The sequence below is a fragment of the Sphingomonas sp. Leaf34 genome (assembly GCF_001421805.1).
Taxonomy (GTDB): domain Bacteria; phylum Pseudomonadota; class Alphaproteobacteria; order Sphingomonadales; family Sphingomonadaceae; genus Sphingomonas.
Window position 1 is genome coordinate 1 of the sequence record NZ_LMLC01000003.1, and the last position, 55,937, is coordinate 55,937.

Consider the following 55,937-nt stretch of genomic DNA (forward strand, 5'->3'; position numbering starts at 1 on the left):
AGGAGCCCGGAAACCGCAAGCCGCCGCCCACATGTCCCTTCATCTAAACCTACAATGTCAAAGAGCCGACAAAAATACCGACACTCGCATAACCTCCCTTTCGAGAAGCTTGGAGCATCTGGTTTTTTGCGACCGAAGCAACCAGACCATGGGGCCGTTCGCTGCGGTGACATCCCTTTAGGACCACGCCACAAACCCGTCAAACGCTTTTTTACAGTCCCGTGGCAGTTTTTGNCGACCGAAGCAACCAGACCATGGGGCCGTTCGCTGCGGTGACATCCCTTTAGGACCACGCCACAAACCCGTCAAACGCTTTTTTACAGTCCCGTGGCAGTTTTTGGATTTCTGGCGCCACAGCACGCCCCAGACATCGCCCTCGTGCACCTACGGGCACCATGTCAGCGCGGATGGAGCTTCGCCAACGCGATACCGGCAAGGTTCTGTGCCCGCCCGATGTAACGTATGCGAACCGTGTCGAAGTCGCTTAGCCGGTCGACAAGTCGTTGACGGTGCGCAGCCAGGCTTGCGCTGCGACATGGCGCGAGCCCGTTCGCTTGCGTGACGACCAACGTCGAATCGCCGAGCAATATGATATTACGCTCGCCGTGGCGCTGGGCGATTTCAACAGCGTAGAGCGCGGCAAGCCATTCCGCGTCGCTGTTCGTTCCCTCACCGAGGTCGTGCCGATAATGCGCGTGTCCTCTAAGGACGACCGCACACTCCATCAGTCCAGGGTTTGGCCTGCAGCCGCCGTCAAAAAAAAGCTTGGTGCGCCGCAACGGCCTCATGGGTTTGTGTTCGCCGCATTTGGATTCTGCGACGAACGCGGATCACACTTATGCCAAGCCAATGCCGTGCTGAGGCCGAGCATGACAAGACCCGCGGCCGATGAGCCACGTCGCACCAACCGCAGCCCCCCGAGCGCCAGAAGGGATGCGGGGATGCCGACCTGAAGCCCTACGATCGCAGTGCCCGTTGTTGCGACGATCGCGCCGGCGCTTCTCGGTTGCGGGGACGCCACATCCGGCTGTTCGGACATGGCCCAGTCGGCGACCGCCGCGCCACGCTCGCCAAGCGGCTTGTCCCCGCCGACCGTCGTATCGCAGTCGGTCTCGCGTTCGAGTTCGGCGTTCAATTCTGCACCGAGCAGAAAGACATACGCTGAAAGCCATAGCCAGGTCAGCAGCACGATGACCGCGCTCAACGATCCGTAGGTCGCACCGTAATTGCCGAACCGCGACACATAAACGCCAAAGCCGACCGTAGCGGCCAGCCAAATCGCGGTCGCCGCCAGTGATCCGGGCGTCAGCCACCTCCATTTCGCCGCCGTGCGGTCCGGGCCAAACCGATAAAGGCACGCCGCCGCAGTGATCCCCAGCGCAGCCAGCACGCTATAGCTGACGATCCGGATCGCCACGAGCAGGACGGCCGGTGCACCTGGGATCAGCCCGTCGAGCAGTGCGAAAGCAGCCATTGACACAACGGCAGCCAAGGCAAGTCCCACCGCGCCAAGGGTAATCGTAAACGCAAGCACGTTGATCGTGACGAATCCGCGCGTTTCGCGCTGCTCATAGGCGATATTCAGCGCGGTGACGATCGAGGATGCGCCCTTCGTACCGCCGTACAAGGCGATCCCCAACGCCACGATGAGACCGAAACCCTTCTTGCCTTCGGACGTGCCGACCACCGTCGTCAGCTGATCGCCGATCACGCGCGCTGCATCGTCGGGCAACACATCGAACAAGCCGCGAATGTTGGCCACGATCGTGGCGGTGTCGGCAACGAGACCGTAGATCAGGACGATCGATGCGAGCAAGGGTACGATCGCTGCGAATCCGTAAAACGCCGTACCCGCTGCGATCAGGCCGATATTGTCGTCACTCGCCTCGGCCCAGGTGCGCTTCAGGACGCTCAGCCACTCGCGTGCCGACATCGTCCATGGGCTGGTTGCCCTGTGCTCAATAGCGTCCATGCCTGCCAGCGTCTTGCCCCTCGGGATCGGTTGATGAGGAGATGCCCTCACGCTCGCTTAACGCGGCGCGCGCCAAAACGTGCCGAAGGTGGCCAGCCTATAGCTGTCGCAAAGCCTCTGCAGGACGTGCACCGAGAATGGGCCATGCACCCGCCAAGCCGATCGCCATCGTCAGCGTAGCTCCACCGAACAACGTCGCAACGACGGTCGCGTAATCCGGCAGCCATTGGAACATGAACAGCTGCGTCACGACATACCATGCCCCGCCGAGACCGAGCAATAAGGCGAGCAGCGACAGAATGATGCTCAAAATCGCATATTCGAGCGCTTGAACCGCCAGTACCTGCCACCGGGTCGCGCCAAGCGTGCGCAGGATCACCCCATCATAGGTCCGCGCCTCCCGCGCTGCAGCGATCGCGCCGATCAGGACGGCTATCCCCGCGAGGATCGCGACCGAGGCCGCCGCGGTGATCGCGGTCGCCATCTGCGCCACGATCGTCCGGACCTGACCCAGCACACCGCGCACCTCGATCACCGATACGGACGGAAAGCGAGGGAGCAGAGCACGCATTACGTGCGACTCTTGGCCCGGCGCCAGATCGATCGTCGCTGCCAAATTATGCGGCGCATCCGCAATAGCGTTGGGCGAGAACACCATGACGAAATTGAACCCCAGCGTGTCCCAACTGATCCGACGAAATGACGCTATCGTCGCCGTCCGCTCGACCCCCAGCAGGCTGTAGCTGAGCGGATCGCCGATCTTGAGATCGAGCGCCTTCGCCAACCGCTCGTCGATCGACACCAGCGGCGGCCCGCGATAATCGCGCGGCCACCATGCCCCCGTCGTCAGCGTGCTCCCCTCGGGCAGAGTCGCTGCATAGGTGAGCCCGCGCTCACCCCTTAATGCCCAGGCACCCTCGGGCAAGGTCTTCAAGTCGGCGACGCGCACGCGCCGGTAGCCGGTGATTGTACCGCGCATCGCGGGCACGGTCCGAACCACGGAATGACGCGCGACACCGGCGATCACGCGGCGGAACTCCGTTTCACGGTCGGGGGGCACGTCGAGCGCAAACAGCGCCGGCGCGCGCTGCGGCACCGTCCGCGCGATATTCGCCTCGATGCTCGTGCGGATGGCAGCAAGCAGCACGAAAAGGGTCAGGCCGAGTCCAAGCGCGACGACAAGCGTTCCGGTTCGTGATCCAGGCCGATGCAATCCAGCGATCACCAGCCGCAGCACCGGCCGTTGCGATCGCGGTAGCAAAGCCGCCCCACGCCGTACGGCCCATCCAAAACCGGCCAATATCATCAACACGCCCGCGACCGCGGCGAGAAAGCCCGCGCTTAAACCTGGCTGTTCCGCGGTCGACAACGCCAGGCCGATGATCACGAACGCTGCGGCCGCAACCCAGGGAAGCGTCATACGTCGCGGCACATTCCGGTCACCCGACACACCGCGCAATAGCCCCGCCGCCGGAATATGTCCCGCTTCGATCAGCGGCGGTGCGGTAAAGGCGAGCGCGATCAACATCCCGTAAGCCGCGGCGAGCGCAAGCGGCGCGGCTTGGATGGCAAACTGTGGCGCGACTGGCAGAGCGTTGCCAGCAAGCCAAATAATCGCCGGCACGGTCCCCACGCCTGCGATCAGGCCCCCGACGATGCCGAGCCCTGCAACGACTGCGACCTGAAGGATATATATCCGAGCGACGATCGACGAGGTTGCGCCGAGGACTTTCAGCGCGGCGATGCTGCCGCGGCGCGCGGCGAGATAAGACGATACGCCATTGCCCACGCCAATCCCGGCGATGACGAGCGCGGACAGGCCCACCAGAAGCAGAAACTGTCCCATGCGGTCAACGAACCGGTCGGCGCCGGGCGCGGCGCGATCGCGTGTCTTGGCTTCCCAGCCACCGGTCGGGAACGCAGCCTTGAATCGCGCGACCATCGCGGCCGGTGAAGCGTCTGTCGGGATTCGGACGCGATATTTGCTTTCGTAAAGGCTGCCGGGCTGGACAAGCGCCGTACGCGAAATTCCCGCGAGCGAGACGATCGCGACGGGACCAAGCGTGAACCCTTCGCCCAATCGGTCAGGTTCGACCGCGATGATCCCGCCGACCGTGAACATCGCCGTTCCCAGCCTAAGCTGGGCGCCGGGCGCGACCCCCAGGCGATCGGCCAGGGCCGGCACGACCAGAACCGTCTTGGCGTCGAGCGCTTTGGCCGTCACGCCGCGCCGCAGCGTGAGCGCGCCGTAGAGCGGATAGGCCGAATCGACGCCCTTCAACTCGATCGGCACGCCATCGGTGCCGCGCACCGCCATTGCCTGCATCCGAATGGATTCAGACACCGCGCCTAGGCGTCCGAGGGCAGCGCGCTCATCCGGCGTCGCGACGCGCTGGGACACGGCCAATTCGATGTCGCCGCCCAGGATAGTGCTGCCCCGCGCGGCAAGCTCGCGGTCGATCGATTGCGTCAAGCTGCCGATCGCGGCGAGGGCGCCGACCCCGAGTAACAGGCAGGCGAGCAACAGGCGCAGCCCGCGAAACCGCAGATCGAGTTCGCGCCGCGCAAGCCGCCACGCGAGCCGCCATTCGCTCATCGCAGGCGATCCGCTACGATCCGACCATCGCCCAGCTCGACGATCCTGTCGCACCGCGCTGCCAACAGTGGATCGTGCGTAATGATGATCAACGTCGCGCCGGTCGCAGCGCGACGATCGAAGAGCAGGTCCATGATCGACGCTCCCGTCGTGGCGTCGAGGTTGCCGGTCGGTTCGTCGGCGAAGACCAGATCGGGGCGCGGCCCGAGCGCGCGCGCGATCGCCACGCGTTGTTGCTCACCACCCGACAGTTGCGTCGGATAATGCGTGAGACGGTGTGCGAGGCCAACCGCCCCGAGTTCGGCCTCGGCGCGTTCGAAGGCATCGGACATCCCCGCGAGTTCCATCGGCACCGCAACATTCTCAAGCGCGGTCATCGTCGGCAACAGATGGAAGGCCTGCAGGACGATGCCGATCCGTCCGCGTCTGGCTCGCGCCAAGCCATCTTCGTCGAGCGTACCAAAATCGAGGCCGGCAACGTGTACCTGCCCGCCGCCCGCGCGTTCGAGCCCGGACAGCACCGCCATCAGCGACGACTTGCCCGAACCAGACGGACCGAGCAGCGCGACGCTCGTGCCGCGAATGACGTCGAGATCGATGCGCTTGAGTATTTCGGTCGCAGCGCTGGCGGTACCCAGCGTCAGCGTGACATCGCGGACAGAGATCACCATATCGGCGGAAGCGGGTTCGGACATGGAGACCAGTATTTTGGAGAAACAGACGCGGCGCTGGCCTCTTTATGGGGGCGCTCTCGCGCTTCTCCAAGCGGCGGCTCTGGCCGGGTGCGATCGGGTCGCGGAAGCCCCTGCCCCGGCGCCCACGACGAATATGCTCGCGCCGGTCGCGGCGACGCCCGCCCCAAGCGGGCCGAGCCGGCTGATCCTGGCGTTCGGCGATAGTCTGTATGCAGGCTATGGGCTCGATCGCGGGCAGAGTTTGCCGGATGCGGTGCAGGCGCAGCTACGGCGCGACGAGATCAATGCGACGATCGTCAACGCAGGCGTCTCGGGCGATACGAGCGCGGCGGGGCGGCAGCGGTTTGCGTTCGCGCTGAACAACCTGCCGCGCAAGCCCGACCTCGTGCTGATCGGGCTCGGCGGCAATGATGTCCTGCGACAGATTGCACCGGCCGAGACGCGCGCGAACATGACGGCGATGCTCGACGAGGCGAAGCGGCGCGGGATCCCGGTGCTGCTGACGGGCATGATGGCGCCGCCCAATCTGGGACCGGACTTCGCCAGTCAGTTCAACACGATCTGGCCGGATCTGGCCAAGCGGTATGACGCCACGCTCTATCCGTTCATCCTGGACGGGGTGATCGGCAATGCGCAGCTGATGCAAGCGGACCATGTCCACCCCAATCGCGGCGGCGTCACCAAGATCGCGGCAAAGGTCACGCCGGTGGTCGAGACGGCGCTGGGCAAGGCGGCCCCCTAACCCCGGCGCTTGAGCAGCGCCGTCCGCAGGCATTGGCAGACGATCTCGTCGCGCTGGTTGATCAGGCGGTGCGTAAAAGTGACGATGCCCGCCTCGGGACGCGACTTGCTCGGTTTGAGGTCGGTGACCTCGGTCTCCGCGCGCATCGTGTCGCCGATGAAGACGGGTTTGGGATGGACCAGCTTGTCGTAGCCGAGGTTCGCCACAAGCGTGCCCAGCGTCGTCTCGCCGACCGACAGCCCGACCATCAGCGCGAAGGTAAACGTGCCGTTGACGAGGATCCGGCCGAACTCGCTCGCCCTGGCCGCCTCGACATCGAGATGGAGCGGCTGCGGGTTGTGCGTCATCGTCGAGAACAGGAGGTTGTCGGTCTCGGTCACCGTACGGCGGATCTCATGGTCGATCCGGTCGCCGATGGTCCAGTCGTCATAATAGCGGCCGGCCATCAGCTATCCTTCTCGATGCGCACAAGCATGGTGCCCTCGGTCACCTGGCCGCCCTCGACGGCAGTCAGGTCGGCGACGGTGCCGTCGAACGGGGCGGTCAGGGAGTGTTCCATCTTCATCGCCTCGAGCGTGACGAGCTTCTGCCCCTTTGTAACGCTGTCGCCCGCCGCGACGTCGACCGCGATGATCCGGCCCGGCATGGGGGACAGGATCGCACCGTCCGCCGCTGCGCCCGCCGCTACGCCGGACGCGCGCCAAGGCCTCAACTGCCACGTCTGCCCCGCTTCGGAGATGAGGACATCCTCGAACGCGGGCGTGGTTCCGCCCTGTCCGTCGAGCTCGACCTCGACCGGTTCGCCGTCCAGCAGGAACGTCGCGCTGCGGCGGGGGGCGGCGTTGAGGCGGAAGCCGGCGATCGGATCGGTCGAGATGAGCGCGCCCGCGGCCTCCGCCAACGCCTCTTCGGTCGGATGCGTCGGCGGCATGAGCCTGTCGCCTTCGCGCGCGATCAGACCGGTGTCGAGCGTGCCTGCGACGAAGTCGGGGTGGTCGAGCGCTTCGACAAGGAATCCGGCGTTCGAGCGTACCGGCCAGACGACCGCGCCGTCGAGCGCCTCCGCCAGCGCTTCGCGCGCGGTCTCGCGATCTTGCCCCCAAGCGATCACCTTGGCGATCATCGGGTCGTAGAAGGGTGAGATTTCAGCCCCCTGCTCTACCCCGGTATCGACGCGCGCGCCGGTGCCGAGATCGAAGCGGTCGAGCATGCCGATCGAGGGCAGGAAACCCTTGGCGGGATCTTCTGCATAGAGCCGTGCTTCCATCGCCCAGCCGTCGATCGCGAGGTCTTCCTGCCGCAACGGCAGCGGCTCGCCGCTGGCAACGCGGAGCTGCCATTCGACGAGGTCCTGGCCGGTGATTTCCTCGGTGACCGGATGCTCGACCTGGAGCCGCGTGTTCATTTCCATGAACCAGATGCGGTCGGCGCGGAGGCCTTCGCTGGCGTCGGCGATGAATTCGATCGTGCCGGCACCGACATAGTCGACCGCCTTGGCCGCCTTGACCGCAGCAGCGCAGATGGCCTCTCTCGTCTCGGCGTCCATACCCGGCGCAGGCGCTTCCTCGATCACCTTCTGGTGGCGGCGCTGGAGCGAACAGTCGCGCTCGAACAAATGGACGACGTCGCCGTGACTGTCGCCGAAGACCTGCACCTCGATATGGCGGGGTGAGAGGATGTATTTCTCGATCAGGACGTCGGTGTTGCCGAACGACGAGGCCGCTTCGCGCTGGCACGAGACAAGCGCGTCGGCGAACTCTGCCGCGGTGTCGACGCGGCGCATGCCCTTGCCGCCGCCGCCCGCGACCGCCTTGATGAGGACGGGGTAGCCGATCGCGTCTGCCTCGGCCTTGAGACGTTCGGGGGACTGGTCCCCGCCGAGATAGCCGGGGGTGACGGGGACGCCGGCGGCGATCATCCGCTGTTTGGCCGCATCCTTCAGCCCCATCGCGCGGATGCTGGCGGGGTTGGGTCCGACCCAGATCAGTCCGGCGTCGAGCACGGCTTGCGCGAAGTCGGCATTCTCGGACAGGAAGCCGTAGCCGGGGTGGATCGCCTCGGCGCTAGTCGCCAGCGCGGCGGCGATGATGCGGTCGCCGACAAGGTAGCTTTCGCGCGCCGGGGACGCGCCGATATGGACGGCTTCATCGGCGTGTCGGACGTGAAGCGCATTCGCGTCGGCGTCCGAATAGACCGCGACGGTGCGGATGCCGAGGCTGCGCGCGGTGCGGATGATGCGGCAGGCGATCTCGCCGCGGTTGGCGATCAGGAGCGACTCGATCATCGATTGAGCCGAGTGAAGTTCACAAAGTTCACACGCTCGCGCGATGCGCACTTCGCGCAAGGGTATGCCTTGCGAGCGTCACTATCTGTGGTCAGGATCGATGCTATCGTCATGGCAATCCCCGCATAAGCCGATCCGGTCGATGTAGGACAGGCCATATCAGTTCGCGCAGCCGGTGGTGCGCTTCGACCAGGTGATGTTGGCGATCTTCCAGCGGCCCGCGTCGCGGACCATGTCGAAGTGATCCGTCCCGCAATGCGCGACCTTGCCGTCGATCGTGAAGACATAGGGCGACCAGACCATCGCGATGTCGCCGTCGATATCGACCGCGGGATCGGTCAGGCGGTCGGCGTAGCGCTCAGGCCCGGGTTTGATCGATGCGGCGAATTCGGGCCAGCTCGTGCGGCGCACGGTGCGCGTGCCGTCGGGCTTTTCCTCGGCGACGGTGGCGCCGCCGTCGGGACGGACCTGCGCGAGGATCGCCTGGCCGTCGCGTGCGGCCAGCGCGGCGAAGAGCGCATCGATCGGGACCATGACGCCGGCGTCTTCGGTCATGGGTCCGGGCGGCAGGCCGGTGCCCTTGACGATCGGCTGGACCGGGGTGACCTGCCCGGCGGCAAGAAGAAGTGACAGCAGGATCATCGGGTTACATCCGGAACACGCCGAACGCGGGGCGTTCGGGGATGGGGGCGTTGAGCGTCGCGGCGAAGGCGAGGCCCAGGACGTCGCGGGTCTGTGCAGGATCGATGATGCCGTCGTCCCACAGCCGCGCGGTCGCGTACCAGGGATTGCCCTCGTCCTCGTATTTCTGACGGACGGGGGCCTTGAACGCTTCGGCCTGTTCGGGCGTCCAGCCATCCGCGTCGCGGTGGACGGTCGCGAGCACTGACGCCGCCTGTTCGCCGCCCATCACGCTGATCCGGCTGTTGGGCCAGGTGAACAGGAAGCGGGGTGAGTAAGCGCGACCGCACATCCCGTAATTGCCCGCGCCGAAGCTGCCGCCGATCAGCACGGTGATCTTCGGCACGGTCGCGGTGGCGACCGCGGTGACGAGCTTTGCACCATGTTTCGCAATGCCTTCCGCCTCGTACTTGCCACCGACCATGAAGCCCGAAATGTTCTGGAGGAAGAGCAGCGGGATCTTGCGCTGGCAGGCGAGTTCGATGAAGTGTGCGCCCTTCTGTGCGCTCTCGCTGAACAGCACGCCGTTGTTGGCGAGGATCGCGACGGGGATGCCCCAGATATGCGCGAACCCGCAGACGAGGCTGGTGCCGTAGAGCGCCTTGAATTCGTTAAACGCGCTGCCGTCGACCAGCCGCGCGATGACCTCGTGGACGTCGTAGGGCGCGCGGACGTCGCTCGGGACGATTCCGTACAGCTCTTCGGGCGCGAATTTGGGCGGTCTGGGCTGCTGGAGGTTGACCGCGGTCTGCGCCTGGGGTTGCAGCGTCGAGACGATGTCGCGGACGATCGTCAGCGCGTGGTCGTCATTCTCGGCGACGTGATCGACCACGCCCGACCGGCGGCCATGCGTGTCGGCGCCACCGAGTTCCTCCGCGGAGATGATCTCGCCGGTGGCGGCCTTCACGAGCGGAGGCCCGGCGAGGAAGATCGTCCCCTGCCCGCGGACGATGATCGTCTCGTCGGACATCGCGGGAACGTAGGCGCCGCCGGCGGTGCAGCTGCCCATGACGCAGGCGATCTGCGGGATGCCGAGCGCGGACATCTGCGCCTGGTTGAAGAAGATGCGGCCGAAGTGATCGCGGTCGGGAAAGACCTCCGCCTGGTGCGGCAGGTTCGCGCCGCCGCTGTCGACGAGGTAGATGCAGGGAAGCCGGTTTTCCTGCGCGATTTCCTGCGCGCGCAGGTGTTTCTTGACGGTCAGTGGGAAGTAGGTGCCGCCCTTCACCGTCGCGTCGTTGCACAGGATCATGCACTGGCGACCGGACACGCGGCCGATGCCGGCGATGACGCCGGCGCCGGGGACCTCATCGTCGTAGAGGCCGTTGGCGACGAGCTGGCCAATTTCGAGGAACGGCGAACCGGGATCGAGGAGGCGTTCGACGCGGTCGCGGGGGAGGAGTTTGCCGCGGGACGTGTGGCGCTCGCGCGACTTGGGCGAACCGCCAAGCGCGGTGCGCGCGACGTCGTCGCGGAGGGTTTCGGCGAGCGCGCGGTTGTGCGCGGCGTTCGCGCGGAAGGTCTCGCTGTCGGGGGAGAGCGCCGAGGTGAGGACGGGGGCGGTCATCTGATTCCCCTCCCGCTTGCGGGAGGGGTTAGGGGAGGGAATGCGGCAATGGAGGACGCTTGTGGCGTGCCCTCCCCCGACCCCTCCCGCAAGCGGGAGGGGAGCAGTAGGCGCGTCACTGCGCCACCTTGGGGGCGGCACCGATCAGTTCGCGGCCGATCAGCATGCGGCGGATCTCGTTCGTGCCCGCACCGATGTCGAGCAGCTTGGCATCGCGCATGAAGCGTTCGACCGGCCAGTCCTTGGTGTACCCTGCCCCGCCGAGCGCCTGGATCGATTCGAGCGACACCTTCACCGCGCTCTCGCTCGCCAGCAGGATGGCCCCTGCCGCATCGAACCGCGTGGTCTTGCCCGCGTCGCACGACTTGGCGACCGCGTAGACATACGCGCGTGCCGAGCTGAGCGCGACGTACATGTCGGCGACCTTCGCCTGGATCAGCTGGAACTGCCCGATCGGCGTGCCGAACTGCTTGCGCTCGCGCACGTACGGGATCACCACGTCGAGGCACGCCTGCATGATCCCGAGCTGGATCCCGGCGAGCACCGCGCGCTCGTAATCGAGGCCCGACATCAGCACGCCGACGCCACCATTTTCGGGGCCCATGACGTTCTCGGCGGGCACGACGCAATCGGTGAACACGAGTTCGGCGGTCGGCGACCCGCGCATCCCCATCTTGTCGATCTTCTGGCCGATCGAAAAGCCGGGCATGTCCTTCTCGATCAGGAACGCTGTGATCCCGCGCGAGCCTTCGCCGGTCTTCGCATAGACGACGAGCGTATCCGCGTACGTCGCGTTGGTGATCCAGAATTTGGTGCCGTTGAGGACGTAGCCCGCGTCGGTCTTGACCGCTTTCAGCTTCATCGAGACGACGTCGGAGCCGGCGCCCGCCTCGGACATGGCGAGGCTGCCGACATGCTCGCCCGAGACGAGCTTGGGCAGATACTTGGCCTTCTGCTCAGGGCTCCCCCAGCGGCGGATCTGGTTGACGCACAGGTTCGAATGCGCGCCGTAGCTGAGCCCGATCGACGCCGATGCGCGCGACACTTCCTCGACCGCGACGACATGTTCGAGATAGCCGAGGCCGAGGCCGCCATATTCCTCCTCGACGGTGATGCCGTGGAGCCCGAGTTCGCCCATCGCCGGCCAGAGCTCGCGCGGGAACCAGTCGTCCGCATCGATCTTCGCGGCCAGCGGCGCGATCTTGTCCGCGGCGAACCGCTGCGTGCTCTCGCGGATCATGTCCGCCGATTCGCCCAGCGCGAAATCGAAATCGTTCAGCATGCCATCTCCGTGTCGCCTCGCTTGCCGAGGCTTGTTGCGCGGCGACTAGCACAGCGTTTCCTTGCGCGAAACCGGCGGAAAAGCGGTCCTCCCCCTTCCCGCTGCGCGATGTTCGTGCGAACGATATCCGTTCATGGGGCGTGGACGTAAGGCACGAAGATGCAATTGAGCGGTTTGATCGCGCGGCTAAGTCGACATCTCGACCTGACCGATGCGGAGCGGGAAGCGATCCTGCAGGCGGAAAAGGGCGAACGGCGCCTGAAGGCCGGCGACGTACTGATGGCGGAAGGGGGCGAAAGCCATGCGCTGTACGTCGTCCGGCAGGGCTGGCTGCATTCGTCGACCAAACTGATCACGGGGGGCCGGCAGATCCTGCGGTTCCATTATGCAGGCGACCTGATCGGCACGTCGAGCATGGCGTGGTCGCAGGCGGCGGCGACGCTGACCGCGATCTCGGACTGCATCGTCATCGAGATGCCCAAGACCGCGCTCGGGCTGCTGTTCCGCGCGCAACCGCGGATCGCCGGGCTGCTCTATGCGATCGCCGCCGCGGAGAATGTCGCGATGAGCGACCGGCTGACGACGATCGGCCGGATGGGGGCGAGCGAACGGCTGTCCACGCTGCTGCTCGATATCATGGCGCGGCTGCGCGTGACCGCGGGCGGGATCGTCGACTCGTTCGACCTGCCGTTGACGCAGACCGATATCGGCGACGCGCTCGGGCTGACCAAGGTGCACGTCAACCGGACGATCCGCGCGCTGGAGAAGGCCGGGGTGATCGAACGGACCGGGCGCCGCGTCAAGATCGTCGACGAAGCGGCGCTGGTCGCGGCGACCGGCTTCACCGATCGCTATGGTGAGATCGAGACGGCGTGGTTGCCGCCTGCTGCATGACGGCGTGCCGACCCTCACCCGGACGGGGAGGATGGTTGCGGCGTCAGGTGCGGTCGACGACGAACAGCGTGACGCGGTCGTATTTGATGTCGCCCGGGTTGAAGATCGCATCGGGGACGAACGGCCGGTCGGTGACCTCGATATCCTTCAGCCCCGCGAGCTTGAACGTCCCTAGCTTGATCTCTTTCGGCGGCTGGCCATCACGCTCGAGCGTGATCGCATCGACGAACACGTCATCATGCTTGGTATAGAGGATGTGCGGGGCCAGCGTGCAGACCATCCGGTTGTAGGTCGCGGTAATGCATTTGCGCAGCGCGATCGCCTGCAGCAGCAGCGCGTTGGCATTGGCGGGAGCGGACTGGTCTGGGGTCGAGGTCATGTTGTGCATCGCAGCATAAATTGAAGGATCGGTGCCGTTAGGCCGAACGCGCTACAGGCGACAAGGGCTAACTTGCGGCGATACCCGGTTTAGCCCGCCGGCTCCACCTCGTCGGTGTGGACGTCGAACCCGACCAGACGCGCCGGACCGAAGCTGGTGGTCAGCGCGGTATCGGTCGCGTCGCGGCCGCGTGCCATCAGGATGCGGCCGATCCGCGGCCGGTTGTGACGCGCGTCGAGCGTGTGCCACGTGCCGCTCAGATACACGTCGAACCATGCGGAGAAATCCATCGGCGCGTCGACCGGCGGGATGCCGATGTCGCCGAGATAGCCGGTACAGTAGCGCGCCGGGATGTTCATGCAGCGGCACAGGGTGACGGCGAGATGCGCGAAATCGCGACAGACGCCCTGGCGTTCCTGATAGACGTCCCACGCGGTCTTGGTCGACCGCGCGAAATGATAGCCGAACTCGACATGATTGTGCGTGAAGTCGACGATCGCCTGGACGCGCTGCCAGCCCGCGGGAATGTGCCCGAACAGCGACCAGGCGGTCTCCGACAAGCGGTCGGTCTCGCAATACCGGCTGCCGAGCAGATAGATGATGATGTCGTCGGGGAGATCCTGCACCGCGTGTTGGACCGCGTCGGGCGAGACCGGATCGGGCAGGCCGCTATCCTCGATCGTGAAGTCGCACGACAGCGTCAGGCCGCCCTTCGGCACCGTGAAGCGCGTGCAGACGTTCCCGAACGCGTCGAGATAATCATAGGTCGGCACGTCGGGACCCGCGGCGATCCGGTGCGGCGTCACGAAATCCTTGTTGCGCGACGGGTGCACGCTGAGCATCGCCAGCATCGGTGTCTCGACGTCGGTTTCGAAACGAATGTCATAGCCAGCGCGGATCAGCATCGATGTCCCCCTATTCAAGCTGTTAGCGATGTATGTTGCATGACCGTCTCATCCTCGTCGACGGTGATGTCGACCGACACTGTCATGTCGAGAAAGCTGCCGGGAAAGCCGCTCCAGGTGCCGGACACAGGGACCGCCTGGTAGATATCGCGGGCGACCGCGACGCGGATCAGCCCGCGGTTGCCGACGATGCCGTTGGTCGGATCGAACTCGACCCACCCCGAACCGGGGATATACACGCGGACCCAGGCATGCGTGCTGCCGCCGCCGGTGCGGCTCTCCCGCCGTGTCGGATTGTAGACATAGCCCGAGACGAACCGCGCCGCGAAACCGAGCGCGCGAACCGCCTCGATCATCAGCATTGCATAGTCGCGGCACGTGCCCTTGCGCCGCGCAAGCGTCTCGATCGGCGATTGCGTGCCCTTTTCGGGCCGCTGGACATAGGTGAACTCGCGTTTGATCGCCGCGGTCATTTCGGAGAGCATCGCGAGCGTATCGGTCTGCCCGCCAGGCGCGACGAAGCGCCGCGCCCAGGTGTCGATCTGGCGCAGCGGATCATGATGCTGGCGCTCGATCGAACGGAGTAGGTCGGGCATTTCCTCCGACGAATAGGTGAACGGATAAAAGCGCGCATAGCGTTCGATATCGACGTTCTGGAGTTCGGCGGGGCTGTGATCGAGCCGGACGCGGCTGTCGATCACGAGGTCCTTGGCGCGCTTGTCGAAGCTGGCGATCGCGACCGCATTGCCGAACACGTCGTGCAGCCAGCGCACGTCACAGGGCTCGGGGGTGATCGCGAGCTGCGTGTCGATCAGCCGCTGGTCGTAGCTTTCGCGCGGCCGAACCATGATCCGGTGCTCGCCGAACGCAACCGGTTGGCGATACGCGTATTTGGTTACATGAGAAAGCGTTAGAGATGGCATCGAGGATCCACGTCGCATGAACAGCACTGCCAGCCAATCGCTGCTTGGGACCGAAGATGCCGCACCGGTCATGGTGGTCAACCCCAAAGGCGCGTCATCGTTCCTGCTGATCGGCGATCATGCCGGAAATGCCGTACCGCAGGCGCTGGGGTCGCTGGGGCTGAGCGACACGGACCTGTCGCGGCATATCGGCTGGGACATCGGCATCGGCGAACTCGGCGCGCTGCTCGCGGAAAGGCTCGACGCGGTGTTCGTCCGTCAGACCTATTCGCGGCTGGTGATCGACTGCAACCGCAGCCCGAGCCAGCCCGATCTGATTGCCGAGGTCAGCGACGCGACGGTCGTGCCGGGCAACGCCGCGCTCGACGACGCGGCCCGCGCCGCGCGGTTTGCCGAAATCCACACGCCCTACCAGGCGGCGATCGCAGACGAGATCGCGCGGCGCGATGCGGCGGGAATGGCGACGGTACTGGTCGCGCTGCACAGCTTCACGCCGGCGATGCAGGGCGCGCTGCGGGATCAGGACCGCCCCTGGCATATCGGCATCCTGCATGACGGCGGCGACACCGCGTTCGCGCATGCGCTGCTCGACGTGCTGCGCCAGGAGGCGGATCTGGTTGTCGGCGACAACCAGCCCTACCGGATGGACCTGATCGACTATACGATCCCGCGTCACGCCTATCCCGAACGGCGGCCATATGCCGAGATCGAGGTGCGGCAAGATCTGCTTGGCTCGACCGACGGGTGTTCGGCATGGGCCGACCGACTGGCACGCCTGCTGCCTGACGCGCTGGCCAAGGTCTAGCGCGGATCGACGTCCGATCTGCATCGAAGCGGTTGACCTATCTTCGGGCGGGATCGACGGGGTGATGACCGCGCTATTGCTCTTCCGCCCTCAGCCAAAGGGCTGAAAAATGCGCTGGCAGGACGGCTCCTGCTCGTCGCGGAGCCATACTGGTCGAAGGTGTGGCATGGGGTACCGACTATGCGCCCTGGATACGCGGCGGATGCGGCGGGGATGATGGATCGTCTTGCCGGCGGTGTGCGTTTGCTGCGTGGCCCGATCCTGTCCATCCCGATCCTATCCGTCTGTTACCCTACCCCTCTTGTCGAAATACGAGCGTGATGCAGTCTCCCCCTTCTCCGACGGCATCGGCCGAGACACTGATCCCGGCGCAGGAGCGATACCGGGCGTTGTTCGAAGCGATCGATGCGGGGTTCTGCATCGTCGAGATGATCTTCGATCCCGACGGCACCGCGAGCGATTACCGGTTCATCGAGGTCAACCCGCAGTTCGAGGCGCAGACCGGTCTGACCGACGTGGTCGGTCGCACCGCACGCGAGATCGTCCCCGATCTCGAGCGATTCTGGTTCGATACCTACGGGAAAGTCGCGCTGACCGGCGAATCCGTGCGGTTCGATCACGGATCCGAACAGATGGAACGGTGGTTCGAGGTCCACGCGTTCCGGATCGGCACCCCCGATGCGCGCATGGTCGCGATCCTGTTCAACGATGTGTCCGATCGTCGCCGCGCCGCGATCGTCACGCAGGAGAGCGAGGAACGGCTCAACCAGGCGCTGACCGCTGGAAACGGAATAGGAACGTGGGACTGGGATGTTCCCACCGATCGGGTCAAGGCGGACGATCGATTCACGCACCTGTACGGTGTTCCCGCCGAAACGGGTCGCAAGGGTGCGCCGCTCGAGCAATTCTTTGGTCGGATACACCCCGACGATCTGCCCGCCGTCCGCACGCAGATTGCTGATGCGATGGAAACGGGCGGGGATTTCTCGGCGGAATATCGCATCCTCCAGCCTAATGGCGCGGTCCGCTGGGTCGCTGCGCAGGGCCGGTGCCGCCTTGCCGTTGATGGCACGCCGCTGCGCTTCCCCGGTGTCAGCTTCGACATCACCGCCCGCAAACAGGCCGATCTGCGGCAAAACGCATTGCTCGAACTGGGCGATGCGATCCGCGACCTGACGGACCCCGACGAGATCGCATATGTCGCATCGCGAATCCTCGGTACGGTGTTAAACGTCAGCCGGGTTGGATACGGCGTCATCGACACGGTGCGGGAGACGATCACCGTCGAACGCGACTGGAACGCGCCAGGCGTGACGACGATCGCCGGAACGCTCAAGTTTCGCGATCACGGCTCCTATATCGAGGATCTGAAGCTCGGCCGCACCGTCGCGATCACCGATGTCGCGCTCGACGCGCGGACGTCGGCGACCGCGCCCGTGCTGAAAGCAATCAGCGCCGCGTCGTTCGTCAACATGCCGCTCGTCGAGCAGGATGATTTCGTCGCGTTGCTCTACGCGAACAATGCTGTGCCGCGCGCCTGGAGCGACGACGACCTGCTGCTGATGCGGGAGGTTGCCGACCGCGTCCGGTCCGCGACCGAACGACTACGCGCCGAAGCGGATCGGCGAGCCAGCGAGGAGCAGTTCCGCGTCTTCGCCGAAGCCGTCCCGAACCAGATCTGGGCGGCGCGCCCCGATGGCTATCTCTATTGGTTCAACCAGCAAGTTTATGCCTTTAACGGGCTGCAACCCGGCGCGCTCGACGGCATGACGACCTGGGCCAACCAGATTCATCCCGAAGACTATCCAGCGGCGGCAGACGCTTGGCACCATGCTCTGGGAACGGGCGAACGGTACGGCGTCGAGTTTCGCGCGCGTGGCAAGGACGGCGTCTATCGTTGGTTCCTGGTCCGCGCCGACGCGGTGCGCGCCGCCGACGGCACGATCCTGCGCTGGGTCGGGACCAACACCGATATCGACGACAGCCGCCGCCAGACCGCCGAAATGGCGCGCTGGAACGAGACGCTGGAAGAGCAGGTCGCGGCGCGCACGCGCGAACTGATGGCGACCGAAGAGGCGCTTCGCCAGAGCCAGAAGATGGAAGCCGTCGGCCAACTGACGGGCGGCATCGCGCATGATTTCAACAATCTGCTGACCGGTATCACCGGCAGCCTCGAACTGCTTGGCATCCGCATCGCGCAAGGACGGTTGAACGACGTCGAACGCTATTCGCTCGCCGCGCAAGGCGCTGCCAAGCGTGCCGCTGCGCTGACGCACCGGCTGCTGGCCTTCTCGCGTCGCCAGACACTCGATCCCAGGCCGACCGACGTGAACCGGCTCGTCTCTGGTCTCGAGGACCTCGTTCGGCGCACGGTCGGACCGGGAATCGAGACCGAAGTGGTCGAGTCGGTCGGGTTGTGGACGACACTGGTCGATGCCAACCAGCTCGAGAACGCGCTGCTCAACCTGTGCATCAATGCGCGCGACGCGATGCCCGAGGGCGGCCGGTTGACGATCGAGACCGCAAACCGCTGGATCGACACGCGGATCGCGCAGGAACGCGATCTCGAACCTGGGCAATATGTCTCGCTATGCGTCTCCGATACCGGCACGGGAATGACGCCCGAGATCATTGCCAAGGCGGTCGATCCCTTTTTCACGACCAAGCCGCTCGGACTCGGTACCGGGCTCGGCCTGTCGATGATCTATGGCTTTGCGCGCCAGTCCGGCGGTCACATCCGGATCTATTCCGAGGTCGGTGAAGGCACCAACGTCTGCCTGTATCTCCCACGACATTTCGGCGAGGCGGAGAGCGCCGACGTCGATGCCGAACTCGCGGATGCGCCGCGGGCACGCGCCGGCGAGACCGTCTTGGTGGTCGACGACGAACCGACCGTGCGGATGCTGGTGATGGAGGTGCTCGAGGAACTGGGCTATGCCGCGATCGAGGCAGCCGATGGCGCAGCAGGGCTCAAGATCCTTCAGTCGAACGCGCGGATCGACCTGCTGGTGACCGATGTCGGACTGCCCGGTGGGATGAACGGGCGCCAGATGGCGGATGCCGCGCGGATCGGACGGCCCGCGCTGAAAATCCTGTTCATCACCGGCTATGCCGAAAATGCGGTGATCGGCAACGGCCTGCTCGATCCGGGCATGCATGTGATGACCAAGCCGTTCGCGATGGAGGCACTTGCCGGCCGGATCAAGACGCTGATCACGGCAGGGTGAGCGCCGACGCGGCGAGCACGACTCCCGCGCCCAGCGCGTCCGCCGCGCATGTTGCAACGCGGCAACAGCATGATGGCCATTACCGATCATGGCGATATTGTCACTTGATATGATGTATCATTAAACATACCCGGGTTGTCATACAGGGAAGACCAAAGGGAATTTGATGAAGACGATGCTGTTTGGAGCCACCGCCCTGGCTGCACTCCTCGCCACTCAGGCGCACGCGCAGACTGCACCCGCGGATGCTGCCACCCCTGCCCCACCCCCAACGCCGGTCGGCGCGACGAACCCGCGCGATATCATCGTTACCGCACCGCTCCAGACCAGCGAGCGCGACGTGCTACAGGGCACGACCGTGCTGACCGGGCAGGAACTCACGCGTCAGCTGCGCCCGTCGCTCGGCGAGACTCTGGCGCGGCAGCCCGGCGTATCCGCCAGTTCGTTCGGCCCGAGTGCGTCGCGCCCGATCCTGCGCGGCTTCCAGGGCGATCGCATCCGCGTGCTCACCGACGGGATCGGCTCGATCGACGTCTCGAACACCTCGGTCGACCACGCGGTCATCATCGATCCGCTGCTCGCCGAGCGCATCGAAATCCTCCGCGGGCCAAGCGCGCTTCTTTACGGCACGTCGGCTGTCGGCGGTGTCGTCAACGTCATCGACACGCGGATCCCGCGCTCGGTGCCCGAGACCGGCTATCGCGTGAACGGGATCGCGAATTACGGCTCGGCCGCCGACGAGCGCTCGGGCGGCATGGCCGGCGACGTCGCGGTCGGCCAGCACCTCGTGCTGCACGCGGATGGCTCGTATCTGAAGTCGGGCGATCTGCGCACCGGCGGTTACATCCTCTCGCGCGATGCGCGCGCACAGGCGCTGGCGACTGCAGCGGTGCCCGTCGATCCTAACGAGGCCGATCCGATCGACTACGCCGCCTCCGCCCGGCTGAAGGGCAAGCTGCCCAACACGCAGGCGGAAACCTGGACCGCCGGCGCCGGCGCCGCGATAATCACCGACACGGGTAGCCTCGGCGTGTCGTACAGCCACTATGACAGCCTGTACGGCGTGCCGATCCGCTATGCGACGCTGCCCGGCCAGGAGCAGGAAGCGCCGCGTCTCGATATCGTCCAGAACCGCGTCGACCTGCGCGGCGAGATCGATACCGGCGGCGACCTGATCAGCAAGATCCGCGTCCGCGTCGGGCAGGCAAGCTATCGCCATTTCGAGCTCGAGGAAGACGGGTCGGTCGGCACCGCATTCTACAACAAGGGCCTCGAAGGGCGCCTCGAAATCGTCCAGGCGAACCGCGGTGGCTGGCAGGGTGCTTCGGGCGTGCAGTTCTACAACCGGATCTTCAACGTGGTCGGCGACGAGGCGTTTCTGCCGAAGAACGAGACCAACCAGACCGGGCTGTTCACGCTGCAACAGTATGAATCCGGCAAGTTCCGCGCCGAGGGCGGTCTGCGCTACGAGATCACCGATCTCGCCGCGCGCACGCCCGAAGACGATCTGCGCTTCTTCCGCGGCAGCCAGAGCTATCATTCGGTATCGGGGTCGCTCGGTGCATCCTATGCCCTCACCGACAGCATCCGGGTCGGGCTGAACGGATCGCGGACCGAGCGCGCGCCCTCGGGCGAGGAGCTGTTCGCGAATGGCGCACACGCCGGCACGCAGGCCTACGAACTGGGCAACCCCAACTTCAGGCTGGAGAAGTCGTGGGGGCTCGAAGGCACGCTGCATGCGCATGGCGATGGCTTCAGCTTCGACGCGTCCGCCTATTACAATTGGTTCTCCAACTATATCTCGGAGAACCAGGTCGCAGCGTCGGTTTGCCAGGCGGCCGCCACTCCATCCGGGCGCGTGGTCGATCTGCCCTGCTTCCAGTATCAACAGGCCGACGCGCGCTATTACGGGTTCGAGGCGGATGCGTCAGTCAAGCTTGCGCAGATCGGTGGCTATGCGGTCAACGCCGACGTGCTCGGCGACTACGTCCACGCCAACATCGTCGACCAGGGCCCGGTCCCGCGCATCCCGCCGATGCGCGTGCTCGGCGGGATCGAGGCGCAGGGCGACCGGATCAACGGTCGCGTCGAGGTCGAGCATGTGTTCGACCAGAACCGCATCGCCGCGTTCGAGACGAAGACCAATGACTACACGATGGTCAACGCCTCGATCGGCCTGAGCCCGTTCGGCAAGGACTCGAAGACGACGCTGCTGCTGAGCGCGAACAATCTGTTCGACGTGAACGCACGGCGTGCGACGAGTTTCCTCAAGGACTTCGCCCCGCTTGCGGGTCGCGATTTCCGCGCGACGCTGCGCTTCGGCCTGTAATGCACGGGGGCCGGCGCCGTGCGCTGGCCCCTAGTCGTCGATCCGTTCGAGCCCTTCCGCATAGACACGCTGCTTGGCCGCATAGGCCGCGGCCGACAGCTTAAGCCCGGCGATCGCCTCGGGCGACAGCGCGCGCACCGCCTTCGCCGGCGCGCCGACGATCAGGCTGCCCGCGGGAAACACTTTCCCCTCGGTCACCAGCGCGTTCGCGCCGATCAGGCAATTCTCGCCGATCACCGCGTGGTTGAGGATCGTCGCGCCCATCCCCACCAGCACGTTGTCGCCGATCGTGCAGCCGTGCAGGATCGCGTGATGGCCGATCGTGCAGCCCTCGCCCACGGTCAACGGGGCGCCAGGATCGGAATGCAGCATCGCACCCTCCTGAATATTGGTCCGCGCGCCGACGACGATCGGCGTGTTGTCCGCGCGGATGACGGCGCCGAACCAGACGCTCGCCCCCTCCCCCAGTCGCGCGTCGCCGATCACGTCGGCGGACAGCGCAACCCACACGTCGTCCGCCAGCGTCGGGCGGTGTCCCTCGATCGCATAGAGCGGCATCAGGCGGCGTCCCTTTCCTTGGCTCGCGCGCGGAACGCGTGGAGCAGCGGCTCGGTATAGCCGCTCGGCTGCGCGAGGCCATCGAACACCAGCGCGCGGGCGGCCTGGAACGCCAGGCTTTCGTCCTCATGCCCCGCCATCGGCCGGTAGAGCGGATCGCCCGCATTCTGCGCATCGACCTTCGCCGCCATCCGCCGCAGCGCCGCGTCCGCCTCGTCGGGCGTTGCGATGCCGTGGAGCAGCCAGTTCGCCATATGCTGCGAACTGATCCGCAGCGTCGCGCGATCCTCCATCAGGCCGATGTCGTGGATGTCGGGCACCTTCGAACAGCCGACGCCCTGGTCGACCCAGCGCACGACATAGCCGAGAATGCCCTGCGCATTGTTCTCCAGTTCCTCGCGGATCTCCTCGGGCTGCCAGTTGTGCCCGGTCGCTACCGGGATCGTCAGCAGCGCATCGAGCGGCGCGATCGGTTCCGCGTTGCGTTCGGCTTGCCGCGCGAACACGTCGACGCGGTGGTAATGCGTCGCATGCAGCGTCGCTGCGGTCGGCGACGGAACCCAGGCCGTGTTCGCGCCGGTCATCGGATGCGAGATCTTCTGCGCGAGCATGTCCGCCATCCGATCGGGCGCGGCCCACATGCCCTTGCCGATCTGCGCCTTGCCGCTAAGCCCGCAGGCGAGGCCGATCTGGACGTTGCGGTCCTCATACGCCTTGATCCACGACGAGGCCTTCATGTCGCCCTTGCGGATCATCGGCCCGGCCCGCATCGACGTGTGCATCTCGTCGCCGGTGCGATCGAGGAAGCCGGTGTTGATGAAGACGACCCGGTCCTTCACCGCCGCGATGCACGCGGCGAGATTGGCGGAGGTGCGGCGCTCCTCGTCCATCACGCCGACCTTGATCGTGTGGCGCGCGAGGCCGAGCAGATCCTCGATCGCGTCGAACAGCCGATTGGTGAAACCGGCTTCGTCGGGGCCGTGCATCTTCGGCTTGACGATGTAGATCGAGCCCGCGCGGCTGTTGCGGATCGGGCCCGTGCCGTTCAGATCGTGCAAGCTAATCAGCGACGTGACGATGCCGTCGAGGATGCCCTCGGGCGCCTCGCCGCCGTCCGCCAGCAGCACCGCGGGCGTCGTCATCAGATGGCCGACATTGCGCACGAACATCAGGCTGCGGCCGGGCAGCGTGAACGCGCTGCCATCGGGGGCGGTGTACGGCCGGTCCGGTTCGAGCGACCGCGTGACCGTGCGGCCGCCCTTGTCGAAGCTGGCGGTCAGATCGCCCTTCATCAACCCGAGCCAATTGGCATAGGCGGCGACCTTGTCCTCGGCATCGACCGCGGCAATCGAATCCTCGAGGTCGGCGATCGTGCTGAGCGCGGATTCGAGCACGACGTCGGCCAAATGCGCCGGATCGTCGCGACCGATCGGATGCTGAGCGTCGATCACCAGTTCGATGTGCAGGCCGTTGTGACGCAACAGGAGGTTGTCCGCCGCATGCCCGACGAGCTGGCTGGGATCGGCAAGCTCGGGCGTGCCGCCGGTCCAGTCGGTCCACGACCCACGTGCCAAAGGCACGGCATCGTCGAGAAACGCCTTCGCCCAGGCAATCACCTGCGCGCCACGGCTGGCGTCATAGCCTTTACCGGACGCCGCACCGGCAATCGCGTCGGTGCCGTAAAGCGCATCGTACAGGCTTCCCCACCGCGCGTTCGCGGCGTTCAACAGGAAGCGCGCGTTGAGGATCGGCACCACCAACTGCGCGCCGGCGAGCGTGGCGACTTCCGCATCGACGTTGGTCGGGGCGACCGCGAACGGCGCCGGCTCTTCGACCAGATAGCCGATCTCGCGCAGGAACGCCTGATAGTCGGGCTGGTCGACCGGTCTGCCGGCGCGGGTTTCGTGCCACGCATCGATCTTCGCCTGGAGGTCGTCGCGCACCGCGAGCAGCGTGGCATTTTCGGGTGCGAACCGGGCGTAGATGTCGGAAACGCCCTGCCAGAACGCGGCGGCATCGAGCGCCGTGCCCGGCAGCACCTGCGTGTCGATGAACGCTACAAGCGGCGCGGCGATCTTCAGACCTGCCTTTTCGATCATCTCGGCCATGCTGCTCTCCTCTGCTCTGGCAGCACGATAGACGCCCGCCACCTTCGCCACTAGACACTATAAAACGAAAGCTGTTGATCGCCTGGAGAACGAATGGACCCCGATATCGTGCTCTTCGCCGAAGTCGTCCGCACCACCAGCCTCAGCGCCGCGGGGCGGTCGCTCGGCATCTCCCCGGCGATGGTATCGAAGCGGATCGCGCGGCTCGAGGCGCGGCTCGGCGTACGGTTGCTCAACCGTACCACGCGCCGGCTCGAGCTGACCGCTCGGGGGGCTGCGTATCACCGCGACATGGTGGCGATCCTCGCCGCGATCCGCGATGCCGAGGCGCGCGTGTCGGATCGCGCCGAGACGCCGACCGGGCCGCTGCGGGTCAGTGCGCCGACTTCCTTCGGCCGCCTCCATATCGCACCGCACCTCAAGCCGTTCCTCGACGCGCACCCGGGGGTCCAACTCGACCTCGATCTGTCCGACGGATATGCCGACGTCATCGGCGACCGGCTCGACCTCGCGATCCGGATCGCGCCTGCGGTGCCGCCCAGTCTGACCGGCTACCGCCTCGCCGACAGCCGTCGCGTCCTCTGCGCGGCACCAGACTACAGCGCGCCGTGCGAAGTAGCCGATCTCAAGACGCACCGCTTGCTCGCGGCGAAGGGTCAGATGCCGTGGCGCCTTGCCGGCCCCGACGGCGCCGTCACGATCGACCGCCCGAGCTATGTCGCGACCAACTCCAGCGAAGTCGTCCGCGAACTCACGCTGGCGGGGGTGGGCATCGCGCTGCGGTCTCTGTGGGACGTCAGCGCCGACCTGGCGAGCGGCCGGCTCGTCCGCGTCCTGCCCGCGCTGGCCGGGTCTGCGGATGTCGGGATCTATGCGGTGCACGCGCGCGGGCCGGTGTCGTCGGGTGCGACCGCGCTGCTCGATTATCTGCGCGGCCTCTGGTCGCCGATCCCGCCGTGGGAGTCTTGAACCAGGTCGATCGTCACGGCATCGATCCGCCGCAGCATCGCGACGAATTGCTCGACCTCCGCGCCCGAGAACCCAGCGAAGATGCGACGCTCCAGATCGAGCGCCTTCGGTGCGACCGACGCGTACAGCGTGCGGCCGTCGTCCGTGAGCCGCAACAGATGCGACCGCCGATCGTCGGGGTTCGCATGCCGCTGCATCAGCCCGCGCTCGACCAGCGCGATCGCCGCGCGGCTGACCGTGACCTTGTCCATGCGGGTCTGCTGGCCCACCTGCTGCTGCGTGATCCCGCCGGCTTCGGCCACCACGGCGACCAGCCGCCACTCCGGAATCGTCAGCCCGAACAGCGCCTCATACGTATCGGCCACCGCCTCGCTCACGAGGTTCGAGGTGATCGACAGGCGATATGGGATGAAATCGTCCAGGACGAGCGCGCGGTCAGCCATAGCGAGATCGTAACGATTGACACCAGTTGATCAAGACGGCAGATTGGTAACAACGGATACCAATCGAAGGATCGAGTCATGGACCATATGGACGTAAACCCGATGGGTCTCGACGGGTTCGAGTTCGCCGAATTCACCTCGCCCGATCCCGACCGGATGGCCGCGCAGATCGAGCAGTTCGGTTTCGTCGCCGCCTCGACCCACCCGACCAAGGCGGTGACCCGGTACAAGCAGGGCCGCATCAACCTGTTGCTCAACCGCGAAGACGGTGGCCATGCGGCGGCATTCCGCGCCGACCACGGACCGTCGGCAAGCGGCATGGCGTTCCGCGTTCATGACGCCAAGGCAGCGTTCGACGCGGCGATCGCGCGCGGCGCCAAGGCGGCGGATGCCAGCACGGGTGCACTCGGCGAGGGCAGCTACGTGCTCGAGGGAATCGGCGGCTCGCTGCTGTATCTGGTCGACCGGCACGGTGCTGCGGGCAGCCTGTACGACGACTGGAACCAGGTTCCGGGCGCGGCTGAAGCGGAAGCCGAGAACAATGTCGGGCTCGACCTGCTCGACCACCTCACGCACAACGTGAAGCGTGGCCAGATGCGGACCTGGGCCGAGTTCTACGGCCAGATCTTCGGCTTCGAGGAGCAGAAGTATTTCGACATCAAGGGCAAGGCGACCGGCCTGTTCAGCCAGGCGATGATCGCGCCCGACCGCGCGATCCGCATTCCCCTGAACGAAAGCCAGGACGACAAGAGCCAGATCGAGGAATTCCTCAAGGATTACAACGGCGAGGGCATCCAGCATCTGGCGCTGACTACCGACGATATCTTCGAGACGGTCGAGAAATTGCGCGCGCGCGGCGTCAAGCTGCAGGACACGATCGAGACCTATTACGAGCTGGTCGACAAGCGCGTGCCCAACCACGGCCACGACCTCGAACGCCTGCGCCGCAACCGCATCCTGATCGACGGCAATGTCGGCGAGGAGGGGTTGCTGCTCCAGATCTTCACCGAGAACATGTTCGGGCCGATCTTCTTCGAGATCATCCAGCGCAAGGGCAATGAAGGCTTCGGCAACGGCAATTTCCAGGCGCTGTACGAGAGCATCGAACTCGACCAGATCCGCCGTGGTGTAGTGACCGTCGACGCCTGATCGCTGAAACCCTCTCCCCTCAGGGGAGAGGGAAAGGCGCGCCAGCGCCGAGGGTGAGGGCACGCGCAACGCCAGCGCGTGCCCTCACCCTTCCGCCGCGCAAGCGCGCGTCTCCCTCCCTCTCCCCAGAGGGAGAGGGCTTAGAAGTTTGAACGGCCGGCGGTCCGGGCGTTGATCGGAACAGGTGACGGAGAGGAAGCCATGACAATCCACCAGCCGACCAACACCGCAGGCGAGACCGCCGGCCAGAGCAGAAACGACAGCGCCGGGTACCTCCCCGGCTTCGGCAACCACGTCTCGACCGAAGCCGTCCCCGGCGCGCTGCCGATCGGCCGCAATTCGCCGCAGCGCCCGGCGTTCGGCCTTTATACCGAGCAACTCTCCGGCACCGCCTTCACCGCGCCGCGTCACGAGAACCGCCGCAGCTGGCTCTACCGGATGCGCCCGACCGCCGAGCATCCGCCATTCGAGCGCTACAGCGGCGCCAAGCGGTTCGCGCCCGGCACCACCGACGCGCCGCTCGCGCCCAACCGCCTGCGCTGGGACCCGATCGAGGCCCCTGCTCCCGGCACCGACCTGATCGACGGCATGACGACGATGCTCGCCAACCGCGACCCCGCCGATCTCGAGGGCGTCGCGCTCCACGTCTACGCCGCGAATGCCGACATGAGTGACCGCGTGTTCATGGATGCGGACGGCGAGCTGCTGTTCGTGCCGCAAAAGGGCCGACTGCGACTGCTGACCGAACTCGGCCGGATCGATATCGCCCCCGGCCAGATCGCGCTGGTACCCCGCGGCGTCCGCTTCCGCGCCGAGCTTCCCGATGGCGAGGCCCGCGGCTATGTCGCGGAGAACCACGGCGCGCTGTTCCGCCTGCCTGATCTCGGGCCGATCGGCGCCAACGGCCTCGCCAACCCGCGCGATTTCGAGACGCCGGTCGCCTGGTTCGAGGATCGCGACGAACCCGTCGAGGTCGTCCAGAAGTTCATGGGATCGCTGTGGACGACCACGCTCGATCATTCGCCGCTCGACGTCGTCGCGTGGCACGGCAACCTCGCCCCGTGGCGCTACGACCTGTCGCGGTTCAACACGATCAACACGGTCAGCTTCGATCATCCCGATCCGTCGATCTTCACGCTGTTGACTTCGCCAAGCGACGTGCCGGGCCGCGCGAACGCCGATTTCGTGATCTTCCCGCCACGCTGGATGGTGGCGGAGGGGACGTTCCGCCCGCCCTGGTTCCACCGCAACATCATGTCCGAGGCGATGGGGCTGATCACCGGCGCCTATGATGGCAAGGCCGAAGGGTTCGCGCCGGGCGGCATCTCGCTGCACAATTTGATGTCCGGCCATGGTCCCGACCTGGCAAGCTGGCAGGGCGCGAGCGCGGCCGACCTGAAGCCGCACAAGATCGACGGCACGATGGCGTTCATGCTCGAGAGCTGCTGGCCCTACGCACCGACCGCCTATGCGCTCGACCATGCGCAGCTCGATTACGATGCGGTCTGGTCGGATTTCCCGAAGGCAGTCCTGCCGCGGTGACCCCGACGCTCCACGGCTATTGGCGCTCGACCGCCGCCTACCGCGTCCGCATCGCGCTTGCCCTGAAGCGCGTGGACTATGCGCAGGTCACGTACGACCTACGCACCGATGCGCAGCGCGAGGCCGGCTACCACGCGCTCAATCCGCAGGGGCTGGTGCCGGCCTTGGAAACCAACGACGCCGTCCTGACGCAGAGCCCCGCGATCCTTGAATGGATCGACGAGACCTATCCCGATCCACCTTTGCTCCCCGCCGACGCGAATGGTCGCGCGGTCGTTCGCGCGATGGCCGCGACGATCGCGTGCGATATCCACCCGGTGAACAACCTGAGGATCCTCAACGCGCTGCGGAGCGAGTTCGGCGCCGACGATGCCGCCGTGAACCGCTGGATCGCGCGCTGGATCGGTGAGGGGTTCGCCGCGCTGGAGGTGATGATTGCGCATCATGGCCACGGCTTCGCATTCGGCGCGACGCCGACGATCGCCGACTGCCACCTGGTGCCGCAGGTCTATTCCGCCGAGCGGTTTGCGGTCGATCTGACGCCCTACCCGCACCTCAAGGCCGCCGCCGACACGGCCCGCGCGCTGCGCGCTTTCGCCGCGGCGCACCCCGACCGGCAACCGGACGCGGATCGCGCATGAGCGACGGCGAACGGCTCACAGCCACGCCGGCCGGGATCAAGCTCGCCCCGCTCGACACGGTCGCCGAGGGCAAGGCGCGCAACTTCGTGGTGCAGATGCGCGCCGGGCGGTTCCACGGGTTCGTCGTGCGCAAGGACGACGCGGTGGTCGGCTATGTCGATCGCTGCCCGCACATGGGCCTGCCGCTCGCGCAGGTGCTTGACGACTACCTCACCCCGCGCGGCGACCTGATCGCGTGCAGCTGGCATTCGGCGCTGTTCGCGATCGACACCGGTGCGTGCGTCGGCGGGCCCTGCGGCGGAACGCGACTGACCCCCTGGCCGGTCGCGGTGGTTGACGAGATGATCGTCACCGCAGGCTGACGCGGCGGACGCGGTGCGCTAAGGGACCACACCTCCTCCCCTGCACGATGAACCGATGACCCAAAATCTCCCCATCCGCGTCATGGCGCTGTATCGCTTCACGCCGTTCGCCGACATCGCCGCGATCCAGCCGCCGCTGGCGCTCGCCTGCTGTTCGAACGGGGTGAAGGGCACGCTGCTGCTCGCGCCTGAGGGGATCAACGGGACGATCGCCGGGTCCGAGGCGGGGATCGATGCCGTTCTCGCGCATATTCGTGCGTTGCCGGGGTGTGCCGACCTCGACGTGAAAGAGTCGCGCGCCGAGACGATGCCGTTCCACCGCATGAAGGTGCGGCTGAAGCGCGAGATCGTCACGATGGGCGAGCCGACGATCGATCCGCTGGACGGCGTGGGCCATTATGTCGAGCCCGCGGACTGGAACGCGCTGATCGCCGAGCCAGGGACGATCCTGATCGACACGCGCAACGATTACGAGGTGTCGGTGGGCACGTTCGCCGGCGCGGTCGATCCGCACACGCGCAGTTTCCGCGACTTCCCGGCATGGTTTCGTACGCATCGCGCCGAGCTGGTCGGCGACGGCCCGCCGCCCAAGATCGCGATGTTCTGCACCGGCGGTATCCGCTGCGAGAAATCGACCGCGTTCCTCAAGGCCGAGGGGCTCGACGAGGTCTATCACCTCAAGGGCGGCATCCTGAAATATCTCGAGACCGTGCCCGAGGCCGAGAGCCTGTGGGAAGGCGAATGCTTCGTCTTCGACCAGCGCGTCGCGGTCGGCCACGGGCTCGTGCCCGGCAGCCACGTGCTGTGCCACGCCTGCCGCATGCCGGTCAGCGTCGCGGACCGCGCCTCGCCGCTCTATGTCGAGGGGATCAGCTGCCCGGCATGCCACGACGCGCGCGATGAGAATCAGCGCGCCGGCTATGCCGAACGCGAACGGCAGATGCGACTAGCCGAAGCCCGCGGCGAAACTCATGTCGGCGCCGTGTTGCCCAAGACGCATGGGACCGATTGACCAGCGCAACCTGGCTCAGTTTTGCCCCACCCCGGCGAAGGCCGGGGTCCGATTGGGAAGGTTGCAGTAACAGGAGACTACGCTTCGTTAGCGCCGCTCCCCAATTGGGCCCCGGCCTTCGCCGGGGTGGTGTTTAACAACTACGCTCGGCTCGTCGAAAACCGCGCGGCCAACGCCGTGTTGCCTTGCGACATCGCCAGCGACTGCACGGTGTTGCCCGCAGCATCCGCAACCGAAGCATCCGCACCATTCTCCAGCAACAGGTCGATGATCGCCGTCCGGTCCACCAGCGCGGCCATCATCAGCGCGGTCTGGCCGACGCCATTGCGCCGGTTCACATCCGCCCCCGCATCGAGCAGGATCTGCGCGATCTCCGCATAACCCTTGAAACACACCCCCATCAGCGCCGTGTTGCCACGCGCGTCCGCAGCACCGTCGACCTTCGCACCCGCCGCGAGCAAAGCCGCAGTGGCGACGGCCTGCCCGTTATAGCTGGCGATCACGAGCGGCGTGTAGCCCTTCGCATCGGTCACCTCGATATCGACCCCCGCCTGCAACAGCGCCGGGATCATCTCGTCGCGCCCCATCCGCGCGGCGTCGAACAGCAGTTCGACCAACCGCTCCATCGGCGGCAAGGGGCGGAGTTCGCGCGCGTCGTTCATGTTAGGCCTCGATGATATGCGGCACGAACCGCGCGAGATTGCGCGTCACGACCGTGTCATCCTCCCGAACGCCGATCCCCGCGGCTTCGTTGCCGACCATCCACGCGCCGATCACCGGATGCCGCCCGTCGAACACCGGCGGCGGCGCATAGGCCTGCCGGATCGCCCCCTCGGCGCCATAGCCCTGATCCAGCACCGCGTGCGCAGCGTCCCCGATCACCTCGACATTGGCCCCCTCGCGCGAGAACAGCGGCTTCCGCACAAGTTTCGGCCCCAGGATCTGCGCGGCGGGATCGTCGTCGAAGAACGCCGGCAGCAGGTTCGGATGGTTCGGATGCCGCTCCCACAGCAACGGCAGGATGCCCTTGTTCGACAAGATCGACTTCCACGCCGGCTCGATCCAGCGCACGTCCGCCCGCGACAGGTTCGGCGCATAGGGCTCGCGGAGCATGAACTCCCACGGATACAGCTTGAACGCCGCCTGCACCTCATAGCCGTCGGTATCGACGAAGCGCCCATCCGCAGCGAGCCCGATATCCTTCATCTCGACGAACTTGGGCTCGATCCCGACCTGGCTCGCCAGATCCTCGAAGAAGCGGACGGTCTGGCGGTCCTCGACGGCGGACGCATCGGCGGCGAAATGTACGAAGCCGCCGCTCGGGAACAGCGCGCGGAAGCGTTCGCGCAGCTTGTCGAACAGGCTGTTGAACTGGTCCGTCCCCGCCGGCAGCGCGCCGCTAGCAAGCAAATCCTCGAGCCACATCCACTGGAACGTCGCGCATTCGAACACGGACGTCGGCGTATCCGCGTTATACTCGTAGAGCTTGGCCGGCCCCGTCCCGTCATAGGCGAAGTCGAACCGGCCATAGAGCGACGGCTGACGCGTCCGCCACGTCTCCGCAACGTAGTTCCACTGCTCGCGCGGGATGGCGAGGCGTTCCATCAACTGCTGATCGCGCACCACTTCGTCGACCAGATCGAGGCACATCGCGTGCAGCTGTTCCGCTGCCGGCTCGAGATCGTCCTCGATCTCCGCCAGCGTGAACGCGTAGGCCGCGCCCTCGTCCCAATAGGGTTCGCCATCGGTATCGTGATAGACGAACCCGATCGCGTCCGCCCGCTCACGCCAGTCGCTACGCGGGTCGACCGCGATCCGGCGCATCAGCTGTCCGACGTTTTGGTGTCGTCGCGCTGGCCGATCTGCAGCGTCTGGCCGAGTTCCGGCGTCTTGGGCGCGGTCAGCCGCGCAAGCACGTCGTCCGCCGACGACTGGCCGGGGCCGATGCCCGCCAGCCGCAGCTTCTCGTCGAGATCGGCGCCGGTGCGGCGATCCTCGAGCTCGCCCGCCGCCTTGATCCGCTCGCCACGGATCGCCTGGCGTTCGCGGATCCGTGCGAGGCTGTCGGCGGCCGAACCGAGCTTGTTGCCCGCCCCCATGCTGCCCGACGCGACCGAGGCCTGCGCCTTCTGCACCGACTCGTTGACCTTGACGACCTCGACCTCACGGCGGAGCTGTTCGATCTTGCGGTCGGTCTGCGCGACGGCGGTGTGGATCTGCTCCTCGGCGGCGCGCATGTCCTCGACCTGCGGGCTTTTCAGCGCGATGTCCTGTTCGAGATCGGCGATCCGCTGCGCGACCTGGCGCGCAAGATCCATATTGCCCTTCTCGACCGCGATCCGCGCCGAAGCCTCGTACTTCGTCGCCTGCGCACGGAAGCTCTCGACCTCGGTTTCGAGGATACGTCGCCGCGCGACCAGCCCCGCGAGATCGTCGCGGGCCTTGCCTTGCGCCTTGTCCGCATCGCGGATTTCCTGGTCGAGGATACGCAGCGCGTTCGCATCGACGACCGCCGCCCCGGCTTCGTGCGCGCCCGCGCGACCGAGGGTGAAAAGCTTGCTCCAGATGGCCATGCCAGTCTCTCCGTTTGTATCAGTTCAGGCGATGATGTCAGGCAGCCGGGATCTGCGCATGGCGCAGGTCGGTGGCCGCATCGATCGCATTTTCGGCGAGCGTGCGCAGCTCGATCACGACGGTATCGAGCGGGCTCGACGTCGCGAGTTCGCCGAACAGCTCGTAATAATCGCGGCCGTCGACGGTGCCGATCCCGAAGTTCGACAGCGGCACCAGCTTCTGCGATTTGAGCAGGAAGGTGTTGAACGCCAACGGGTCCTCCTGCTCGTCGCACGGCCAGAGCAAGGTCGAGCACGCGATCTGCGCCTCGCTGACGTTGACGAACAGCTCGAGGTCGCCGTGCTGGTGCATCGTCACCAGCAGGACCGGGTCCGCGCCTTCCAGGATCCGCGCGGAGAACTCTCCCGCCTTTGCGGGCTCTGACGTGTCGAGCGCGGCCTTCAAGCTGCGGACGGTCCAGATATCGGTCAATGCAAGAACTCCCGTGCTTGTCGCGTCACGCACACATAGGACGTGTCGCGAACCCTTGCCATCCCCGCTCCCCACTCCGCCATCCCACCGTTTCCCGTCATCCTGACGAAAGTCAGGATCCAGGGTTACGAAGCGCGGCGGGTGTCGCTCTGGGTCCTGACTTTCGTCAGGATGACGGGGGGTTGCGCTTTGCTCGCCCGGCCGCTTTGCCCTATGCAGGCCGTCAACAAAGATACGAGGATTGCATGTTCGATCGCCTGTTCGGCCGCAAGCCAGCGCTTGACGACAACGCCCTGCCCGTCGTCCGCAACGTCACGCTGGGGCGTACGGTCACGGTCGATCCGCTCGCGTGGCGCCGGTTCGGGTCCGAACTGCTGTTCCCGTTCAACCGCGACACGCTGGTGATCGTCGCGCAGGGGCTGGTGAACCTTAACGAAGGCGGGTTCGTCCACCGTTTCTACACCGACGACGACATCATGTTCCAGGCGGTGTCGAACGACCGCGCGGGCCAGGACGTGACCGACGTCACGCTGTTCGCGCCGTGGGACAGCGCATACCCCTCCTCGCCCGCCGAGCGCCCGGCATGGCAGAGCCGCCTCAAGGCGCGCACCTTCACCGCCGAGGGATTGCCCGAATATGGACGCTTCTGGTTCGGCCCCGAGGCGAGCGAGCAGGAACCGGTGACGTTCTGGGAGGATCTCCACGACGACCGCGACGGCATCGTCGACCGCCGCATCTTCCAGACCTGCATGCTGTTCGGGCGCGAGCTGCCGGGTGACGACGGCCGCGAACTGCTGCTCGCGATCGACCAGGAGAACGAGGCGGGCGAGGTATCGTTCGAGATCATGCTCGGCGTGGCACTGGAACTCGGCGAGTTCAGGGCCTAGCATCACCGCCGAACGGCTCCGGGGGACTTGCCATGATCGACCAATACAGCTTCGGCGCCAGCGCGCTCGCCTTCCTGATCGCGTTCGTCGCGGCGGGCGTGTTCACGATCGCGTTCAAGATCGTCTATCAGGTAGCGACGCCCTATCACGAGAAGTCGCTGATCCGCGAGGGCAACACCGCCGCAGCGATCACGCTGGGCGCGGCGTTGCTCGGCTATGTCCTGCCGCTCGCCTCGGCGCTGACGCATACGGTTTCGCTGGTCGAATTCGCGGTCTGGGCGCTGCTCGCCGGCGTCATCCAGATCGTCACGGCTTTGGTCGTCCAGCGTCTCGTGATGCGCGACTTCAACGCGCGGATCCAGCGCGGCGAAATCGCCGCGGCGACCTATATGGCAAGCATCTCGCTGTGCGTCGGCATCCTCAACGCTGCCTGCATGACGAACTGAGGAAGCACCCATGAAGCGTTCCAGATCGATCGTCCTCACCAGCCTGATCGCAGGATCGGGCATCTCGCTGACCGCGTGCGACGGCGATGTCGGCGGCAAGCCGGTCGAGGCGCAGAGCTATGCCTCCGTCGCCGAGTGCCGCGCGGCGGGTGCGCTGTCCGCGGTCCAGTGCGACACCGCGTTCGAGCAGGCCAAGACCGATGCGGCGAAGACCGCACCGCGCTTCGAGGACAAGCAGACCTGCGAGGAGCAGTTCGGCGCCGCGCAGTGCGAACCGCGCAACAACGGCAATGGCGGCAGCTTCTTCACGCCGCTGTTGACCGGCTTCCTGGTCGGACAGGCGCTCAACGGCGGCTTCGGCAATCGCGGCGCGCCGATGTATCGTGACCGCGAGGGCAATTATTACGGGGGCGCCGGCGGCCGGATCAACCGTGACTATGTTACCGGCCGCACGCGCGTCGGCTCGGACGCGTTCACCCCGACGACGGCGCGGGCGCCTGCGCGCGTCCAGACGCGCAGTTCGGTGATCTCGCGCGGCGGGTTCGGCGGCGGCTTCGGCGGCCGCGGCTTCGGCGGCTGATCCTCACTGATGCTCCCCCGCAAGGGGGAGGTGGCGCCATAGGCGACGGAGGGGGAGGACACGGAACACAGGTTGGTGCCAACCGCCCCCTCCGTCAGGCTAACGCCTGCCACCTCCCCCGAGCGGGGGAGGATCAGAAGCCCGGTCACGCGCTCCGCTCGACCCGCAGCATCGCCAGCGCCGCGACACCCATCACCCCGGCGGCGATCAGCATCGCCCAAACGGCGTCGCCGGGGAAGAACGTCCGCACCACCTGCCCCATCACCGACGACACGATCAGCTGCGGCAACACGATGAAGATGTTGAACAGCCCCATATAGACGCCGAGCTTGGCCTGGGGCAGCGCGTTCGACAGGATCGCATAGGGCATCGTCAGGATCGACGACCAGGCGATGCCGATCAGCACCATCGACCCGATCAGGACATATTGGTCGCGCACCACCAGGAACGACGCGAACCCCGCCGCCCCACAGAGCAGCCCGAGGACATGCGCGTCGCGCCGGCCGATCCGCGCCGCCAGCGCCGGCATGACGAACGCCCACAGGGTCGCCACGCCGTTATACACCGCGAACAGCACCCCGACCCAGTTCGCCCCCTCGTTATACGCCGCGCTGGTCGTGTCGGTCGTGCCGAACACATGCTGCGTGACGATCGGCGTCGTGTAGATCCACATGATGAACAGCGCCGACCAGGTGAAAAACTGGACGAGCGCAAGCCGCTTCATCGTTTGCGGCATGGTGCCAAGATCGCCGACGATCTGGCTGAGAACGTTGGACTCCCTTCCCGATCGCACCAGGGCGGCGCTCGCCAGCAACGCGGCGCCGAATGCGATCAGCCCGCCACCCAGCAGATAGACCGGCTTGTCGAGCCCGAACCGCGCTACCGCGGCGACCACGATCGCACCCAGCGCGATCCACACCGGCGCGAGCCGCGCGCTCGACCGGACGACCGTGTCGCGCGGCGCGACCGGGCCCTCGTTCTCGAACGCGGCCATCTCGGCGGGCGAATATTCGCGGGTCGTCAAAACGGTCCACAGTACCGCAAAGAACAGGGCTAGCGCGCCGATATAGAATCCATACTGCACCGACGGCGGGATCCCGCCCGCGGGCGCGGTGTTCGCGACCTGGAAGACGTCGGTCAGGATGATCGGGGCAAGGCTGCCGATCACCGCGCCCGCGCCGATGAACCCGGTCTGGAACGCGAAGCCCGCGGTGCGCTGGCGGCTGCCGAGCATGTCGCCGACGAACGCGCGGAACGGCTCCATCGCAACGTTGAGCGATCCGTCGAGCATCCAGAGCAACACGGCCGCGACCCACAGCACGGGCGCGTTCGGCATCGCCAGCAGCGCAAAGGTCGCGAGCATCGCCCCTGCCAGGAAATAGGGCCGCCGTCGTCCGAGCCGCCCCCAGGTCCGGTCGCTATAATGCCCGATCACCGGCTGGACGAGCAGCCCCGTCAGCGGCGCCGCGATCCACAGGAACGCGAGATCGTCGACCGAGGTGCCCAGCGACTGGAAGATGCGGCTGACATTGGCGTTCTGCAGCGCAAAGCCGATCTGGATCCCGAAGAACCCGAACGATATGTTCCACAGCCCCCAGAAGCCCTGAGGTGGCTTCTCCCTACCCTGCACGGCCATTCAGCGTCCTTCACCCGATGATCGCCGGATCACCAATTGCGTCGGCAGCACCGTGCTCTCGACCGGTCGATCGCCGATCCGCGCGAGCAGCATCTCGACCAGCCGCCGCCCCGCCAGCCCACTATCCTGCGCGATCGTCGTCAGCGGCGGATTGGCAAGGCTGGCAGCGGGGATGTCGTCGAACCCGACGATCGCCACGTCATAGGGCACGTTGATCCCCGCCCCTGCCAGCACGCGCATCGCCGCCAGCGCGATCAGGTCGCTCGCCGCGACGATCGCATCGAACGGCACGCGGCGGTGAAGCAACTCGCGCGTCGCCTGCGTCGCATCCTCCTCGGTCGAGATGGTCTCGACCTGAAGCTTCGGATCCGCCGCGAGACCGTGCTCGCCGAGCGCTGCGACGTAGCCGCGATACCGGTCGTGAAACTCGGGATAATGATCGGTGGCGCTGCCCAAGAACGCGATCCGCCGCCGCCCGCGGTCGAGCAGGTGCCGCGCCGCCGCGGCGCCCCCGGCGATGTTGTCGCACCCTATCGTGAGCCCCGGCTGGCCTGGCTGGACCGAGCCCCAGCGCACGAAGTGGGTCCCTTGCGCGACGAGTGCTTCGAGCCGGGCGCGATAATCGGCATAATCGCCATAGCCGAGCAGGATCAGCCCGTCGGCGCGGTGGCTGTCCTCGTAATCGGTATGCCAGTCGCTCGAAAATTGCTGGAACGACACGAGCAGATCGTAGCCATGCGATGCACACGCCGCCATCATCGCGCCGAGCATGCCCAGGAAGAACGGGTTGACCACGGTCTCGTCGGGGGTCGGATCGCGGAACAGCAGCAGCGCGATCGTCTTGGTCGTACCATTGCGCAGGTTCGAGGCGCTGCGATCGACGGTGTAGTTGAGCTGGCGCGCAATCGCCTCGATCCGCTGCCGCGTCGCCAGATTGACCGTCGAGCTGCCGCGCAGCGCGCGCGATACGGTCGGTTGCGAGACGCCGGCGAGCTGCGCGATATCGAACGAGGTCGGTTTGCCCGTGAGCTTGCCGATGGTCTTGGCAGCGGCAGTCACGACGTTCGGCTCCTCCAGCATCCTCACGGTTCCACGCCCGCCTTGCCGGCGAGGTGACCGCGACCGAGCATCAGCCCAGAACATGCTGCGCGTCAACGAGAGCCGCGACGCCAGCGTGACAATTTCACCACACAATCAACCCGCTACCGCTAACACGCGACTGAATACGTATGCGCATCGAGGTGGAAGCCGACGATCCCGACTAGAGGATCGGGATCGTGGTCATCTGCTCAGCGACGCGGTGCCATCAACGGTCCGCCGATCTCGGTGGCAGACAGGAACGCCGGACGCGCGCGCAGACGATCGAGATAGGCGGCAACGTCGGGGTGCTCCTTGAGCAAGCCCGTGCTCTCGGCAATCGCTAGCATGTAGCACATCTGGATATCGGCCAGCATGAGCTGCTCCCCCATCAGATAGGGGCCATCGCCGACACCCGCGGCGATATAATCGAGCGTCTTGGTTACCTCGGGGCCGGTGAACTTCGTCAGGCCCTCAGGCAGGCCGCCCATCCGCTTGCCGAACATCGTCATCATGATCGGCAGCGCGGCCGAGCTTTCGACATATTGCAGCCACTCGTCATGGATGGCCGCCGCATCGCTGTCGATCGGTGGCGAGAAGCGGCGGTCGCCGTAGCGCTCATCGATATAGGCGAGGATCGGCGCGCTCTCCGCCAGCGTCAGGTCGCCATCGACGAGCACGGGGGCCTTGCCGAGCGGATGGATCGCTTTCAGCTCGGGCGGCGCACGGAAGTTCGCGTCGCGCTCATATTTGACGAGGTCATATTCGATCCCGAGCTCTTCGAGCAGCCAGATCACGCGGATCGACCGCGAGTAGTTCAGATGGTGCAGCGTTAACATAAGCGTCCTTCGACACGGGAATGTGCTGCCCCTCGGAACGGCCGGGCGGCATCGAAGGTTTCGTTGACCGCACTCCCGGAATCCTCCGGCAACGGAGACCCATGATGACCAACCTGACCTGCGATGTCGCGATCATCGGTGCGGGGACCGCCGGCCTCGCCGCCGAGCGTAGCGCTCGCCGCAACGGCGCCAAGACGCTCCTGATTGACGAGGGCTTTGGCGGCACGACCTGCGCCAGCGTGGGATGTATGCCCTCCAAGCTGTTGATCGCGGCTGGCAATGCTATGCACGCAGTCGAGCAGGCCAAGGTTTTCGGGGTCGAGGCTTCGGCCCAGGTCGACGGCGTTGCGGTGATGGCGCGGGTCCGCAAGCAGCGCGATGCTTTCGTCGCCGGGGTCGAAACGTCGATCGACAAATTGCCCGACGAAGTGAAGATCGAGGCACGCGCAAAATTTGCAGGCGCGACGATTCTGGCGCTCAGCGACGGGCGTCAGGTCCATGCGAAATCCGTTGTGATCGCGACCGGATCGAGCCCCGCAATCCCCGACATGTTCGACGCCGTGCGCGACCGCGTGCTGACCAACGAGAGCATCTTCGAGCTGAAGGACCTGCCAGGCTCGATCGGCGTGGTCGGCGCAGGCGCGCTCGGGCTCGAACTCGCACAGGCGATGGCGCGGCTCGGCGTCGAGACGATGGTGTTCGACACCGGCGAGACGATCGGCGGGCTGAAGGATCCCCATGTCGCGGAGGCGTATCACGCGATCCTGTCGCGTGAGATGCCGATCCTGCTGGGCGTCGATCTCAAGGCCGACCCCGATGGCGACGGCGTCGCGCTGTCCTGGACGGGCTCGGCGTCGGGCAGCAAGCGCTTCGATTATCTGCTCGTCGCGACGGGCCGGCCACCGCGGATCAAGGATATCGGGCTCGAGACGACCGGTCTTGCGCTCGACGACCACGGGATGCCCGACTATGACTGCGACACGATGCAGTGTGGCAGTGCGCCGATCTTCATCGCCGGCGACGCGGACCATGATCGCGCGGTGCTGCACGAGGCGTCGGCGGAGGGCATGATCGCGGGGCGCAACGCGGCGAGCTATCCCGAGGTCACGCCGGGCAAGCGCACCGTCCCGTTCGCGATCACCTTCACGCACCCCAATGTCGCGGTGATCGGCAAGATCGCCAAGGACGACGAAGCCGACAGCGTGATCGGCGCCGCCTCCTATGACGATCAGGGGCGCGCGAAGGTCGAGGCGTGCAATGCCGGGCTGGTGCGTTTCTACGCCGACCGCCGCGACGGCCGCCTGACGGGCGCGACGATGGCGGGGCCGGCCGTAGAGCACAGCGCGCACCTGATCGCCTGGGCGATCCAGAGCGGCTGGACCGCGACCGAGGTGCTCGATCTGCCCTTCTATCATCCGACGTTCGAGGAGGGGATGAAGGATGCGCTGCGGTCGATCTGCGCCGAGGTGCATTCGCCGACGCCGCCGGATCGCGATGACGGGTTCACGCCTGGGACGTAAACGCCCACCTGATCCTCCCCCGCAGGGGGGAGGGTTGACCAGTGATCTAGTCCTCCAAATCCAGATACGCGACGACGTCGTTTTCCGTCGCCAGATACAACCCCGCCTGCACATCTTCCTCCTGCCGCGCAGCAATCCCCAGCGCCTCGTTCAACGGCCCATAGAACAAGGTCGTCGCCGCCCCGCCCTCCCCGCTATCGTCCAGATGATAGAGCCGGACCGACACGCCGGAAGAAATCGTCCGCATTACAACACCCTATCGCAAACCAGATGACCAAATATTCACGGAACCAAATCCGCCTTAGCGCAACTTTGGCCGTCCTCACGTGTTATGCTAGCAGATACAGGGGTTTATATGCATCAGGATGAAGGTTTTCCGGTGTCGCGCCGTGGCGTGATTGCCGGCGGTGTCGCGTCGGCTACGCTGGCCGCAGCACCCGCAGCGCAGGCGCAGACGCAGGGTAGCGCGCAGCCGGCCCCGCCGACGATGCCGGTCACGCTCAAGGTGAACGGCCGCACGACCAAGATCACTGTCGACACGCGGACCACGCTGCTCGATGCGCTGCGCGAAAATTTGAAGCTCACCGGCACCAAGAAGGGCTGCGATCACGGTCAGTGCGGCGCGTGCACAGTGATCGTCGAGGGTCGCCGGATCAACAGCTGCCTGACGCTCGCTGTGATGCACGAAGGCGAGGAGGTCACCACGATTGAAGGCCTCGGCACGCCCGAGAAACTCCACGCGATGCAGGCCGCGTTCGTCAAGCATGACGGGTATCAGTGCGGCTATTGCACGCCCGGCCAGATCTGCTCGGCGGTCGCCACGCTCGGCGAGATCAAGGCAGGCATCCCCAGCCACGTTACCGGCGACATCGCCGCGCAGCCGACCGTCAGCACCGACGAACTGCGCGAGCGGATGAGCGGCAACATCTGCCGCTGCGGCGCCTATGCCAACATCATCGACGCGATCCACGACGTCGCGGGCACGGAGCGCACGGCATGAAGGCCTTTACCTATGAGCGCGCCACCTCGGCCAAGGAGGCCGCGAGCGCCGCGGCCCGCATGCCGGGCGCCAAGTTCATCGCGGGCGGCACCAACCTGCTCGACCTGATGAAGCTGCAGATCGAGACGCCGCAGCATCTCATCGACGTCAACGGTCTGGACCTCGACAAGATCACGCCGACCGCCGACGGGGGCCTGCGCGTCGGGGCGCTGGTCCGCAACACCGATCTCGCCGCCGATGCGCGCGTGCGCAAGGATTACGGCGTGCTCAGCCGCGCGCTGGTATCCGGCGCGAGCGGACAGCTCCGCAACAAGGCGACCACCGCGGGCAACCTGCTCCAGCGCACGCGCTGCCCCTATTTCTACGACACCACCAAGCCCTGCAACAAGCGTCAGCCGGGCAGCGGTTGCGCCGCGATCGGCGGGTTCAACCGCAACCTCGCGATCATGGGGACGAGCGAGGCGTGCATCGCCACGCATCCGAGCGACATGGCGGTGGCGATGCGCGTGCTCGACGCGACCGTGGAGACGGTGAACGCCGCCGGCGCCACCCGCGCGATCCCGATCGCCGACTTCCACCGGCTGCCTGGTGCGACGCCGAACATCGAGACGGCGCTGGCCCCGGGCGAACTCATCACCGCCGTGACCTTGCCCAAGCCGATCGGCGGCACGCACATCTACCAGAAGGTGCGCGACCGTGCGTCCTACGCCTTCGCGCTGATCTCGGTTGCGGCCGTCATCCAGCCTGACGGTCGTGGGCGGCTCGCCTTTGGTGGCCTCGCGCACAAGCCCTGGCGCGTCGAGGCCGCCGAGGCGCAGATGCCCAATGGCGCCAAGGCCACCGCAGCGGCGGTTCTCGCCGGCGCCCGCACCACCTCACAGAACGCGTTCAAGCTGCCGTTGGTCGAACGCACCATCGGCGCCGTGTTCGAAGACGCGAAGGCCTGACGCCCATGAAATTCGATACCCCCGCCACCGCCAATCCCACCGACCAGATGAAGGTGCTCGGCAAGCCGATCGATCGTATCGACGGCAAGCTGAAGACGACCGGCACCGCGCACTACGCCTATGAGCGGAGCGACGCCGCACCGAACGCGGCCTATGGCTACATTCTCGGGTCTTCGATCGCCAAGGGCCGGATCGAGAGCATCGACGTCGCCGACGCCAAGGCGGCGCCCGGCGTGCTCGCGGTGGTCACCTATGAGAATGCCGGCAAGATCGGCAAGGCCAAGAACCACACCGCACGGATGCTCGCGGGCCCCGACGTCCAGCATTACGACCAGGCCGTCGCCGTCGTCGTCGCCGAGACGTTCGAGCAGGCGCGCGCTGCCACCAAGCTTTTGCGCGTCAATTATGCGCGGGCGAAAGGTAATTTCGACCTCGCCGCGTCGCAGGGCTCGGCGACCAAGCCCAAGAGCGGCACCCCCGACACAGCCGTCGGCGACTTTGCCGGCGCGTTCGCCAAGGCGGCGGTGAAGGTCGACGAGCGCTACACCACGCCCGACCAGAGCCATCAGATGATGGAGCCACATTCGACGACCGCGGCGTGGACGAACGACAAGCTGACGCTGTGGACATCGAACCAGATGATCGCCTGGGCGGTCGGCGACATGAGCGAGACGCTGCTGATCCCGAAGGACAACATTCATGTGATGTCGCCTTATGTCGGCGGTGGCTTCGGGTCGAAGCTCTGGATCCGCAGCGATGCGGTGATGGCGGCGCTCGGCTCGCGCGCGATCGGCGGTCGGCCGGTCAAGCTCTCGCTTGCGCGTCCACAGGTGATGAACAACACCACGCACCGCCCCGCGACGATCCAGCGCCTGCGCATCGGTGCGCAGAAGGACGGCAAGATCACCGCGATCGCGCATGAGAGCTGGTCGGGCGACCTGCCCGGCGGTGGACCCGAGACCGCGCCGAACGCGACTCGTCTGCTGTACGCCGGCGCCAACCGCATGACCGCGACGCGTCTCGCCGTGCTTGACCTTCCCGAGGGCAACGCAATGCGTGCACCGGGCGAGGCGGTCGGCCTACTCGCGCTCGAAGCGGCGATGGACGAGCTGGCCGAGAAGCTGAAGATGGACCCGGTCCAGCTGCGCATCGTCAACGACACGCAGGTCGATCCCGAAAAGCCGTCGCGCCAGTTCTCGCAGCGCGATCTGGTCGGCTGCCTGAAGACCGGCGCCGAACGCTTCGGCTGGAACAAGCGCAATCCCGTACCAGGCCAGGTCCGCGACGGCCGCTGGCTGGTCGGCATGGGCATGGCGTCGGCGTTTCGCGACAATGTGACGATGAAGTCGGGTGCGCGCGTCGGAATCGACAAGAAGGGCATGGTGACGGTCGCCACCGACATGACTGATATCGGCACGGGCAGCTACACGATCATCGGCCAGACCGTCGCCGAGATGATGGGCGTACCGATGGACAAGGTCATCGTGCTGCTTGGCGACAGCAGCTTCCCGGCCTCGTCGGGGTCGGGCGGCCAGTGGGGCGGCAACAGCTCGACCGCGGGCGTCTATGCAGCCTGCATGGCGCTGCGCGAACGCGTCGCGCAGAAGCTCGGGTTCAACGCGACCGACGTCGTTTTCGAGGACGGCAAGGTGAAGTCGGGCAACCGCAGCGTCTCGCTGTCCGAGGCTGCGGGCGACGCCGGCCTCTCAGCCGAGGATTCGATCGAGTTCGGCGATCTGACCAAGACCTATGCACAGGCCACGTTCGGCGCGCATTTCGTCGAGGTCGGAGTCGATTCGGCCACCGGTGAGATCCGTGTCCGCCGGATGAGCGGTGCGTTTGCCGCCGGGCGTATCCTCAACCCGAAATCGGCGCGCAGCCAGGTCATCGGTGCGATGACGATGGGCGTCGGCGCGGCGCTGATGGAGGACGCGATCGTCGACACGCGCTTCGGCTATTTCGTCAATCACGACCTCGCCGAATATCATGTCCCCGCGCATGCCGACATTCCGATGCAGGACGTGTTCTTCATGGACGAGCTGGACGAGAAGTCCTCGCCGATGAAGGCCAAGGGCATCGGCGAACTCGGGCTGTGCGGCGTCGGCGCGGCGATCGCCAACGCGGTCTACAATGCGTGCGGCGTCCGCGTCCGCGAATATCCGCTGACGCTCGACAAGATGATCGGCAAGATGGTCTGATACCCTGCCCTCCATCTGGCCGGAACGTCGGTCGGGTGGAGGGCGAAACCGGCTCTGGCGCGCGCGATTGCGTTGCGCTAGAAAACCGGCATGACCGTACCCGCCATTCTAAAAAACCTGCGACTCCCCGTCATCGGCTCGCCGCTGTTCATCATTTCTGGACCGGAACTGGTGATCGCGCAGTGCAAGGCGGGTATCGTCGGGTCGTTCCCGGCACTCAACGCGCGGCCGCAGGCGCTGCTCGACGAATGGCTGCACCGGATCACCGAGGAGCTGAGCGCACACAACCGCGCGAATCCCGACCGGCCCGCCGCGCCCTTCGCGGTCAACCAGATCGTCCACAAGTCGAACGACCGCCTCGAAAGCGACCTCGCGACCTGTGCCAAGTGGCAGGTGCCGATCGTCATCACCTCGCTCGGCGCGCGCGAAGACCTGAACACCGCGGTGCATGGCTGGGGCGGCATCACGCTCCACGACGTGATCGACGACCGGTTTGCGCGCAAGGCGATCGAAAAGGGCGCGGACGGTCTGATCGCGGTCGCGGCCGGCGCGGGCGGTCACGCCGGCCGCCTGTCGCCGTTCGCGATCATCCAGGAAATCCGCCAGTGGTTCGATGGCCCGCTGGCGCTGTCGGGCTCGATCGCAACGGGTGACGCGGTCCTGGCCGCACAGGCGATGGGCGCCGATTTCGGCTATATCGGCTCGCCGTTCATCGCGACCACCGAAGCCAATGCGGATCAGGCGTACAAGGACGGCATCGTCGCGGGCAAGGCCTCCGACATCGTCTATTCGAACCTGTTCACCGGCGTGCACGGCAACTATCTGCGCGCGTCGATCGAGGCTGCGGGCATGGACCCCGACAATCTGCCCGAGGGCGATCTGAAGACGATGGACTTCGGCGGTGGCAATGGGTCGAAGCCCAAGGCCTGGCGCGACATCTGGGGTTCGGGCCAGGGCATCGGCGCGGTCAGCAAGGTCGAGAGCGTCGCCGACCGCGTCGACCGCCTGGAGCGCGAATACCGTGCGGCACGGGCGCGGCTGGCGCTCTAAATCGGCGGCGATGCGGCGTCGGTCGAGCGCATCGTCCTTACGCCTGACAAGTCCGGACGCTCCTCCACGTGCCGGGCGCAAAGGGCATTTCAGAACGCCTGGGCAAGCAGCCGCTGCATCGATCGCGCCGGGCTGGCGCCGTGTACCGCGTCGAGTCCGCGATCAAGGCGGTCGACGCGGCGATGGAGGTCGGCGCTGGCCTCGATCAGCGTCCGCGCGCGGAGCGGCAGGCTGTCGAGCAGCGCCTGCTCAGTGATCGGGGCATCACCGAGCCGGCGCGCTGGATCAAGCGCATCGCGGGGCTGCAACTCGCCGGCCTGCACCGCACGTTGCGTCAGAAGCCAGGCGATGACGTGCATCAGTCGCGTCGTCACCTTGAGCGACTCGCAACTGAAGCTCACGCGGATCAGCGGATCAAGCGCCTCGCGCTCCGCGCGCCCCGCCTCGTCGAAATAGGTTCGCGCCTCGTCGGCCAGTAGCATCGCCTCGCTATACAGCGCGTCGACCAAGCGTTGCTGCAACCGCGATTCATTCAGTCCGTTCATGGGCTTGGGATGCCATAGCCACCCCGCACCGCCCAGCATGATGAACGGTGACGCCTGCGGCAATCTGTTCGAAACGTCCCAAAACGACGCAATCGGGCCCGATCGCGCGATCAGGCGATGATATCCGGAACCAGAATGTCCTCGCACGCGGCGATCTCGTCGCGGAGCCGCAATTTACGCTTCTTGAGACGCGCAATCTGCAGCTGGTCCGGCACGGTCAGCATCGTGAGCGCGGCGATCGCATCATCGAGGTCCCGGTGCTCGATGCGCATAGCATCGAGCCGAATTCGCAGCTGGGCCTCGTCCACGCTGTCCCTGAGATACATGCCGATCCTCCGTCGCTAAGGTCCTTAGCAAATGCGCGCGCGCTGGCGAGCGTTAAAGCGGCGCGGAGCGACAGGATCGACGACGCAGGTACTGTGTTGCGAGTCGGATGGCCGGCGGTGGGCGTAGTACGGCCCCGGGCAGGCGTCACCATTCACCTCGACAACGGGTCGTCGCGCCAAATCGCTCACTCAATCGAATTGGTCGATTTCCGATGAAGACATTTCGAAGACACGGTGGTTTACTGAGTCCCCAACCGAATGCAGGAGGTACTTCACCGTGCAGACGACGCATCAGACAGCTCTGGAAACCAAGCACGCCGTGCTCGACCAGCGGATCGCAGCCGAGACCCACCGCCCCTTGCCCGATGCCGCCATCCTTGCCAGCCTGAAGAAGCAGAAACTGCGCCTGAAAGAAGAGATCGTCAGCCTCTGACGACAGATCGTGCGGTCGCTGGACCGGCCGAGCGCCGAGGAATGACCGTCACCGACTACAAACCCAGCAAGCCGGTTTTGGCGCCGCCGCCGACCGGCTTGCGGGCTTTCTTGGGGTCAATCGGCGTATCCAGCGCGATGCCCATCCGGCCTGCGGCACACCAGGCGACCTTGCCGACGATCTCGCCTATGCCGCGCAAGTCGAGCCACACACGGGTTCCGACATCGGCGGGCGTGTCGAGTTCGATCATCAGCCCGCCCTCGGACAGGTTGCGAACACGCACCTCATGCACCGTACGCTGCTCGCCGAGCCGACACTGCGCCACCAACAACAGGCTGTCGCGCGCCTTTGCACGCTGACCTGTGCCAGGCCCGTTCGATGTCACGTGTTCCGACGGCGCGCTGCCATCGACATCCCCGGGGGTCCTGCGATCGAAACCGTCCATCATCATCCCGCACCGTCGAGGCCCATGAGCAGGGCCATGTCTGAAGCATAGCCCAAAACGCCTGCCGAAACACTTAACGACGGGCGCGGGCCGGAATCAGCCTTAATCGAGGCGCGGACGATCGGGTATCCCTCAATCGGTCCCTGCGCGAGACATTAGTCCTCGCGCGAGACCTTCTCGTTGCGTTCGTGCCGCTCCTGCGCCTCGACGGTCATCGTCGCGATCGGTCGTGCCTCGAGCCGTGCCAGGCTGATCGGTTCGCCGGTCACTTCGCAATAGCCATATTCGCCCTCGTCGATTCGGCGGATCGCCGCCTCGATCTTGGAGACGAGCTTGCGCTGCCGATCGCGGGTACGAAGTTCGATCGACCAGTCGGTCTCGCTCGACGCACGATCGGTCAGATCGGCCTCGCGCAGCGAATCCACTTGCAACTGCGACAGCGTTTCCTGTGATTCCCGCAGGATCGCCTCTTTCCATGCCTGGAGCTTGCGGCGGAAATACGCCTGCTGCTTCAGGCTCATGAAAGGTTCGTCGGCGTCGGGCCGATAGGTGTCGTCACCACAGTCATTGGCAGCGTCTGGACTGGAATTCTCGCTCGTACGATTCATAACGGTCGCCATACCACTCTCCCTCTGGCCCCGTCGGATCAACCACGCTGATCTCCGAGGGCCACCCCCAAATGGTGAATGCGCCTATAGGCGCGCACGGACACGACCACAAGCGACCCGACTTGCACAAACGAAGCCGAATCCGACATTTTATTTCGCGCGCGCGATCCGCGGTTTCATCGATACCGAGCCACCTCTACCTATTCAGCGTGCTTGCGAGGTCGCCTTCGACGTGGCGTTTATGTCCCAAGCCGGTACGTTAAGCGTGTCCGTCGGCAGAAGACGTACGTTAATTGATGATTAACCATTCCAAACATGGTTAACGCTATTGCACTTAATGGTTTGTTTTGCAGTTAGTCGGATAGCAGTTTCGTAACGCTGCACACGGGGATCCGGCAACACGACGTGCCGGCAACGAAAGAGTGACGATATGTCGGTTAGGATGGCTTTGGCCAAGTTGTGCGCTTGCGCGTGTGGTGGTGCCCTGATCGGCGGTGGCGCCGTGCATGTCGCCGAGCGGCCCACTCGCACCGAAAACGCCAAGCGGGTGCTCGTCAAGCGAGTCGCGCGACCCCAGATCGCCGCGGTCCACCGGCCCCGCGTCCGTCGCGTGACGACGACCACGCGAACGGCATGCGCGCCGACCGTGGTGACGGTCGCCAGTGCGACCCCCGTGCCGATCCCGGCCCCCGTCGGACAAGGCTATATCGGCGGCGGTGGTGCCGGCAGCGCCCCGGTAATCGGCGGCGGCGGCGGATTTTTCGGTGGCGGATTCGGCGGTGGCTTTGGTGGCGGCTTCGGCGGCAGCGGCGGATCGAGCGGCAGCATCGTGATCTCGTCGACGTCGAGCGGCGGGTCGACCTCGACCGGCGGATCGTCGAGCAGCACTGGCGGTGCCCAAATCTCCAGTACATCGTCGTCGAGCGGCAACGTATCGACGTCGTCGAGCAGCGCGTCGTCGGCATCCTCCGCATCCTCGGCCTCGTCCGCCAGCAGCGGCAGTTCGTCGGGAGGCAAGCCCGGTCACGACGGGTCGAGCTATGGCTCGAGCAGCAAGGGCTGGGGATCGAACGGCGGCTGGAATTCGACCGGCGGGTGGAGCTCCAACGGATCGTCGGGCAGTTCGGCCTCGTCGGGCAGCAGCGCGTCGTCGGCAAGCTCAAGCGGCTCGAGCGCGAGCAGCGCCAGCAGCGCGTCAAGTGCCAGCAGCGCCAGTTCGAGCGGCAGCACCGGGTCGAGCGGTGGCCCCCCCGCCCCGGTTCCCGCACCGCCGATGGTCCTGCTGTTCGGCGCGGCGGCCGCAGCGCTCGTCGCCCGCAAACGCTTCGCCAAGCCGGCTGCGATCACCGCCTGACGTGATCGCAATATGCCAAAAAGGCCCCGCCGGACATATCCGTCGGGGCCCTTTTCGTATGCGCGACGACCACGCAACCGCGATGATCAGGCGGCCTTGAGCGCCTTTTCGATGTCGGCGATCGGATGGCCAGTCAGGTCCTTGTCGAGTTCGCCGGCCAGCCGGTTGCTGACCTCCTTGTGATAATGCTTGCGCATCTCGCCGAGCGTCTTGGGCGGCGCGACGATGATCAGCGAGTCGAAATCATTCTTCAATGCGCGTGTCTTGAGGAAGTCGGCCGCATCGGCGGCGAAACGATCCTCTTCGATTTGGTGAAAATCGGTCGGCTCAACCGAACTCCGCGCCGCGCCCTGCGGCGAGGAGGCCCGTCCGGCGGAATCGGTCGCCTGGTCGCGCGTCGCGGGGTTGTTCTGTTCGCGCGCTTGTTCGACGACGAGGTTCGGGAATTCATTATCGCCCTCGTTGCGCAGGAACAGCATTTTCCGACCGTCCGCAACGAGTATGACGGTGTTGTGGGGAAGATGCATGCGGTGTCTCCTTTTCGCTGTGCGTGTTGTTGGGAAACGCGCCGCGAACCCGAGAGGTTGCGCACCCTTCCGATCCTCCCCGCCAACGGATTAGGCGGGCCCGCCTTGCGCCCCCGCACCCGTCTCGGCATAGCCCGGTCATGCACGACATACGCCTGATCCGCGACGATCCCGCCGCCTTCGACGCCGCCCTCGCCAAGCGCGGTTTCGCGCCGCAGTCCGCAGCCCTGGTCGCCCTCGACGAACAGCGCCGCGCGACGATCGCGGAGTCGCAGACCGCGCAGACCCGCCGCAACGAGTTGTCGAAGGCAATCGGTCAGGCCAAGGCGCAGAAGGACGAGGCCAAGGCGCAGGCGCTGATGGCCGAGGTCGCGAGCCTGAAGGCGGCGCTGCCCGCGCTGGAAGCCGAAGAGGCCCGGCTGGGCGACGAGCTCGGCGAGCTGCTCGCCGCGATCCCCAACCTGCCCGCCGCCGACGTGCCGGAGGGCGGCGGCGAGGATGACAACGCGCTCGTCCACACGCGCGGTACGCCCACGACATTCGCCTTCACCGCCCGTGAACACGACGCGATCGGTCCGGCGATCGGCCTCGATTTCGAGACCGGCGCGGCGATGTCCGGCGCGCGCTTCACGCTGGTCCGCGGACCTGCCGCCAGGCTGCAACGCGCGCTCGGCCAGTTCATGCTCGATCATGTCGCCGAGGCGGGCTTCGAGCAAGTATCGCCGCCGCTGCTGGTCCGCGACGAAGCCGTATTCGGTACCGGCCAGTTGCCGAAATTCTCGGAGGATCTGTTCCGCACGACCGACGGCCGCTGGCTGATCCCGACCGCCGAGGTGAGCCTCACCAACATCGTCCGCGAGCAGATCCTGAGCGAGGGCGAACTGCCGCTACGCTTTACCGCGCTGACGCCGTGCTTCCGCTCCGAGGCGGGCGCCGCGGGTCGCGACACGCGCGGCTATATTCGCCAGCATCAGTTCGACAAGGTCGAGATGGTCGCGATCGTCACCCCAGACATGTCGGAGGCCGAGCATGAGCGGATGACGGCGTGCGCGGAAGGCGTTCTCGACGCCTTGCAGCTGCCGTTCAGGCGGATGCTCCTATGCACCGGCGATATGGGGTTCACCGCCGCACGCACCTATGATCTCGAAGTCTGGCTGCCGGGCCAGGCGCGCTATCGCGAGATAAGCAGCGTCTCGACGTGCACCGATTTCCAGGCGCGGCGGATGAACGCGCGCTATCGGCCCGAGGGCGAGAAGGGGACGCGGTTCGTCCACACGCTCAACGGCTCGGCGCTCGCAGTCGGTCGCACGCTCGTCGCGGTACTGGAGAATTACCAGCAGGCGGACGGCGCGGTCGCCGTACCCGCCGTGCTCCAGCCGTATCTCGGCGGGCTGACCGTTCTGGAGCCCAAGCGCTGATGCGGATCCTGCTGACCAACGACGACGGCTATCATGCGCCCGGGCTGAAGGTGCTGGAGACAATCGCGCGGACCTTGTCCGACGATATCTGGATCGTCGCGCCCGCTGAGGAACAGTCGGGCGCGGGCCATTCGCTGACGCTGTCGCGGCCGATCCGTGTGCGCAGGCACGGCGAGCAGCGCTATGCGGTCGCGGGAACGCCGACCGATGCGGTGATGATGGCGCTCGCCAAGATCATGAAGGATGGGCCGCCTGACCTGATCCTGTCGGGCGTCAACCGCGGCGCGAACCTGGCCGAGGACGTGACCTATTCGGGGACCGTCTCGGCAGCGATGGAGGGCGCGCTGGGCGGTATCCGGTCGATCGCGCTGAGCCAGATCTACAGTCGCGAGGGGATGGGCGACAGCGTACCGTTCGAAGCCGCCGCGGCGTGGGGCGAGCGCGTCCTGCGACCGTTGATCGATGCGCCGCTCGCACCGCGGACGCTGGTCAACGTCAACTTTCCTGCCAGCCGAGCGGACGCGGTGAAGGGCGTGCGCGTCGTCGGCCAGGGCCTGCGCGATTATGGCCGGCTGCAGATCGTCACCAACACAGATCCGCGCGGCTACGAGTATCACTGGTTCGCGCTTGGCCGGACCGTCGAGACACCCGCGCACGCGACCGATCTCGAAGCGACCACGGACGGGTACGTTTCGGTCACGCCGCTGCATCTCGACCTGACGCATGTCGAGTCGCTGGACATGCTCGCACAGGCCTATCGGTGATGCGGCGTGCGGGTGTTCTGGCGTCGCTGGCGACGCTCGCGCTGACCGCATGCATTCCTAAGGTCGATCGCCCTGCGGGCTACGGCACCCCGCCGCAGCGCCCGTACCGCGAATCCGCGCCCCGCCGCGACGATCCGCCCCGCGCGCGGGACGATGTCCCGCGCGATGACAGGGCCCGCGACGACAGGGCCCGCGACGACAGGCCTCGCGATGACAGGCCGCCGCAGGACATTCCCGGACGCGATACCGGTGAGGTCACCACCCTGCCCGCTCCGCGCCCCGCCTGGGAGGCGCGGCCGGTCAGTGCGGATGCGAAGACTACTCCCGACGCCATTTACGTCGTCCGGCCCGGCGATACGCTGGGCCACGTGGTCGATCGCAGCGGTGCGAGCCTTGAGGCGATCGCACGCGCTAACGACCTCCAATCGCCCTATTCGATCCGTGCCGGCCAGCGTTTGCAGATCCCCGGCGGTCGCTATCACCAGGTGCGGCGCGGCGAGACCGGCATCGCGATCGCCCGCGCTTATGGTGTCGAATGGTCGCGGATCGTCGCCGCCAATGCGCTCGTCGAACCATATGTGCTCCGCGCCGACCAGCGCATCCAAATCCCGGGCGGGGTGAGCGGCGGCGCGGCAAGCGCCTCCGAGCGCGCGCGGGCGTTCACGCTCGACATCGACGACATCTTGACGGGCGGCGAACCCGCCCTCGCCAGCAACCAGGCGCCGGCAAGACCCATCGCGACGCCGCGCCGGGTGCTGCCCTCCAACGCCGTCGTCACCGCGCCCGCGCGTCTCGCCAGCGGCGGATTCCTGTGGCCGGTCGACGGCAAGGTCGTGAAGCGCTTCGGGCACGGCGCAAGCGGCGAGCGCAACGATGGGATCAAGATCGCGGTACCGATCTCGACGCCGATCCATGCCGCGGCAGACGGCGTGGTCGCCTATGTCGGCGACGGCATCGCCGCGCTCGGCGGGCTGGTGATCATCAAGCATGGCGGCGGCTGGACGAGCGTGTACGGACACGCGTCGAAGCTGCTGGTGCAACGCGGCCAGAGCGTCAAGCGCGGCCAGACGATCGCGCTGTCGGGCGACACCGGGTTTGCGGACCGGCCGGAGCTGCACTTCGAACTGCGCAAGGGGCGGACGCCGGTGGATCCCTCGTCGCAACTGCCGCGGAGCTAAGATTGTTCTCCCGCGAAGGCGGGAGCCTAGACTGGGTCCCCGCCTTCGCGGGGAAACAAGTTTCGCGGACGACGTTTTCCTAATCGACCTTTTGTCCTAAGCGCGCATTCATGACCTACCAGTCCGACCTGCTCACCACGCTGACCTCGCGCGGCTATGTCCACCAGATGACCGACGCCGCCGCGCTCGACGCGCTTGCGGGCAAGCAGGTCGTGCCCGGCTATATCGGCTTCGATCCGACCGCACCGTCGCTCCACGTCGGCAGCCTCGTCCAGATCATGCTGCTGCGCCGGTTGCAGCAGACCGGGCACAAGCCGATCGTCCTGATGGGCGGCGGCACCGGCAAGATCGGCGATCCGAGCTTCAAGGACGAAGCGCGCAAGCTGCTCGGCGAGGACGGCATCAAGGCCAATGTCGCCTCGATCCGCCGCATCTTCGAGAGGTTCCTGACCTTCGCGCCTGAAGGTGAAGCGGGCGGCCCGACCGACGCGGTCATGCTCGACAACGCCGAGTGGCTCGACGCGCTCGAATATATCCCGTTCCTGCGCGACGTCGGCCAGCATTTCTCGGTCAACCGGATGCTCGCGTTCGACTCGGTCAAGCTACGCCTCGACCGCGAACAGTCGCTGAGCTTCCTCGAATTCAACTACATGATCCTCCAGGCGTATGATTTCCTCGAGCTGTCGCGCCGCGCGGGCTGCCGCTTGCAGATGGGCGGATCGGATCAATGGGGCAACATCGTCAACGGCATCGAGCTAGCGCGGCGGATGGATTCGACCGAGGTGTACGGCGTCACCACGCCGCTGATTACGACCGCGGACGGCGGCAAGATGGGCAAGACCATGTCGGGTGCGGTCTGGCTGCACGAGGATCAGCTGCCAACCTTCGACTATTGGCAATTCTGGCGCAACACCGACGACCGCGACGTCGGCCGTTTCCTCCGGCTGTTCACCGACCTGCCGCTCGACGAGATCGCGCGTCTCGAGGCACTGCCGGGTGCGGAGATCAACGCGGCCAAGATCGTGCTCGCCAACGAAGCGACCGCGATGTGCCGCGGGCGAGCCGCCGCCGAACAGGCGGCCGAGACCGCCCGCAAGACGTTCGAGGAGGGCGCTTCCGGCGATGCGCTTCCGAGTTTAGCCGTGACGGGCGGCACGGTCGGGGTCGTCGAGGCGCTGGTCGCGCTTGGTTTCGTCGCGTCGAATGGCGAGGCGCGTCGGAAGATCGGCGAGGGCGCGGTCCGGGTCGACGGCGAGGCCGTGCGCGATGCCGCGCTCGTGATCGCGGTGTCCAATCCCGTCCGGCTGAGCCTCGGGAAAAAACGACATGCGATGCTAACGCCCTCGTAATAGACGCATTCTCGTTACGAAGAATTCGGCGTTAAGTATCCCTGTTCGTATCCGGTTCACGCCGCCTGGCCTACATCTGGCCGATGTTCACGACCGGGGAACGATCGATGCCGAGCTTCGCCATGGCCGTCCGGGATGCACGCGGCACGCCCCGCGACGAGGTGATGCACCGGACGCGCGCGACCGACGCGACGGGGCGAAGCACCAAGCTGGTGATCGTCAACATCTCGGCGAACGGGTTGATGGCACGCTGCGAGAGTGATCCGGCGGCGGGCGACAGGCTATCTGTCCAACTGCCCATCCTCGGCGATGTCGAGGCGGTCGTGCGCTGGTCGCTCGGCGGGCGGATCGGCTGCGAGCTCGAACGGACGATCCCCCTCGCCGACTATTACGGGATGCTGTCGGTGATGATCCGGCACATCTGACGCTTCAGCCGGACCGGAGCAACGCGACACCGGCATCGCGATCGAACAGGTAGAGCGCGGTGCGCGCCGCCTGACCGCGTGGCCCCTCCAGCCCGCCGTCGCGATCGATCAGCAGCCGTGCATCGTCGTGCGCGCATTGCAGCAGGTCGGCCATCATGTCGGGCGTCGCGAGCCGGAACGCCATCTCGCCCGATTGCTTCGTACCGAGCAGTTCGCCCGCGCCGCGCAACCGCAGATCCTCCTCGGCGATCCGGAACCCGTCATTCGTTTCGCGCATCAATGCGAGGCGTGCGCGTGACGTCTCGCTGAGCGACGATCCGCGCATCAACAGGCAGATTGACCGGCCGGTGCCGCGCCCGACGCGGCCACGTAACTGGTGCAACTGCGCGAGCCCAAAGCGGTCCGCATGCTCGATCACGATCAACGTCGCATTGGGGACATCGACGCCGACCTCGATCACCGTCGTCGCGACCAGAACGGCGGTGCGCGCGGCGGAGAATTCGGCCATCACCGCGTCCTTCTCGACGGGCTTCATCCGGCCATGGACCAGCGCCACCTTGTCGCCGAACCGCGCGCGCAGCGTTTCCGCGCGCATCTCGGCGGCGGCAAGATCGCTCTTCTCGCTCTCCTCGACCAGCGGGCAGACCCAGTATGCCTGCCCCCCGTCCGCCAGATGCCGGCTTAGCGCGTTGACCACGTCGTCGAGCCGGTCCTCCGATATCACGCGCGTCTCGATCGGCTGGCGGCCCGGCGGCATCTCGTCGAGGCGACTGACGTCCATCTCGCCGTACTGCGCGAGCGTCAGCGTGCGCGGGATCGGCGTCGCGGTCATCGCCAGCAGATGCGGCGGCGCGATCCCCTTGGCCTGAAGCGTCATCCGCTGCGCGACACCGAACCGGTGCTGCTCGTCGACCACGACCAGCGCGAGGTCCTTATAGGCCACCGCATCCTGGAAGATCGCGTGCGTGCCGACGAGAATATCGATCTCGCCGCTCGCCAGCGCCATCAGAGTCGCCTCGCGCACGCGGCCCTTGTCGCGTCCGGTGAGCACGCCGACCTCGATCGGCAGCCCGGCGAGCGTCTTTCGCAGCGTCTCGTAATGCTGGCGCGCGAGGATCTCGGTCGGCGCGAGCATCGCCGCCTGCGCGCCCGCCTCGACCGCGATCAGCATCGCCATCGCCGCGACCAGCGTCTTGCCCGAGCCGACATCGCCCTGCAGCAGCCGCAGCATCGGCGCGGTCTGCGCTAGGTCGCCCTCGATCTCGCCGACCGTCC

The 55,937-nt window shown here is 66.3% G+C and carries 56 protein-coding genes (1 of these 56 running past the window's edge); 25 read left to right on the plus strand and 31 right to left on the minus strand.

Annotation, left to right across the window (positions count from 1 at the left end):
* Positions 1-398: 398 nt before the first annotated feature.
* The 4 genes from ASF00_RS08475 to ASF00_RS08490 form a co-directional block, all read right to left on the minus strand.
* Positions 399-788: a reverse transcriptase-like protein gene (locus ASF00_RS08475; RefSeq protein ID WP_055877279.1), complete on the minus strand. Its 390-nt coding sequence runs from the start codon at positions 786-788 to the stop codon at positions 399-401.
* Positions 785-1,933, minus strand: coding sequence for a YihY/virulence factor BrkB family protein (locus tag ASF00_RS08480; RefSeq protein ID WP_235525701.1), 1,149 nt, complete (start codon positions 1,931-1,933; stop codon positions 785-787). Before ASF00_RS08480 ends, ASF00_RS08475 begins: the two co-directional genes overlap by 4 nt.
* Positions 1,934-2,069: 136 nt before the next feature.
* Positions 2,070-4,568, minus strand: a complete 2,499-nt coding sequence (locus ASF00_RS08485) for an ABC transporter permease (RefSeq protein WP_055877282.1) — start codon at positions 4,566-4,568, stop codon at positions 2,070-2,072.
* Entirely contained in the window at positions 4,565-5,263 is a 699-nt protein-coding gene (locus ASF00_RS08490) for an ABC transporter ATP-binding protein (RefSeq protein ID WP_055877285.1), read from the minus strand. The genes ASF00_RS08485 and ASF00_RS08490 overlap by 4 nt, the downstream gene beginning before the upstream one ends.
* Before the next feature lie 133 nt (positions 5,264-5,396).
* On the opposite strand from ASF00_RS08490, the gene ASF00_RS08495 reads away from it, so the two are divergent.
* On the plus strand, positions 5,397-6,005 hold the full coding sequence (locus tag ASF00_RS08495) for an arylesterase (protein WP_156348266.1): 609 nt from the start codon (positions 5,397-5,399) through the stop codon (positions 6,003-6,005).
* Here ASF00_RS08495 and ASF00_RS08500 read toward each other — a convergent pair.
* The 5 genes from ASF00_RS08500 to ASF00_RS08520 form a co-directional block, all read right to left on the minus strand.
* Entirely contained in the window at positions 6,002-6,451 is a 450-nt protein-coding gene (locus ASF00_RS08500) for a MaoC family dehydratase (RefSeq protein WP_055877292.1), read from the minus strand. The two genes, ASF00_RS08495 and ASF00_RS08500, sit on opposite strands and share 4 nt — an antisense overlap.
* Positions 6,451-8,289 (minus strand): acetyl/propionyl/methylcrotonyl-CoA carboxylase subunit alpha, encoded by a 1,839-nt coding sequence (locus ASF00_RS08505; RefSeq protein WP_055877295.1) that lies wholly within the window; start codon positions 8,287-8,289, stop codon positions 6,451-6,453. The genes ASF00_RS08500 and ASF00_RS08505 overlap by 1 nt, the downstream gene beginning before the upstream one ends.
* Before the next feature lie 159 nt (positions 8,290-8,448).
* Complete coding sequence (locus ASF00_RS08510; RefSeq protein WP_055877298.1) at positions 8,449-8,931, minus strand: nuclear transport factor 2 family protein; 483 nt, start codon at positions 8,929-8,931, stop codon at positions 8,449-8,451.
* Positions 8,932-8,935: 4 nt separating this feature from the next.
* Complete coding sequence (locus ASF00_RS08515; protein WP_055877301.1) at positions 8,936-10,537, minus strand: carboxyl transferase domain-containing protein; 1,602 nt, start codon at positions 10,535-10,537, stop codon at positions 8,936-8,938.
* Between the two features lie 115 nt (positions 10,538-10,652).
* Positions 10,653-11,819 (minus strand): isovaleryl-CoA dehydrogenase, encoded by a 1,167-nt coding sequence (locus ASF00_RS08520; protein ID WP_055877305.1) that lies wholly within the window; start codon positions 11,817-11,819, stop codon positions 10,653-10,655.
* Positions 11,820-11,984: 165 nt separating this feature from the next.
* On the opposite strand from ASF00_RS08520, the gene ASF00_RS08525 reads away from it, so the two are divergent.
* Positions 11,985-12,713, plus strand: coding sequence for a Crp/Fnr family transcriptional regulator (locus tag ASF00_RS08525; protein ID WP_162233424.1), 729 nt, complete (start codon positions 11,985-11,987; stop codon positions 12,711-12,713).
* Positions 12,714-12,756: 43 nt separating this feature from the next.
* Here the strand turns inward: ASF00_RS08525 and ASF00_RS08530 are convergent, their stop codons facing one another.
* From ASF00_RS08530 to ASF00_RS08540, 3 genes are all read right to left on the minus strand, one after another.
* Positions 12,757-13,092 carry a hypothetical protein gene (locus ASF00_RS08530; protein ID WP_055878679.1) on the minus strand — a complete coding sequence of 112 codons (336 nt, stop codon included), beginning with the start codon at positions 13,090-13,092 and terminating at the stop codon, positions 12,757-12,759.
* An 89-nt stretch (positions 13,093-13,181) separates the two neighbouring features.
* Positions 13,182-13,997 (minus strand): transglutaminase-like domain-containing protein, encoded by an 816-nt coding sequence (locus ASF00_RS08535; RefSeq protein ID WP_055877312.1) that lies wholly within the window; start codon positions 13,995-13,997, stop codon positions 13,182-13,184.
* Positions 13,998-14,011: 14 nt separating this feature from the next.
* Positions 14,012-14,920, minus strand: coding sequence for a transglutaminase family protein (locus ASF00_RS08540; RefSeq protein WP_055877316.1), 909 nt, complete (start codon positions 14,918-14,920; stop codon positions 14,012-14,014).
* 16 nt (positions 14,921-14,936) lie between these two features.
* On the opposite strand from ASF00_RS08540, the gene ASF00_RS08545 reads away from it, so the two are divergent.
* The 3 genes from ASF00_RS08545 to ASF00_RS08555 all read left to right on the plus strand — a co-directional run bounded on the left by ASF00_RS08545 (position 14,937) and on the right by ASF00_RS08555 (position 21,281).
* Complete coding sequence (locus ASF00_RS08545) at positions 14,937-15,725, plus strand: N-formylglutamate amidohydrolase (protein ID WP_055877318.1); 789 nt, start codon at positions 14,937-14,939, stop codon at positions 15,723-15,725.
* Positions 15,726-16,045: 320 nt separating this feature from the next.
* Positions 16,046-18,952 carry a PAS domain-containing protein gene (locus ASF00_RS08550; RefSeq protein WP_082463335.1) on the plus strand — a complete coding sequence of 969 codons (2,907 nt, stop codon included), beginning with the start codon at positions 16,046-16,048 and terminating at the stop codon, positions 18,950-18,952.
* A gap of 166 nt (positions 18,953-19,118) precedes the next feature.
* A complete protein-coding gene (locus ASF00_RS08555; RefSeq protein ID WP_055877323.1) occupies positions 19,119-21,281 on the plus strand; it encodes a TonB-dependent receptor in 2,163 nt (720 codons plus the stop codon).
* Positions 21,282-21,311: 30 nt separating this feature from the next.
* Here ASF00_RS08555 and ASF00_RS08560 read toward each other — a convergent pair whose 3' ends face one another.
* Positions 21,312-21,839: a gamma carbonic anhydrase family protein gene (locus ASF00_RS08560; protein ID WP_055877326.1), complete on the minus strand. Its 528-nt coding sequence runs from the start codon at positions 21,837-21,839 to the stop codon at positions 21,312-21,314.
* Positions 21,839-23,947: a malate synthase G gene (locus tag ASF00_RS08565; protein WP_055877329.1), complete on the minus strand. Its 2,109-nt coding sequence runs from the start codon at positions 23,945-23,947 to the stop codon at positions 21,839-21,841. Before ASF00_RS08565 ends, ASF00_RS08560 begins: the two co-directional genes overlap by 1 nt.
* 93 nt (positions 23,948-24,040) lie before the next feature.
* Between ASF00_RS08565 and ASF00_RS08570 the strand changes: the two genes are divergently transcribed.
* On the plus strand, positions 24,041-24,916 hold the full coding sequence (locus ASF00_RS08570) for a LysR family transcriptional regulator (RefSeq protein WP_055877332.1): 876 nt from the start codon (positions 24,041-24,043) through the stop codon (positions 24,914-24,916).
* On the opposite strand, the gene ASF00_RS08575 is transcribed toward ASF00_RS08570, so the two are convergent.
* The gene (locus ASF00_RS08575; protein ID WP_200910514.1) at positions 24,871-25,359 is read right to left on the minus strand and encodes a MarR family winged helix-turn-helix transcriptional regulator; all 489 of its coding nucleotides are present in this window, start codon (positions 25,357-25,359) and stop codon (positions 24,871-24,873) included. The genes ASF00_RS08570 and ASF00_RS08575 overlap by 46 nt on opposite strands.
* A gap of 78 nt (positions 25,360-25,437) precedes the next feature.
* Here ASF00_RS08575 and hppD point away from each other — a divergent pair, with 78 nt between their 5' ends.
* The 5 genes from hppD (at position 25,438) to trhO (ending at position 30,065) form a co-directional block, all read left to right on the plus strand.
* Complete coding sequence (gene hppD, locus ASF00_RS08580; protein WP_055877336.1) at positions 25,438-26,508, plus strand: 4-hydroxyphenylpyruvate dioxygenase; 1,071 nt, start codon at positions 25,438-25,440, stop codon at positions 26,506-26,508.
* A gap of 201 nt (positions 26,509-26,709) precedes the next feature.
* A complete protein-coding gene (hmgA, locus tag ASF00_RS08585; RefSeq protein ID WP_082463336.1) occupies positions 26,710-28,050 on the plus strand; it encodes a homogentisate 1,2-dioxygenase in 1,341 nt (446 codons plus the stop codon).
* Positions 28,047-28,691 (plus strand): maleylacetoacetate isomerase, encoded by a 645-nt coding sequence (gene maiA / locus ASF00_RS08590; RefSeq protein ID WP_055877339.1) that lies wholly within the window; start codon positions 28,047-28,049, stop codon positions 28,689-28,691. The genes hmgA and maiA overlap by 4 nt, the downstream gene beginning before the upstream one ends.
* Positions 28,688-29,053, plus strand: coding sequence for a Rieske (2Fe-2S) protein (locus ASF00_RS08595; RefSeq protein ID WP_055877342.1), 366 nt, complete (start codon positions 28,688-28,690; stop codon positions 29,051-29,053). Before maiA ends, ASF00_RS08595 begins: the two co-directional genes overlap by 4 nt.
* Before the next feature lie 55 nt (positions 29,054-29,108).
* Positions 29,109-30,065, plus strand: coding sequence for an oxygen-dependent tRNA uridine(34) hydroxylase TrhO (gene trhO, locus ASF00_RS08600; protein WP_055877345.1), 957 nt, complete (start codon positions 29,109-29,111; stop codon positions 30,063-30,065).
* A gap of 140 nt (positions 30,066-30,205) precedes the next feature.
* Here the strand turns inward: trhO and ASF00_RS08605 are convergent, their stop codons facing one another.
* Genes ASF00_RS08605 through ASF00_RS08620 form a run of 4 tightly spaced genes read right to left on the minus strand, consistent with a single transcriptional unit; the run spans position 30,206 to position 33,110 of the window.
* A complete protein-coding gene (locus tag ASF00_RS08605) occupies positions 30,206-30,727 on the minus strand; it encodes an ankyrin repeat domain-containing protein (RefSeq protein ID WP_055877348.1) in 522 nt (173 codons plus the stop codon).
* Between the two features lies 1 nt (position 30,728).
* Positions 30,729-31,889, minus strand: coding sequence for a glutathionylspermidine synthase family protein (locus ASF00_RS08610; protein ID WP_055877351.1), 1,161 nt, complete (start codon positions 31,887-31,889; stop codon positions 30,729-30,731).
* Positions 31,889-32,638 (minus strand): PspA/IM30 family protein, encoded by a 750-nt coding sequence (locus ASF00_RS08615; RefSeq protein WP_055877354.1) that lies wholly within the window; start codon positions 32,636-32,638, stop codon positions 31,889-31,891. Before ASF00_RS08615 ends, ASF00_RS08610 begins: the two co-directional genes overlap by 1 nt.
* Before the next feature lie 37 nt (positions 32,639-32,675).
* A complete protein-coding gene (locus ASF00_RS08620) occupies positions 32,676-33,110 on the minus strand; it encodes a YjfI family protein (RefSeq protein WP_055877357.1) in 435 nt (144 codons plus the stop codon).
* Between the two features lie 245 nt (positions 33,111-33,355).
* Here ASF00_RS08620 and ASF00_RS08625 point away from each other — a divergent pair, with 245 nt between their 5' ends.
* The 3 genes from ASF00_RS08625 to ASF00_RS08635 are packed head-to-tail and all read left to right on the plus strand — an operon-like array spanning position 33,356 to position 35,023.
* Positions 33,356-33,997, plus strand: a complete 642-nt coding sequence (locus ASF00_RS08625; protein WP_055877360.1) for a DUF2491 family protein — start codon at positions 33,356-33,358, stop codon at positions 33,995-33,997.
* Positions 33,998-34,029: 32 nt separating this feature from the next.
* Positions 34,030-34,443 carry a DUF350 domain-containing protein gene (locus ASF00_RS08630; protein ID WP_055877364.1) on the plus strand — a complete coding sequence of 138 codons (414 nt, stop codon included), beginning with the start codon at positions 34,030-34,032 and terminating at the stop codon, positions 34,441-34,443.
* Between the two features lie 10 nt (positions 34,444-34,453).
* Entirely contained in the window at positions 34,454-35,023 is a 570-nt protein-coding gene (locus tag ASF00_RS08635) for a DUF1190 domain-containing protein (RefSeq protein ID WP_055877367.1), read from the plus strand.
* A gap of 145 nt (positions 35,024-35,168) precedes the next feature.
* Here the strand turns inward: ASF00_RS08635 and ASF00_RS08640 are convergent, their stop codons facing one another.
* From ASF00_RS08640 to ASF00_RS08650, 3 genes are all read right to left on the minus strand, one after another.
* Positions 35,169-36,659 (minus strand): MFS transporter, encoded by a 1,491-nt coding sequence (locus ASF00_RS08640; RefSeq protein WP_055877371.1) that lies wholly within the window; start codon positions 36,657-36,659, stop codon positions 35,169-35,171.
* Entirely contained in the window at positions 36,660-37,718 is a 1,059-nt protein-coding gene (locus ASF00_RS08645; RefSeq protein WP_414893865.1) for a LacI family DNA-binding transcriptional regulator, read from the minus strand.
* 230 nt (positions 37,719-37,948) lie between these two features.
* Positions 37,949-38,575, minus strand: a complete 627-nt coding sequence (locus ASF00_RS08650; protein ID WP_055877375.1) for a glutathione S-transferase family protein — start codon at positions 38,573-38,575, stop codon at positions 37,949-37,951.
* A 104-nt stretch (positions 38,576-38,679) separates the two neighbouring features.
* Here ASF00_RS08650 and ASF00_RS08655 point away from each other — a divergent pair, with 104 nt between their 5' ends.
* Positions 38,680-40,095, plus strand: coding sequence for a dihydrolipoyl dehydrogenase (locus ASF00_RS08655; RefSeq protein ID WP_156348267.1), 1,416 nt, complete (start codon positions 38,680-38,682; stop codon positions 40,093-40,095).
* 46 nt (positions 40,096-40,141) lie between these two features.
* Here the strand turns inward: ASF00_RS08655 and ASF00_RS08660 are convergent, their stop codons facing one another.
* Entirely contained in the window at positions 40,142-40,342 is a 201-nt protein-coding gene (locus ASF00_RS08660) for a hypothetical protein (protein WP_055877383.1), read from the minus strand.
* A 108-nt stretch (positions 40,343-40,450) separates the two neighbouring features.
* Here ASF00_RS08660 and paoA point away from each other — a divergent pair, with 108 nt between their 5' ends.
* The 4 genes from paoA to ASF00_RS08680 all read left to right on the plus strand — a co-directional run bounded on the left by paoA (position 40,451) and on the right by ASF00_RS08680 (position 45,290).
* Entirely contained in the window at positions 40,451-41,095 is a 645-nt protein-coding gene (paoA, locus tag ASF00_RS08665; protein WP_055877385.1) for an aldehyde dehydrogenase iron-sulfur subunit PaoA, read from the plus strand.
* Positions 41,092-42,042, plus strand: coding sequence for an FAD binding domain-containing protein (locus tag ASF00_RS08670; RefSeq protein WP_055877387.1), 951 nt, complete (start codon positions 41,092-41,094; stop codon positions 42,040-42,042). Before paoA ends, ASF00_RS08670 begins: the two co-directional genes overlap by 4 nt.
* Before the next feature lie 5 nt (positions 42,043-42,047).
* Positions 42,048-44,240, plus strand: a complete 2,193-nt coding sequence (gene paoC, locus ASF00_RS08675; protein WP_055877389.1) for an aldehyde oxidoreductase molybdenum-binding subunit PaoC — start codon at positions 42,048-42,050, stop codon at positions 44,238-44,240.
* A 90-nt stretch (positions 44,241-44,330) separates the two neighbouring features.
* Positions 44,331-45,290 carry an NAD(P)H-dependent flavin oxidoreductase gene (locus tag ASF00_RS08680; RefSeq protein ID WP_055877391.1) on the plus strand — a complete coding sequence of 320 codons (960 nt, stop codon included), beginning with the start codon at positions 44,331-44,333 and terminating at the stop codon, positions 45,288-45,290.
* Between the two features lie 89 nt (positions 45,291-45,379).
* Here the strand turns inward: ASF00_RS08680 and ASF00_RS08685 are convergent, their stop codons facing one another.
* Both ASF00_RS08685 and ASF00_RS08690 read right to left on the minus strand, forming a co-directional pair.
* Positions 45,380-45,835, minus strand: a complete 456-nt coding sequence (locus ASF00_RS08685; RefSeq protein WP_055878692.1) for a DUF1465 family protein — start codon at positions 45,833-45,835, stop codon at positions 45,380-45,382.
* A 110-nt stretch (positions 45,836-45,945) separates the two neighbouring features.
* The gene (locus ASF00_RS08690; RefSeq protein ID WP_055877395.1) at positions 45,946-46,161 is read right to left on the minus strand and encodes a YdcH family protein; all 216 of its coding nucleotides are present in this window, start codon (positions 46,159-46,161) and stop codon (positions 45,946-45,948) included.
* A gap of 277 nt (positions 46,162-46,438) precedes the next feature.
* Here ASF00_RS08690 and ASF00_RS17995 point away from each other — a divergent pair, with 277 nt between their 5' ends.
* Entirely contained in the window at positions 46,439-46,594 is a 156-nt protein-coding gene (locus tag ASF00_RS17995; RefSeq protein ID WP_082463337.1) for a YdcH family protein, read from the plus strand.
* Between the two features lie 55 nt (positions 46,595-46,649).
* Here ASF00_RS17995 and ASF00_RS08695 read toward each other — a convergent pair whose 3' ends face one another.
* The 5 genes from ASF00_RS08695 to ASF00_RS08710 form a co-directional block, all read right to left on the minus strand.
* Entirely contained in the window at positions 46,650-47,039 is a 390-nt protein-coding gene (locus ASF00_RS08695) for a PilZ domain-containing protein (RefSeq protein WP_156348268.1), read from the minus strand.
* Positions 47,040-47,194: 155 nt separating this feature from the next.
* Positions 47,195-47,659 (minus strand): RNA polymerase-binding protein DksA, encoded by a 465-nt coding sequence (gene dksA / locus ASF00_RS08700; RefSeq protein ID WP_055877398.1) that lies wholly within the window; start codon positions 47,657-47,659, stop codon positions 47,195-47,197.
* Positions 47,660-48,349: 690 nt separating this feature from the next.
* Positions 48,350-48,664, minus strand: coding sequence for a hypothetical protein (locus ASF00_RS18000; RefSeq protein ID WP_056479115.1), 315 nt, complete (start codon positions 48,662-48,664; stop codon positions 48,350-48,352).
* Positions 48,665-48,685: 21 nt separating this feature from the next.
* Positions 48,686-49,012 (minus strand): hypothetical protein, encoded by a 327-nt coding sequence (locus tag ASF00_RS18005; RefSeq protein ID WP_200910515.1) that lies wholly within the window; start codon positions 49,010-49,012, stop codon positions 48,686-48,688.
* 75 nt (positions 49,013-49,087) lie between these two features.
* Positions 49,088-49,528: a host attachment family protein gene (locus tag ASF00_RS08710; protein WP_055877407.1), complete on the minus strand. Its 441-nt coding sequence runs from the start codon at positions 49,526-49,528 to the stop codon at positions 49,088-49,090.
* 140 nt (positions 49,529-49,668) lie between these two features.
* Here ASF00_RS08710 and serS point away from each other — a divergent pair, with 140 nt between their 5' ends.
* From serS to ASF00_RS08735, 5 genes are all read left to right on the plus strand, one after another.
* The gene (serS, locus tag ASF00_RS08715) at positions 49,669-50,946 is read left to right on the plus strand and encodes a serine--tRNA ligase (RefSeq protein ID WP_055877410.1); all 1,278 of its coding nucleotides are present in this window, start codon (positions 49,669-49,671) and stop codon (positions 50,944-50,946) included.
* Complete coding sequence (gene surE, locus ASF00_RS08720; protein ID WP_055877413.1) at positions 50,946-51,710, plus strand: 5'/3'-nucleotidase SurE; 765 nt, start codon at positions 50,946-50,948, stop codon at positions 51,708-51,710. Before serS ends, surE begins: the two co-directional genes overlap by 1 nt.
* Positions 51,710-52,888, plus strand: coding sequence for a M23 family metallopeptidase (locus tag ASF00_RS08725; RefSeq protein ID WP_055877417.1), 1,179 nt, complete (start codon positions 51,710-51,712; stop codon positions 52,886-52,888). Before surE ends, ASF00_RS08725 begins: the two co-directional genes overlap by 1 nt.
* Positions 52,889-52,998: 110 nt before the next feature.
* Positions 52,999-54,237 (plus strand): tyrosine--tRNA ligase, encoded by a 1,239-nt coding sequence (gene tyrS / locus ASF00_RS08730; RefSeq protein ID WP_055877420.1) that lies wholly within the window; start codon positions 52,999-53,001, stop codon positions 54,235-54,237.
* A gap of 83 nt (positions 54,238-54,320) precedes the next feature.
* Positions 54,321-54,662, plus strand: a complete 342-nt coding sequence (locus ASF00_RS08735; protein ID WP_235525703.1) for a PilZ domain-containing protein — start codon at positions 54,321-54,323, stop codon at positions 54,660-54,662.
* 4 nt (positions 54,663-54,666) lie between these two features.
* On the opposite strand, the gene recG is transcribed toward ASF00_RS08735, so the two are convergent.
* Positions 54,667-55,937 carry the 3' portion of an ATP-dependent DNA helicase RecG gene (recG, locus tag ASF00_RS08740; RefSeq protein WP_055877423.1) on the minus strand. Its footprint extends 781 nt past the window's final position, so only the last 1,271 of its 2,052 coding nucleotides appear in the window; the start codon falls outside the window, past its right edge; it ends in the stop codon at positions 54,667-54,669.

What these genes read in the sequence shown, in the direction of transcription:
- ASF00_RS08475 (WP_055877279.1), bottom strand. Translation starts at nt 788, where the DNA reads ATGAGGCCGTTGCGGCGCACCAAGCTTTTTTTTGACGGCGGCTGCAGG.
- ASF00_RS08480 (WP_235525701.1), bottom strand. Translation starts at nt 1,933, where the DNA reads ATGTCGGCACGCGAGTGGCTGAGCGTCCTGAAGCGCACCTGGGCCGAG.
- ASF00_RS08485 (WP_055877282.1), bottom strand. Translation starts at nt 4,568, where the DNA reads ATGAGCGAATGGCGGCTCGCGTGGCGGCTTGCGCGGCGCGAACTCGAT.
- ASF00_RS08490 (WP_055877285.1), bottom strand. Translation starts at nt 5,263, where the DNA reads ATGTCCGAACCCGCTTCCGCCGATATGGTGATCTCTGTCCGCGATGTC.
- ASF00_RS08495 (WP_156348266.1), top strand. Translation starts at nt 5,397, where the DNA reads ATGCTCGCGCCGGTCGCGGCGACGCCCGCCCCAAGCGGGCCGAGCCGG.
- ASF00_RS08500 (WP_055877292.1), bottom strand. Translation starts at nt 6,451, where the DNA reads ATGGCCGGCCGCTATTATGACGACTGGACCATCGGCGACCGGATCGAC.
- ASF00_RS08505 (WP_055877295.1), bottom strand. Translation starts at nt 8,289, where the DNA reads ATGATCGAGTCGCTCCTGATCGCCAACCGCGGCGAGATCGCCTGCCGC.
- ASF00_RS08510 (WP_055877298.1), bottom strand. Translation starts at nt 8,931, where the DNA reads ATGATCCTGCTGTCACTTCTTCTTGCCGCCGGGCAGGTCACCCCGGTC.
- ASF00_RS08515 (WP_055877301.1), bottom strand. Translation starts at nt 10,537, where the DNA reads ATGACCGCCCCCGTCCTCACCTCGGCGCTCTCCCCCGACAGCGAGACC.
- ASF00_RS08520 (WP_055877305.1), bottom strand. Translation starts at nt 11,819, where the DNA reads ATGCTGAACGATTTCGATTTCGCGCTGGGCGAATCGGCGGACATGATC.
- ASF00_RS08530 (WP_055878679.1), bottom strand. Translation starts at nt 13,092, where the DNA reads ATGACCTCGACCCCAGACCAGTCCGCTCCCGCCAATGCCAACGCGCTG.
- ASF00_RS08535 (WP_055877312.1), bottom strand. Translation starts at nt 13,997, where the DNA reads ATGCTGATCCGCGCTGGCTATGACATTCGTTTCGAAACCGACGTCGAG.
- ASF00_RS08540 (WP_055877316.1), bottom strand. Translation starts at nt 14,920, where the DNA reads ATGCCATCTCTAACGCTTTCTCATGTAACCAAATACGCGTATCGCCAA.
- ASF00_RS08545 (WP_055877318.1), top strand. Translation starts at nt 14,937, where the DNA reads ATGAACAGCACTGCCAGCCAATCGCTGCTTGGGACCGAAGATGCCGCA.
- ASF00_RS08550 (WP_082463335.1), top strand. Translation starts at nt 16,046, where the DNA reads ATGCAGTCTCCCCCTTCTCCGACGGCATCGGCCGAGACACTGATCCCG.
- ASF00_RS08555 (WP_055877323.1), top strand. Translation starts at nt 19,119, where the DNA reads ATGAAGACGATGCTGTTTGGAGCCACCGCCCTGGCTGCACTCCTCGCC.
- ASF00_RS08560 (WP_055877326.1), bottom strand. Translation starts at nt 21,839, where the DNA reads ATGCCGCTCTATGCGATCGAGGGACACCGCCCGACGCTGGCGGACGAC.
- ASF00_RS08565 (WP_055877329.1), bottom strand. Translation starts at nt 23,947, where the DNA reads ATGGCCGAGATGATCGAAAAGGCAGGTCTGAAGATCGCCGCGCCGCTT.
- ASF00_RS08570 (WP_055877332.1), top strand. Translation starts at nt 24,041, where the DNA reads ATGGACCCCGATATCGTGCTCTTCGCCGAAGTCGTCCGCACCACCAGC.
- ASF00_RS08575 (WP_200910514.1), bottom strand. Translation starts at nt 25,359, where the DNA reads ATGGCTGACCGCGCGCTCGTCCTGGACGATTTCATCCCATATCGCCTG.
- hppD (WP_055877336.1), top strand. Translation starts at nt 25,438, where the DNA reads ATGGACCATATGGACGTAAACCCGATGGGTCTCGACGGGTTCGAGTTC.
- hmgA (WP_082463336.1), top strand. Translation starts at nt 26,710, where the DNA reads ATGACAATCCACCAGCCGACCAACACCGCAGGCGAGACCGCCGGCCAG.
- ASF00_RS08595 (WP_055877342.1), top strand. Translation starts at nt 28,688, where the DNA reads ATGAGCGACGGCGAACGGCTCACAGCCACGCCGGCCGGGATCAAGCTC.
- trhO (WP_055877345.1), top strand. Translation starts at nt 29,109, where the DNA reads ATGACCCAAAATCTCCCCATCCGCGTCATGGCGCTGTATCGCTTCACG.
- ASF00_RS08605 (WP_055877348.1), bottom strand. Translation starts at nt 30,727, where the DNA reads ATGAACGACGCGCGCGAACTCCGCCCCTTGCCGCCGATGGAGCGGTTG.
- ASF00_RS08610 (WP_055877351.1), bottom strand. Translation starts at nt 31,889, where the DNA reads ATGCGCCGGATCGCGGTCGACCCGCGTAGCGACTGGCGTGAGCGGGCG.
- ASF00_RS08615 (WP_055877354.1), bottom strand. Translation starts at nt 32,638, where the DNA reads ATGGCCATCTGGAGCAAGCTTTTCACCCTCGGTCGCGCGGGCGCGCAC.
- ASF00_RS08625 (WP_055877360.1), top strand. Translation starts at nt 33,356, where the DNA reads ATGTTCGATCGCCTGTTCGGCCGCAAGCCAGCGCTTGACGACAACGCC.
- ASF00_RS08630 (WP_055877364.1), top strand. Translation starts at nt 34,030, where the DNA reads ATGATCGACCAATACAGCTTCGGCGCCAGCGCGCTCGCCTTCCTGATC.
- ASF00_RS08635 (WP_055877367.1), top strand. Translation starts at nt 34,454, where the DNA reads ATGAAGCGTTCCAGATCGATCGTCCTCACCAGCCTGATCGCAGGATCG.
- ASF00_RS08640 (WP_055877371.1), bottom strand. Translation starts at nt 36,659, where the DNA reads ATGGCCGTGCAGGGTAGGGAGAAGCCACCTCAGGGCTTCTGGGGGCTG.
- ASF00_RS08650 (WP_055877375.1), bottom strand. Translation starts at nt 38,575, where the DNA reads ATGTTAACGCTGCACCATCTGAACTACTCGCGGTCGATCCGCGTGATC.
- ASF00_RS08655 (WP_156348267.1), top strand. Translation starts at nt 38,680, where the DNA reads ATGACCAACCTGACCTGCGATGTCGCGATCATCGGTGCGGGGACCGCC.
- ASF00_RS08660 (WP_055877383.1), bottom strand. Translation starts at nt 40,342, where the DNA reads ATGCGGACGATTTCTTCCGGCGTGTCGGTCCGGCTCTATCATCTGGAC.
- paoA (WP_055877385.1), top strand. Translation starts at nt 40,451, where the DNA reads ATGCATCAGGATGAAGGTTTTCCGGTGTCGCGCCGTGGCGTGATTGCC.
- ASF00_RS08670 (WP_055877387.1), top strand. Translation starts at nt 41,092, where the DNA reads ATGAAGGCCTTTACCTATGAGCGCGCCACCTCGGCCAAGGAGGCCGCG.
- paoC (WP_055877389.1), top strand. Translation starts at nt 42,048, where the DNA reads ATGAAATTCGATACCCCCGCCACCGCCAATCCCACCGACCAGATGAAG.
- ASF00_RS08680 (WP_055877391.1), top strand. Translation starts at nt 44,331, where the DNA reads ATGACCGTACCCGCCATTCTAAAAAACCTGCGACTCCCCGTCATCGGC.
- ASF00_RS08685 (WP_055878692.1), bottom strand. Translation starts at nt 45,835, where the DNA reads ATGAACGGACTGAATGAATCGCGGTTGCAGCAACGCTTGGTCGACGCG.
- ASF00_RS08690 (WP_055877395.1), bottom strand. Translation starts at nt 46,161, where the DNA reads ATGTATCTCAGGGACAGCGTGGACGAGGCCCAGCTGCGAATTCGGCTC.
- ASF00_RS08695 (WP_156348268.1), bottom strand. Translation starts at nt 47,039, where the DNA reads ATGGACGGTTTCGATCGCAGGACCCCCGGGGATGTCGATGGCAGCGCG.
- dksA (WP_055877398.1), bottom strand. Translation starts at nt 47,659, where the DNA reads ATGGCGACCGTTATGAATCGTACGAGCGAGAATTCCAGTCCAGACGCT.
- ASF00_RS08710 (WP_055877407.1), bottom strand. Translation starts at nt 49,528, where the DNA reads ATGCATCTTCCCCACAACACCGTCATACTCGTTGCGGACGGTCGGAAA.
- serS (WP_055877410.1), top strand. Translation starts at nt 49,669, where the DNA reads ATGCACGACATACGCCTGATCCGCGACGATCCCGCCGCCTTCGACGCC.
- surE (WP_055877413.1), top strand. Translation starts at nt 50,946, where the DNA reads ATGCGGATCCTGCTGACCAACGACGACGGCTATCATGCGCCCGGGCTG.
- ASF00_RS08725 (WP_055877417.1), top strand. Translation starts at nt 51,710, where the DNA reads ATGCGGCGTGCGGGTGTTCTGGCGTCGCTGGCGACGCTCGCGCTGACC.
- tyrS (WP_055877420.1), top strand. Translation starts at nt 52,999, where the DNA reads ATGACCTACCAGTCCGACCTGCTCACCACGCTGACCTCGCGCGGCTAT.
- ASF00_RS08735 (WP_235525703.1), top strand. Translation starts at nt 54,321, where the DNA reads ATGTTCACGACCGGGGAACGATCGATGCCGAGCTTCGCCATGGCCGTC.